This window comes from Carboxylicivirga mesophila, from assembly GCF_018271975.1.
Classification (GTDB): Bacteria; Bacteroidota; Bacteroidia; order Bacteroidales; family Marinilabiliaceae; genus Carboxylicivirga; species Carboxylicivirga mesophila.
Genome location: NZ_JAGUCN010000002.1, coordinates 1 through 57671, shown reverse-complemented (window position 1 = coordinate 57671; position 57671 = coordinate 1). Strand labels below are relative to the sequence as shown.

At 38.2% G+C, this 57671-nt stretch carries 43 protein-coding genes and 2 pseudogenes (1 of these 45 running past the window's edge); 5 read left to right on the top strand and 40 right to left on the bottom strand.

From position 1 onward, the window contains the following. The 24 genes and pseudogenes from KEM09_RS02340 to ileS all read right to left on the bottom strand — a co-directional run. Positions 1–210: pseudogene (locus tag KEM09_RS02340) on the bottom strand (GxxExxY protein); it reaches 186 nt to the left of the window's first position. 46 nt (positions 211–256) lie between these two features. Then, positions 257–1372 carry a GDP-mannose 4,6-dehydratase gene (gmd, locus tag KEM09_RS02330; RefSeq protein ID WP_212224878.1) on the bottom strand — a complete coding sequence of 372 codons (1116 nt, stop codon included), beginning with the start codon at positions 1370–1372 and terminating at the stop codon, positions 257–259. A gap of 863 nt (positions 1373–2235) precedes the next feature. Continuing rightward, positions 2236–2556: pseudogene (locus KEM09_RS02325) on the bottom strand (DUF6266 family protein); the annotation flags it as partial. Positions 2557–2955: 399 nt separating this feature from the next. Then, on the bottom strand, positions 2956–3759 hold the full coding sequence (locus KEM09_RS02320; RefSeq protein ID WP_212224867.1) for a hypothetical protein: 804 nt from the start codon (positions 3757–3759) through the stop codon (positions 2956–2958). Between the two features lie 343 nt (positions 3760–4102). Beyond that, a complete protein-coding gene (locus KEM09_RS02315; protein ID WP_212224865.1) occupies positions 4103–4843 on the bottom strand; it encodes a WecB/TagA/CpsF family glycosyltransferase in 741 nt (246 codons plus the stop codon). Then, positions 4824–5987, bottom strand: coding sequence for a glycosyltransferase family 4 protein (locus KEM09_RS02310; protein ID WP_212224863.1), 1164 nt, complete (start codon positions 5985–5987; stop codon positions 4824–4826). Before KEM09_RS02310 ends, KEM09_RS02315 begins: the two co-directional genes overlap by 20 nt. Next, positions 5965–7155, bottom strand: coding sequence for a hypothetical protein (locus KEM09_RS02305; RefSeq protein ID WP_212224855.1), 1191 nt, complete (start codon positions 7153–7155; stop codon positions 5965–5967). Before KEM09_RS02305 ends, KEM09_RS02310 begins: the two co-directional genes overlap by 23 nt. A gap of 488 nt (positions 7156–7643) precedes the next feature. After that, the gene (locus tag KEM09_RS02300; RefSeq protein WP_212224853.1) at positions 7644–7850 is read right to left on the bottom strand and encodes a hypothetical protein; all 207 of its coding nucleotides are present in this window, start codon (positions 7848–7850) and stop codon (positions 7644–7646) included. 783 nt (positions 7851–8633) lie between these two features. Then, positions 8634–9569, bottom strand: coding sequence for a polysialyltransferase family glycosyltransferase (locus KEM09_RS02295; protein ID WP_212224851.1), 936 nt, complete (start codon positions 9567–9569; stop codon positions 8634–8636). 19 nt (positions 9570–9588) lie between these two features. Beyond that, a complete protein-coding gene (locus KEM09_RS02290; RefSeq protein WP_212224849.1) occupies positions 9589–10752 on the bottom strand; it encodes an acylneuraminate cytidylyltransferase in 1164 nt (387 codons plus the stop codon). Positions 10753–10757: 5 nt separating this feature from the next. Next, positions 10758–11621 carry an N-acetylneuraminate synthase family protein gene (locus tag KEM09_RS02285; protein ID WP_212224847.1) on the bottom strand — a complete coding sequence of 288 codons (864 nt, stop codon included), beginning with the start codon at positions 11619–11621 and terminating at the stop codon, positions 10758–10760. Between the two features lie 34 nt (positions 11622–11655). Then, complete coding sequence (locus KEM09_RS02280) at positions 11656–12876, bottom strand: glycosyltransferase family 4 protein (protein ID WP_212224840.1); 1221 nt, start codon at positions 12874–12876, stop codon at positions 11656–11658. Positions 12877–13030: 154 nt separating this feature from the next. Then, the gene (locus KEM09_RS02275; protein ID WP_212224838.1) at positions 13031–13906 is read right to left on the bottom strand and encodes a sulfotransferase domain-containing protein; all 876 of its coding nucleotides are present in this window, start codon (positions 13904–13906) and stop codon (positions 13031–13033) included. A 4-nt stretch (positions 13907–13910) separates the two neighbouring features. Then, on the bottom strand, positions 13911–15236 hold the full coding sequence (locus KEM09_RS02270) for a flippase (RefSeq protein ID WP_212224836.1): 1326 nt from the start codon (positions 15234–15236) through the stop codon (positions 13911–13913). A 17-nt stretch (positions 15237–15253) separates the two neighbouring features. Then, complete coding sequence (cysN, locus tag KEM09_RS02265) at positions 15254–17137, bottom strand: sulfate adenylyltransferase subunit CysN (RefSeq protein ID WP_212224834.1); 1884 nt, start codon at positions 17135–17137, stop codon at positions 15254–15256. Between the two features lie 21 nt (positions 17138–17158). Further along, entirely contained in the window at positions 17159–18067 is a 909-nt protein-coding gene (gene cysD / locus KEM09_RS02260; protein ID WP_212224832.1) for a sulfate adenylyltransferase subunit CysD, read from the bottom strand. A 12-nt stretch (positions 18068–18079) separates the two neighbouring features. After that, on the bottom strand, positions 18080–18679 hold the full coding sequence (cysC, locus tag KEM09_RS02255) for an adenylyl-sulfate kinase (RefSeq protein ID WP_212224830.1): 600 nt from the start codon (positions 18677–18679) through the stop codon (positions 18080–18082). A 6-nt stretch (positions 18680–18685) separates the two neighbouring features. Next, positions 18686–20092: a UDP-glucose 6-dehydrogenase gene (locus tag KEM09_RS02250; RefSeq protein WP_212224828.1), complete on the bottom strand. Its 1407-nt coding sequence runs from the start codon at positions 20090–20092 to the stop codon at positions 18686–18688. Between the two features lie 38 nt (positions 20093–20130). Further along, the gene (locus KEM09_RS02245) at positions 20131–21240 is read right to left on the bottom strand and encodes a Wzz/FepE/Etk N-terminal domain-containing protein (protein ID WP_212224826.1); all 1110 of its coding nucleotides are present in this window, start codon (positions 21238–21240) and stop codon (positions 20131–20133) included. Between the two features lie 144 nt (positions 21241–21384). Next, positions 21385–21756: a GxxExxY protein gene (locus KEM09_RS02240; protein WP_280516716.1), complete on the bottom strand. Its 372-nt coding sequence runs from the start codon at positions 21754–21756 to the stop codon at positions 21385–21387. A gap of 281 nt (positions 21757–22037) precedes the next feature. Further along, complete coding sequence (locus tag KEM09_RS02235; protein ID WP_244824773.1) at positions 22038–24464, bottom strand: SLBB domain-containing protein; 2427 nt, start codon at positions 24462–24464, stop codon at positions 22038–22040. Between the two features lie 359 nt (positions 24465–24823). Continuing rightward, positions 24824–25426: a lipoprotein signal peptidase gene (locus KEM09_RS02230; protein WP_212224821.1), complete on the bottom strand. Its 603-nt coding sequence runs from the start codon at positions 25424–25426 to the stop codon at positions 24824–24826. A 152-nt stretch (positions 25427–25578) separates the two neighbouring features. Then, positions 25579–25956: a TraR/DksA family transcriptional regulator gene (locus KEM09_RS02225; protein WP_212192424.1), complete on the bottom strand. Its 378-nt coding sequence runs from the start codon at positions 25954–25956 to the stop codon at positions 25579–25581. A 29-nt stretch (positions 25957–25985) separates the two neighbouring features. Further along, positions 25986–29417, bottom strand: coding sequence for an isoleucine--tRNA ligase (gene ileS / locus KEM09_RS02220; protein WP_212224819.1), 3432 nt, complete (start codon positions 29415–29417; stop codon positions 25986–25988). A 227-nt stretch (positions 29418–29644) separates the two neighbouring features. Between ileS and KEM09_RS02215 the strand changes: the two genes are divergently transcribed. Both KEM09_RS02215 and KEM09_RS02210 read left to right on the top strand, forming a co-directional pair. Continuing rightward, on the top strand, positions 29645–30331 hold the full coding sequence (locus KEM09_RS02215) for a DUF5020 family protein (protein WP_212224809.1): 687 nt from the start codon (positions 29645–29647) through the stop codon (positions 30329–30331). Between the two features lie 16 nt (positions 30332–30347). After that, on the top strand, positions 30348–31649 hold the full coding sequence (locus KEM09_RS02210; RefSeq protein ID WP_212224807.1) for an NCS2 family permease: 1302 nt from the start codon (positions 30348–30350) through the stop codon (positions 31647–31649). Positions 31650–32087: 438 nt separating this feature from the next. Here KEM09_RS02210 and KEM09_RS02205 read toward each other — a convergent pair whose 3' ends face one another. The 4 genes from KEM09_RS02205 to KEM09_RS02190 form a co-directional block, all read right to left on the bottom strand. Then, positions 32088–33458, bottom strand: coding sequence for an MFS transporter (locus tag KEM09_RS02205; protein WP_212224805.1), 1371 nt, complete (start codon positions 33456–33458; stop codon positions 32088–32090). A gap of 77 nt (positions 33459–33535) precedes the next feature. Then, the gene (locus KEM09_RS02200) at positions 33536–34999 is read right to left on the bottom strand and encodes an aminoacyl-histidine dipeptidase (RefSeq protein ID WP_212224803.1); all 1464 of its coding nucleotides are present in this window, start codon (positions 34997–34999) and stop codon (positions 33536–33538) included. Between the two features lie 36 nt (positions 35000–35035). After that, positions 35036–36139, bottom strand: a complete 1104-nt coding sequence (locus tag KEM09_RS02195) for a DUF4831 family protein (protein WP_212224801.1) — start codon at positions 36137–36139, stop codon at positions 35036–35038. A 149-nt stretch (positions 36140–36288) separates the two neighbouring features. After that, complete coding sequence (locus KEM09_RS02190) at positions 36289–37797, bottom strand: NAD(P)H-hydrate dehydratase (RefSeq protein ID WP_212224799.1); 1509 nt, start codon at positions 37795–37797, stop codon at positions 36289–36291. 277 nt (positions 37798–38074) lie between these two features. Here KEM09_RS02190 and KEM09_RS02185 point away from each other — a divergent pair, with 277 nt between their 5' ends. After that, entirely contained in the window at positions 38075–39607 is a 1533-nt protein-coding gene (locus KEM09_RS02185) for a peptide MFS transporter (RefSeq protein ID WP_212224797.1), read from the top strand. Between the two features lie 47 nt (positions 39608–39654). Here KEM09_RS02185 and KEM09_RS02180 read toward each other — a convergent pair whose 3' ends face one another. The 10 genes from KEM09_RS02180 to KEM09_RS02135 form a co-directional block, all read right to left on the bottom strand. Continuing rightward, entirely contained in the window at positions 39655–40467 is an 813-nt protein-coding gene (locus KEM09_RS02180; protein ID WP_212224795.1) for a universal stress protein, read from the bottom strand. Positions 40468–40741: 274 nt separating this feature from the next. Next, on the bottom strand, positions 40742–41101 hold the full coding sequence (locus KEM09_RS02175) for a hypothetical protein (RefSeq protein ID WP_212224786.1): 360 nt from the start codon (positions 41099–41101) through the stop codon (positions 40742–40744). A gap of 138 nt (positions 41102–41239) precedes the next feature. Next, the gene (locus KEM09_RS02170) at positions 41240–41701 is read right to left on the bottom strand and encodes a hypothetical protein (RefSeq protein ID WP_212224784.1); all 462 of its coding nucleotides are present in this window, start codon (positions 41699–41701) and stop codon (positions 41240–41242) included. Positions 41702–41726: 25 nt separating this feature from the next. After that, a complete protein-coding gene (locus tag KEM09_RS02165) occupies positions 41727–43532 on the bottom strand; it encodes a V-type ATP synthase subunit I (protein WP_212224782.1) in 1806 nt (601 codons plus the stop codon). Positions 43533–43540: 8 nt separating this feature from the next. Further along, on the bottom strand, positions 43541–44149 hold the full coding sequence (locus KEM09_RS02160; protein WP_212192437.1) for a V-type ATP synthase subunit D: 609 nt from the start codon (positions 44147–44149) through the stop codon (positions 43541–43543). After that, entirely contained in the window at positions 44149–44652 is a 504-nt protein-coding gene (locus KEM09_RS02155) for a DUF2764 family protein (protein ID WP_212224780.1), read from the bottom strand. Before KEM09_RS02155 ends, KEM09_RS02160 begins: the two co-directional genes overlap by 1 nt. 2 nt (positions 44653–44654) lie before the next feature. Continuing rightward, positions 44655–45260, bottom strand: a complete 606-nt coding sequence (locus KEM09_RS02150) for a hypothetical protein (RefSeq protein ID WP_212224778.1) — start codon at positions 45258–45260, stop codon at positions 44655–44657. Between the two features lie 30 nt (positions 45261–45290). Continuing rightward, complete coding sequence (locus KEM09_RS02145; protein WP_212224776.1) at positions 45291–46601, bottom strand: V-type ATP synthase subunit B; 1311 nt, start codon at positions 46599–46601, stop codon at positions 45291–45293. Then, positions 46598–48373: a V-type ATP synthase subunit A gene (locus KEM09_RS02140; RefSeq protein ID WP_212224774.1), complete on the bottom strand. Its 1776-nt coding sequence runs from the start codon at positions 48371–48373 to the stop codon at positions 46598–46600. Before KEM09_RS02140 ends, KEM09_RS02145 begins: the two co-directional genes overlap by 4 nt. A gap of 624 nt (positions 48374–48997) precedes the next feature. Next, on the bottom strand, positions 48998–50272 hold the full coding sequence (locus KEM09_RS02135) for a cystathionine gamma-synthase family protein (RefSeq protein WP_212224772.1): 1275 nt from the start codon (positions 50270–50272) through the stop codon (positions 48998–49000). A 127-nt stretch (positions 50273–50399) separates the two neighbouring features. On the opposite strand from KEM09_RS02135, the gene KEM09_RS02130 reads away from it, so the two are divergent. Continuing rightward, positions 50400–50888 (top strand): Lrp/AsnC family transcriptional regulator, encoded by a 489-nt coding sequence (locus KEM09_RS02130; RefSeq protein ID WP_212224770.1) that lies wholly within the window; start codon positions 50400–50402, stop codon positions 50886–50888. Here KEM09_RS02130 and KEM09_RS02125 read toward each other — a convergent pair. Continuing rightward, entirely contained in the window at positions 50885–54241 is a 3357-nt protein-coding gene (locus KEM09_RS02125; RefSeq protein WP_212224768.1) for a hybrid sensor histidine kinase/response regulator, read from the bottom strand. The genes KEM09_RS02130 and KEM09_RS02125 overlap by 4 nt on opposite strands. Positions 54242–54365: 124 nt before the next feature. Between KEM09_RS02125 and KEM09_RS02120 the strand changes: the two genes are divergently transcribed. Next, a complete protein-coding gene (locus KEM09_RS02120; protein WP_212224766.1) occupies positions 54366–54995 on the top strand; it encodes an NAD(P)H-dependent oxidoreductase in 630 nt (209 codons plus the stop codon). A gap of 40 nt (positions 54996–55035) precedes the next feature. Here KEM09_RS02120 and KEM09_RS02115 read toward each other — a convergent pair whose 3' ends face one another. Further along, the gene (locus KEM09_RS02115; protein ID WP_212224764.1) at positions 55036–57354 is read right to left on the bottom strand and encodes a GH92 family glycosyl hydrolase; all 2319 of its coding nucleotides are present in this window, start codon (positions 57352–57354) and stop codon (positions 55036–55038) included. Positions 57355–57671 lie beyond the last annotated feature (317 nt).

Here is a 57671-nt window from a genome sequence, read left to right as displayed (position 1 = left end):
ATCAGCAATATAATACTTCCTCAATGGCTCCCCATCATAATAAATAGTCAACTTCTTTTGACGCTCAAAAGGAATCTCCTGTTAAGCAAATTCCTTTTCTAATGCTTCTTGATACACCGCCTCTAAAAAACTAGGTCCCAATTGTGAATGAACAGCCATACAGGCACCAATAACTTTATAGCTCTCTTCCTTATATAGTATATCAGTCATCCTCAATTCGTCTAATTCGCATCTTCATTCGCCCAATTCGCGTGAATTACTCAAAGTAATTCAACACTTCATACCCGCCATCTTTCAAATAGCGGTCCTTCTTCATCAACTTCACATCCGACTCCATCATATCTTTCACTAAACCAGCCAGGTCGTATTCCGGCTCCCAGCCCAGTTTTTCTTTCGATTTGGTTGGATCGCCAATTAACAGTTCCACCTCTGTTGGACGGTAATAAGCCGGATCTACTTTTACTACTTCTGTACCAATCGCTACCTGATACTCCGGGTTAGAACATGCCTTGATAACCCCAACTTCGGCTTCCTTCTCACCTTTGAACTCCAATTCAATCCCTACTTCTGCAAAGGCCATCTTCACAAAATCGCGAACAGTGGTTGTCACACCTGTTGCAATCACGTAATCTTCGGGTTGCTCCTGTTGCAAAATCAGCCACATGGCCTTGATGTAATCCTTGGCATGTCCCCAGTCACGTTTGGCATCCATATTACCAAGGTACAAGCAATCCTGCATACCCAAGGCAATCTTTGATACCGCTCGGGTAATCTTACGGGTAACAAATGTTTCACCGCGTAGGGGGCTTTCGTGGTTAAACAGGATACCATTACAGGCATACATGTTATAAGCCTCACGGTAGTTCACGGTAATCCAGTAGGCATACATCTTGGCGACAGCATAAGGAGAGCGTGGATAGAAAGGAGTGGTTTCCTTTTGCGGTACTTCCTGCACCAAACCGTATAGTTCAGATGTTGACGCCTGATATACTCTTGTTTTCTCTGTCAAGCCCAATAATCGAATCGCTTCCAATATACGCAGCGTTCCTAATCCATCAGCATTAGCTGTATATTCAGGCGTATCGAAACTCACCTTCACATGGCTCATAGCTGCCAGGTTATAAATCTCATCGGGCTGCACCTCCTGAATAATACGCGTCAGGTTCATGGAGTCTGTTAAGTCACCATAATGTAGAATCAGATTACGGTTCTCCACGTGCGGATCCTGATACAAATGGTCAATACGATCGGTATTAAACAAAGAAGAACGACGTTTGATACCGTGTACTTCGTATCCTTTTTTCAATAAAAATTCGGCAAGGTAAGCGCCGTCCTGACCGGTGATACCGGTGATGAGTGCAACTTTTGACATAAAATAATCATTAGGTAGCGTCTCGTGGTTTAAATAACATTTAACCTCCGGACTTTTATGTAGTAATCAGTTTATTAAAATTTAGTCCACAAATATCGGCTTATATTAAGTAATTTCCAAAAGGGTAGGATTCGTTTGATGAAAATACTTAACACAGAAAATTAAGAAGAATTTAAAACTCTTAGTGCTAAATCAAAGTATGAATTACTGCAAAACTCGTTCTCGCGAAGAGTGCTAAGGAATTCGCCAAGTACGCCAAGCTTTTTATTTCAACTCTTAAGTTCTTTGCAGCCTTTGCGTCATACTACTCATTTATTAATCAAAGATTGACGCTGATTTTAGCTTCGCTGATTTCCAATTCACAGATTATTTTCCTTTGGAAAAGGTAATAATACCCAGTCGCTCTCCTGTAAAAAAAGCTTTCACAGGAATATTATTGGATTGTTATTTGACTTCTTTTCTTTGCCTGCTCTGCATAAAAAATTCTTTGCGACTTTGCGTGTAACAATCTCATCGCTCTTTTTCTTGTCCACAGATTAACTCAGATGAACACAGATTGTTTTCTGCGGAAGATTGAATATCGTTCAAAAATACTTTTTTAAGGACAAGCTAAACACTCTATATTGTAGCCAAGTACGCTAGGATTATTAAATGACTTTTCATTTTTTTCTCTTTGCGACCTTTGCGTGAATAAAACACTTTGCGGCTTTGCGTGAAAAACTCATCGCTCACTACTCAATACTCACCTCTTAAACCAACCCCAGCCACAGACTATTACTAAAACCCCGCTCTTTATAATCCCGAAACACCAGCCATACATCATACTTTTCATCACCACTACAGTCCAGCTTCCACAAATTGGACTAATCTTTTCTTTCTGCCTCCGAATGCTTATACTCCGCCACATATTGTCCACGAACATTGGCTATAACAAACAAAGTATCTAACGAGTTCTCCTGTCCATCGTCTTTCCATTGCAATGACAGTCCTAAATCTGTTTGTTCAACACTTGCTTCTGATGGCAAGGGTACAGAACCTATACTCACCAGGGCTTTTGAATAGTCCATGTACTGTTCTGGGTATTCGCCACCAATAGCCTTCAACATATTAAAGGACTTAGCAGCCATATACGCCGAACGCCCCAGCGCCTCTTTTTGAAAAGTGATACGCAACACATCTTTATAAGGTCCTAAAAACTATTCACCAACTGCATTTTTTGGCACTGAGCCAATTGCTTAGCTGAGTTTCGATCCCTATAATGTGCAAGCAAAGAACGCATGTAACTTTTCCCATACATCTGGTAGGTCACCACATTCCCAATTCTACCAGATGCCCCCTCGTTAATGTTATTGTATCGTGCCATTCCTATAGATAGTTAGTTATCAGACCAAATACACACCATCAAAAGTTACAGCTAATACATTTATAAGTCTAGTTAAAGTCATTCGAAATCGAATTTAATATGACTTTAGTACGAATTAAATATGACTTTAGTTTGAGTCTAGTTAATTGTTAGTATGGAACAGACACTGACAACGCATATAATTCCAATCCCTCTAAGAATATCTCCCTACTTATCTCTATTATTCTTCATAAAGAAACGTAACTTCTTGCTTATTTCTTAGATACATAGCCAATATTGATAGATAAATTGCGTTTACACCACTATACAGGTATCTTCCTGATAAAGCAACAAGCATGAAATAACATATTACAAATAACCAAGCATATGAATTTGATGATTTATAATTATATAGAATCTTATAGTACAAGTAAATATATACGCCACCTCCTATTAATCCGATGGTTAAGAATAAATCAATAATATCCATTTCAACAAAAAAAGGAAATGGGTTACGATAACCAAACAATACAGAAGAAATCGACATTTGTTCTACGGCATCAGGTATACGTTCTCTAAACAAATCGCTTCTGAGTGATGTAATAACTGATAAAACTCCTTTCTTTTGATATAAGCTCTCCCAGAACGTAAAATTATAAACGCTCAATAATACCACAGTAAGTGCTGAAACAATTAGCAAAACATATTTACGAAGTTCTATAACTGAAACAACAATATAGCTTACCAATAAGAAGTTTTGCAAATAAATTGCTTTAGTTCCAACAAAAAAAGAAGCTCCAAAGACTATAATAAATTTATAAATGTTGACCTCTTTATTATACCATCTATAAAAAATATAAAAATTGGCAATTAAATAAAACAAGGATACGTCATTTATAGACATTCTCGCATAAATTCCACTAAAGCCAAACCTTTCCGAAAACGGATATGACCTAAAGAACTCTATGTCGAATAACATGCCTATAAAAATCAATCCCGAATTTCCAATAAATATCCAATCCAATATAGGAAATACTTTTTTCAAATTTACTTTGCAAATTCTTAGAAAAATGTACACGTAAAATACGAGAAATAATTTATCTAAATGTTTAAGTGCCCAAATATATTCATCGACTATATTATAATACCTTATACTACCTAACAATATTGTAAAAAACGAAAAAATAAGTAGTAATTTCTCCACCTTATATAAACGCCTTCGTTTCTTATAAATAAACCCAAATAAAACTATCTGCCATACCAATTTAGGAATTGTTGACGGACTTAAATACCAGTCATATCCGAAAAAAAAACAAATTCCATTAATAAACTCCAAAAGCACAAAAAGCACTAAGGAAATATTAACAAAATCTGTACTACTCCAATTTCTATTTGTCAAACTTAGCTTTAAACACATCTATGAAAAATTTTGGAGAATATATGAGGTATCGTTTCCATAATCTTTTGGGTTCATTTGCCAATCGAATAAACCACTCTAACCTTAAACTTATCCAAAATTTAGAGGGCCTCTTAACCGTACCAGCATAGAAATCAAATACTGCTCCAATAGAACAAATGACTTTCGCATCCAACTTTTCTTTATTCAACTCTACCCATTTCTCTTGTTTTGGCGCTGTCATTCCAATAAACAAAGCATCTGGTTTAAAATTATTTACCCGATTAATCATATCCTGATTTTCTTCATTTGTAAAAGATGCTTTAAAAGGAGGAGAGAAATAGCTCACCGCAATATTTGGATATTCTGACCTTATTCGTCGTTCTATTTTTAATAACGTTTCATTTGAGGAACCCAAAAAAAAGAATCTCTTTTTTCTCGTATTGCCAAGTTTTAACATATGCTTAAAAATATCCTCTCCTGCAATTTTCTTTATTCTAATCCCATTTAACATTCTAGATGCAATAACAATAGGAAATCCATCAGGCAACAAAATATCTGAATTACATAATGAAGTTTTAAAATCATTATCACCTTTGGCTAAAACGTACGAATAGGCATTAATTGTATTAATAATCATTTTTTCAGCGCTAAATAACCTTTCTTCACAATCTAAGTTACCCTTATAAACAGCGTATGATAATACCTCAACTTCACTTTCCTTTATTTTCATTGATTACCTGTTTATATATTTCAATTTGTTTACTATAATTTACTTCAGAAGAATACGATTCTTTAAAAGTTATATAGGCATTAAGTCCATACTTCCTAAATTGCTCATAATTGTCAAATGCCCAATTTATCTTTTCTGCCATTTCCTCAGATCGTCCTATATTGTAATGCAATCCATTTGAATCATCTTTTATTAGTTCTTTCATCGCGCCTATGTTAGTAGCGATCACTGGAAGTTTATTCGAAAAGGCTTCTAATATAGTCATTGGTAAACCTTCGTACCAAATTGAAGGAAATAATAGAAAAGAAGACTTTCGCATTAACTCTACAACTTCCTTATTACTTTTTCTACCAAGTATTTTAAACTTACTTAGTCCTTTCAATTTATCAATAGCAGGCCCATCACCTACAATCAAAATCAGACCTTTAAGTTTATCATGAATCTCTATTAAACTATTAATACCTTTTTCCTCGCTTATTCTCCCGACAAACAACCCTACATTTTCTCTATTAATCTCTTCAGGGAGATCTTCTTTAATAAGTAAAAAGTTCGGTTTAACCACAAGTTTGTTTTTATCTATTCCCCCCTCTATAAATTTATTCTTAGCAAATTCGGTTAGGCATATAACTTTATTGATCTTATTATTCCATGTATTTATAGCTCTATGTACACCATCCATTAATGCAATTGACAAAGATCCTAAAATAGAGTTTCGATAGCATTTATAGATCATTGCATTAAAATAATTTCCCTTTAAACACTTCTCACAGATTTTACCATCTTGCATTAACAAAGCTCCTGGACAAATAATCCTATAATTATGCAATGTTTGAACAATAGGTATCTTATACTTGTACGCAGCATCGTAAACAGAAGGAGAAACTAACGGAAAAAAGTTATGCACATGTATAACATCATAGCTTGTTTCTGATATCTTTGTTTCTACAATTCGTTTAGTACTAAACGAATATATCGACGAAACAAAAGCTCTTAATTTATCAGTTAATGTAGTAATATTATCATTATTAAACTCAAGCAAATCAACTTCATTCCCATTCTCTCGTAGCATATCCATCTCCATTTTAACAACGGTATCTTCACCTCCGGCTTGTTGATATCTGTTATGGATAAATAGCACTCTCATTTTCCTTAATTATAATGTTAATCTTAATAAAAAACAGGAATAAAAAAAACGCCCAACACTCTGAAAATTCAAAAAAATTATCCAGAATCATATTAATAAAAACATAAATAGAACCTAAACAAATAAAATCTTTCAAAGTACTATTATTTACTTTGTTTGCTATTCTTTTTATTTCCAGATATAACAATCTAAATAAAATCACTGTAAATATAACACCATACTCGCTTAGCAATGCTACAATTGAAGAAAATGGTTGATTTCTTGTTCCATCATTATATTTATCCATACTAATTACAGACATATCCCATATTGGGTGAATCACTTCCTTATGCAGATGTGGCATGGAATTCCCTAGAACTTTTACCAATAAATTTGATGAATCCGCATTTAATAAAAAAGACACACGGCTATTAAAGCCACCGGGTCCTGTACCAAATAAAAATAAACCTAGATTTCCATTGATGTATTCGTCAAAATATGCCATCCAAACTCTTATCTTTCCTGGAATGTATACTGCATCATAATCTACATCACCTAATAAACGAAATAAATAATTAATATTTTCTGCCATATAATCATATACCCCTGAAAAAAAATAAGCGAACATATACAAACCACAAATGCCTCCTAATATTATTCTTATAACGTTCTTAAAACTAATATATTTATAAACTATATAAATAAATATTACACATAGTAACATAAGAAAACCCAATCCATAAAAACATAAAACATGCGAAATCAGAAAGAATATTAAGTATCCAATATCTATTACACTTTTCTTACTCCCATTAAAAATTTTAATCATGTAATACATAACAAAAAAACCATTCAAAATAGCTAAACCATGTTGTGCGACCCCATGTCTACCATATATACCAATAAAAGCATCATCTCTTGGATAATGATTAAATGGATTAAAAACAAACTGAATTATTCCTAAAATGTTGTTTAAGATTAATATTCCAAGAAGAATGGATATTGAAACCTTTTCAACTTTTTTTAGTTGTGTTACATTAATGGTTAAAGGGTTTGATTTAGGCGAACTAAAAATGATTAACAATAATGAGCCTAAATAAATAATTGACAAGCTAATATTGCTCAAATTATTATAACCATTTAAATATCCATACAATACAGATATAGAGCATAATGGTAAAATCCACAAAATATTCGACTTTACTCTAAAAGGAAATATCATATATAACAGAAGAGGTATGAACGGCAATATTATAAGTAGACTTCCTCTTAGCAGGGTTAAAAACAACATCGCCAATATTAAAACTATGATTTTTCTAATTGAAAGTATCAAATTAATAAACTTTTTGCTATTCTTTATATTAGTTACATATATTATAATTCTAACTGAGACACTTCAATGAAGGCAGTTAATAATTACAATTGAAGTTGGTAATCCCTAAAAAACAAATGTACTTTATATTTTTTCCTACTTCCCCTCCATAACAGCTTTAACAGTTGCAACATCCTTTCTATGCATATGATTCACAGTTTGCTTTTTTTATAAAAAAATAACTACCTATCATACACCTGTTATATCTATCTTACAACGCAGGTCATTGAAATATACTTTCCGAAGTGATAATCCTCATCATATATACCATGAAAGAAATAGAATCGATATTGTACTTTAATATTTTATTCTTCATACAAAATTTTAAAGCCCTCAACGCCTACACTTTTTATTGCCCGTCCTGTATTATAATTAAATTGATAATATCCATCTACCCCTCCTGGAAACAGCCCGTAAACCTCAATAATATTGCCAATATTTCCTTTATAACAATTGTCTATTGTATCGTAAATTAGCTCCTTAGAATATATCCTGAATAACTCTGCCTTCATTTTCGTAGGGCTCAAAATGAAGCACATCAACTTTTAAAAAAAATTCTTAAAATACATCCCATTAGGGTTATTAAAAATCAATTGTTTTTTTTACTGAATCTTTAAGAATAAAATTAGTTGCAATTAATTCAACATCATGACTACCTTGAGAATAAAAACGTGCATACCTTTCATTATTCATATCCATATGCATATAATAACCTTCCTTAGCATCTTCTAGGTTAACTGTACGTCATGTGCATTCTTAGAACAATTTATGAATTTAACTTCAGCATACATAGAAATATGTATCCATTTCTGGATGAACTTTCAAACATGCCTCAGGTTGAAGCATTTCTTTCTAAAACAATTGTCTCGATCATTGTATCACTACTACAATCATTTTTCACTACTAGTTAAACATCGTATACACCAGCTTTTTTTTTATAGATGAACTGTATTTGATTCATTTGATGTACTTCCATCTCCAAAATCCCATATCAGCTATTTATATCGACGAGAGCGGTGGAAAAACTTATATATATTACTGTAATTTACGACTTCCTTTGGTCCATTTTCAACATACGTGAAACATGCACTTGCTCGTTCATTTACACATACTTACTGACATTCTTCTTTACATGAAAAAATAAGTATGGCAAACACAAGATAAACTATATCCTATGATTTGCTACATTATTCATTTCAAGATGATTTTAGACTATTAGAACTATCAGTTGTATTCGTTTTAATGAATTAATTACTCTTTCGTATTTGCCTATCATCAATCGATAATTGATGACATTACCGATTTTGAATTAAACTTCTAATATTGTTATAATCAAAAGTATCCTTATTTGTATAATTATACTCTTTAAACTTATGTGGCTTAAGATAGATTAAAGAGGTACTATTTTCATGAATTATAATCAACTCTGAACATTTATCAGAGATCTCACTTAAAAATATTTCAGCAGGAATACTACTATCAACAACTTCATTGAATAGTTTTTTTATTTCAGGTTGTTCTTTAATATGCGGATGCGGCTTTAAAATGCTATAGTGATCAGGGTAATTATCGAGATAAAATTTTACATCATCCCTAATTATCCAAGTAGTTAAATATATGATTATCTTTTTATTACAATAAAAATTAAAGTCAATGTCTTTATAAAACTCTTTAACCTCACTTAAAGATCTTATATGCACATAAAAATCGTTTTCTAATTTAAAAAGCTCTTTCTTTGGATTATTTGTTACGAGTGTTTTAAAAACCTCAGGGTAATACAAATACATTCCTTTGGTAAATCGATTACCTCCAATCCAACTTTTTCCTCCAATTATATTATAAATTACAGTGTGAAGTTTTTTAACAAATGAATTATTTTCCACAACTATTCGATAAGAACCATAACCTTCTTCATATGTGTATAAGCCTATTTGAGGAAGAAAGAGTAAAAACAATGTTAAAATAACCCCATAATCAGAATCAATAAATAGCTTGTTATATTTATTCTTATTTTTTAAAATATAAAAGAGTGCTTTATACCTCGTTTTTATAATTTGAACATTGTTCCACTTTGAAGAAATTGTTTTTATATTGAAACAAAATTTATCCGCATTATAAAATTCATCCAATATGATACAATCTTTTTCAGAATTGTCAGGAATATTAGTTGCATTTACATATTGTATTGGCTTAGATATTATATAAATGCTCCTTTTTTCTACCAACTTCATTAAGATGATCTTTTAAAATTTATTTTAAATTCTCGATTACATAATCGACAGCTTCTCTTACAACTCCTGCTCCACCTGCTTTATTTAGAATTTTTACATTTGGCAGCATTTTAATACGCTTATGAGCATCATTTGGACAAAAGGCTAATCCAACTTGTGACAATAAGTTATAACAGTTAATATCATCTCCTATATATGCAACTTCAGTAAGAGATATTCCTTCTTTATTACAAATCTCAATGGCGGATGATAATTTTCCACCATCTCTTTTACCTTGGAAAAGATAATCAACTTTTAATTTATTAGCTCTTGCTTCAACTAACTTTGTATTTTCAGATGTAATAATCCCAGTCTTAATTCCAGCTTCTCTTAAAAGCTGAAATGCCATTCCATCTCGTGTATTAAACTTCTTCAACTCATCACCATTCTCACTATAATACATTCCTGCATCCGTTAAAACACCATCAACATCACTAAGAAATAATTTTATCTCCAATTTAGACATTTTACTTAACACATGTCTAAACATTAGGCTCTCCATTACAGTCCAATCATCAGGCTCATCAATTTCAAAGGCTGTATATTCAGGCATTTCATAAATACCTATTTTCCCAGATAACCTATTCTTTGATTTTAATATATTACCAACTGTATTAATATAAAAGGCACCATTTTCCATAAGCTCACCTTCAAAATCCTGACGACGAGGGCGCTTTCTATAATCGTAATTTTTAGACGTTCCATCTTCATTCCAAAAAAAACGATAATTTCGAACACAGGTTAATAATGAATCACACTTATTCTCTTTAATTTTTTCGATAGCTTCATAAAAATGTGAGCTTTCAGTTAATGGCGAGGTCGCCTGAACAAGCATAAAAATATCATCACTAGATAAATTACTCTGTCTAATATATTCAAGCATTACACTCTCAGTACTTGATGTATCACTTGCATTTTCGTGAGAGCGATTATAAATGGAAACCTTTGAAAAATTAAAGGCTTTAACTACATCCCTTATCTCGTCAGAATCTGTAGCAACAATGATCTTATCAACTAAACCACATTCCTCGGCTGCTTTTACCGTCCAATATATTAAGGGTTTACCACAAAATAATTTTATATTCTTTTGTGGAATTGATTTACTACCACCTCTTACAGGTATAAATGCGATATTTGATCTCATCAATGTTACTTTTTATACTTTAGCTTATCTCGCTGAACTTTTTCAATATCTAAAATATCTTGTTCTTTATAGTTCAGTGCTTTATTTACTGCTTTTAGATTTCTTACCAGTCTCCTAACTCCTTCCGGCTCAAGAGAAGCAGCATGATCTGTTCCTTTCCATGTTCTATCAAGGGTATAATGTCGTTCTATCCATGTTGCGCCTAAGGTATAGGCAGCAATATCAACAGCAATACCTAAGTGGTGACCGGAAAAACCAATTTCTTTCACTCTATTACCATATTCTTCTTTTAACCTGGTTATTTCAAGCAAACAAACATCTTCGAATGGAACCGGATAACCAGACGTACAATTATAAAGTACCAAATCTTTATTACGTCCTTTACGTTCAAAAAATGAGACTAAATCTTCTATTTCTTGTTTAGAAGTCATTCCTGTTGAAGCATGAATCTCTCCATTGTAATTTTCACATAACCATCCTAACATTTCATAGTTATTATTACATGCGGATGGTATTTTTATCAACTCAGGCTTAAGTGAAGCTATTTCTTTTGCTGATGTTAAATCCCATGTGGAAGTAGAATAGATGATATCTAAACTCTCACAATATTCCTTTAAAATCTTATTTTGCTCCAAATCTAACTCTAAAAACTCTCTATGCTCTCCGTATGTATCTCCATATGCGTTTGCCGGATTCGGGTGTGGTGCATTATACTGGTCTTCTGTCAATAATTCTTTATTGCTTCTTTTTTGAAATTTAACAACATCTGCATTACAAAATATTTTTGCTACTCGAATTAATTCTTTTGCAATTTCAATATCTCCCTTATGGTTACAACCTATTTCGGCAATTACTTTTGCAGCTTTCATATAGTTATATTTTATCTGATTAAAGAATACTGTCTTATTGATATAATTCGTTATAATTTTTGATCATCTGTTCTGCTCCAAATTTCAAAGAATATTGCTTTATAAAAGCAGCATCCCATTTTTTATTAATAGCAGATAATATTACATTTTTAAGCCCTTCATTTGATCGATCATCTGTTATTTCCATAGCATTTGGATTATATAAATCTTCTATAGCATCTAAATCAGAAAAGGTAATAGAAGGTAACCCAAAAACAAATCCTTCGATAAAGGTGAGTCCAAAAGCTTCATTTTTACTTGTTGATATTATAAAATCACTTTGAGCATAATAACTTTTAATTTTATCGGTTGATAAAGCTCCAATGTATTTAACACTATTTGTTAGGTTATTTGAATGACAAAAATCTGTAACTTTTTTTAATTCCGAAGGTTGTGCATCCCCGACAAAGAGAACAAAAATCTTATCTAAGTCATTTTTATTCATAATAGATAACGATTGAAGTATCTGTAATTGATTTTTCCTATCACAAACCGTGCCTATGCTTAATAATATTTTTCTATTCTTATCTATTTTAAATTTGTTCCGAATATCAAAACTGTAATTTCTATTTGAAACCTTAAAATCTGTTCCATTTAATATTGTATGTATATTCTCAGGATTTAGATGCCCATAATCATTAAGTAATCTTTTAGCTTGTTTCGAGCTAACACATGTTATCGTTAGACGATTAATGTTTGGAGTTGAAAACAAATCCTTCTGATTCAACATGAGATCATTATATTCTCTTAGCATCGAACTCTTACCAATATATATATGCAAAGTTAAAAAGCATTTTATCTCTTTTTGAATCAAATAACGTATTACTTTATTATGCAAGCGTGTTATATCATGAATATGAACGATATTTGGTTTTAAATTATCAACATATTTAGTGATGAAATTATACTGTAGTTCATCTAAAAAATCATTTTTGAGCTCTTTTAATCTTCCTCTATTATTTCCAAGTGAGCTAACAATTCTTTTTATAAGCTTTAAATTAATTGTTGATAACAATCTTAATTTGGAATTCCTTAAAATTCTTAACTCATTATTCTTAAAATTTCCTTTTACAAATGAGCTGATCCAAAAATACTTTTCTGCGGTTAACTTAGGGTTATAATAAATATCTCCAAGTATCTTCTTCAATCCAGTAATATTCTTGGAGTCATGAAGATCATAACTTCTAATTGTATTCGCAATTACTAATATTTTCATTTTAAAATCGAAGTATGTTTTGCTATCAAATTAATTATTTGATAATTTTAAAAATCTATATTAAATTCACCCCACCCCTCTTCTGGAATTAATATTAAATGTTTTTCATTACCTCGCTTTGATACTTATTATGAAACAATACCAAGACTTCTTTTTAACCGAGATTAAAATCATTTAGATTAATATCTTCTTCTTTCAGCTTCTTTTCAATGTTTTTAACATCCTGATCATTGAAATATTCCTTCCATTCGCCTATTTTACCACTTCTCACAAAAGAACCTTTATATTTACTACTGCCAGCTACAATAGCTTCACCTCGCTTAGATTCCATTTCTTTAATTTTCTTTTTTGAAGCATTATTCATTGCAAAGTCCATTGCATTTGCATCATATTCGATTTCGAAAAATCGTATTAATTTTTCGAATACTTCTTTAGGTCGTACAATTAAGTTTTCATAAGACTCTATATAAACTCGATCAGCATATCTCTTTTGGAGTAATTTTTGACTCCTATAAACCTTGGTAAAATCACCTAATTTTTCATCAATAATTTCACGTGGATGGGTTATCTTAATTCCCCTATTGATATAATGAAAGAAATAAATAGAAATTAAATAATCCAAAGGATTTCTGTATAAAGAAAAGTTTTTATACCATAAATCTCCATTTATAAATTTGTGACTATGCACAATTTGTCTACTACTAGGCTCCTTTAATAAGGACTTAAGGTTATTAAATGTTTCTCCTAAATTACGTTTCATAATATTAGACTCCGAACTATGAAAGAAATAGTCAGATTGCATTTTATCAAAATCTACCCACTCTTTATCTCCCTTAATGTAACTCAGATAATTTGCGAGAAATAATAAAGTATAAGTAGTTCCTGATTTCATTAATGTATATATCCAATAGGAATTATTCGACATGGCGATTAGACAATTATCTTCCAACAAGGCTCGTCTTAACCTATATTCTGGAAAAAATTTGTCTATTAAGGTTTGTTTAAGAATTTGTCTGCTTTTATTCATCATATGATTAACTCTTCAAAAATGGTAATGTTAACACTCCTACATACTTTTTGGCATAAATAACTTTAACAATATTTATACCTGCCTCTGTAATTGCAGTTGATAAAGCTGCTCCAACAGCTCCGTAATTACTAATTAGAAAATAATTCATAACTACATTTAACAACACAAAAAACAATGATATTTTACTATGAACCTTCTCATATCCACACATTATTAACAATAATCCCGATGCACCTGTACTTATATTAACAAATTGTCCAATACACAAAATTATTAAAATGTTAAATGCCTCATCAAATTCATCACCCCATAATTGTAAAATATACTTCCCTAAAAAAACAAATATAAAAACAAATAAAATCGCAATGAATATTAACCCTGATGTTACCCTTTGAACGAGTATGTTCAACTCATTTATTTTTCCCTCAGCATACAAAGATGCTAACTTTGGAGATATCGAAGAATTTGTTAGCTGCAAAAAAAAGCTTGTAAGTAAAGCTAAAGTCGCAGCAACACTATATAATCCCACCTGCTTTGCATCAGACAACCAACCTAACATTACTATATCTGCATTGGCAGCAATAATAATACTAGTACTGACTAATAACATTGGTAAGGCCATCTTTAGCATGGGCTTTAGCACCAGAGTTCTTCTGTCTTTCTGATAACCTCTTATTTTTTTCCAATAAAAAAAAATAGAAAAAGAAACAACTAAACGACCAATTGCATACGCCATTGCAACATTCTCTACATTAATGTCAAATTGTGAGTAATGGATTATTAGAAGTATCGCACCTACGACCCATATACTCAACGTATTTTCAACTAAATTACTCTGCCATATCTTCTTATATCCAATTAAACCTGAAGCAAATACCCTAGAATAAGTTTGTGGAATAATCATAACAAAAGCAAGAATCAAAGGAATCCTTAATTGCGATTCATTGAACACGTATCCAACAAGTAGCGGTACTAAAAGCAACCCTAATACAGCTATCACTAATGCTACAAATCCATTAAATTTTGTTGCTGAGTATATATAATTCGCAATTGAATTAAAGTCTCTTTTTTCACGGTTTATTGAAATATATTTAACTAATACATTATTCATTCCAAAAATGGTAAATACCAGAAGTAAGGACCCTACCCGATTTGCCAAATTCACAACACCTAAACCTTCTGCACCAAGGGTTCTACCTAGATACACACTAACCAATAAACTGACAATCATACCTAACACCTTCACAATCAAGGACGCTGATGACTTACGAATAACTTCAATAGTATGAATATCAAGTTTACTGACTATTGTATTATATATCTTTATCATTCTTATGAGGCCAACTACTATTTTATAGATTCTAAAATTATACTCGTTGATGTAATGTCATCTATAAAAATAGCCTCCGTAGGTACTTCGTATAGCAGGTCCATTCCTGGAAGATTTTTGATTATTTCATTTTCATATTTACCATATAAATCAGGCTGTGCTTTTTTACACTCTTCTACATCTTTATTTATATAAGCCAATGTAAATCGATCTTCGCCGATAATCTCTTTGACCTGTTGTCTTATATTATCATTAGGCGATATAAATGCACAAATTGCAATAACCCCCTGATCATTTAATAGTTTACACATATGTGCCACACGCCTTAAATGCTCAGCTCTATCCGCTAAAGAATAATCCAACTCGTGCGATAATCCAGCTCTAACTGTTGCCCCATCGAATACGACCACTGTTTTCCCTTTATCAAACAATGCTTTTTCGATTGTATAAGCTAATTCACGCTTACCACTTCCATGTAGACCTGTAATCCAAATGGTTTGGCCTCTTTGATTATAACGTTCTTCTCTTTCTGAAACTGAAATCAAACTCTCACCACGATTCATCTTTTCACGATCCATATCGGCTATTCGTGAATAAAGATCCTCCTCTTTTGCTTTATCGATGATCATACCAACTGAACAGGTGTTGTTTGTTACCGGATCGATTAAAACGAAAGCACCGGTACTTTTATTTTTATAATAAGGATCAAAGAAGAGTGGTTGATTGGTTGAAATGGTTACACGACCAATTTCATTCAATGAAAAAGTCTCTTTATCAAGTTTATCTAAAGTATTAACATCCACCTGGTACTGAATCTCATCAATTCGGGCTTTGGTTTTATTGGTGGTGTGTTTAATAACAAACTGTGTATGCAGGTTCATTTCCTGTTCATCCATCCAAACCAGCATGGCTTCAAATTGGCGACTAGATTTTGGTTGACTATCCGAATGAACCAACATTTCTCCTCTTGAAATATCAATTTCATCTTCCAAGGTCAGCGTTATACCTTGAGGACAAAATGCTTCCTCAAGCTCTCCCTCGTATGTATGGATTCCACTTACTTTCGACTTTTTACCTGAAGGTATAGCCATGATTTCATCGCCCTTTCTTATAATACCTGATGCCACTTTTCCTGAGAAACCTCTAAAGTCCAAATTTGGTCGAAGCACATATTGAATAGGGAAACGGAAATCTTCAAAATTTCGATCACTGACAACATGCACGGTCTCCAGGTAATCCAATAATGATGGCCCATGATACCATGGCATATTTTCCGACTTGTCTACTACATTATCACCTTTTAAGGCAGATAATGGCATACACTGGATATCCGGAATATTTAGTTGGGAGGCAAAGTCCTTATAATCCTCACTTATTTGATTATAAACCTCCTCTTTATAATCCACAATGTCCATTTTATTAATGGCCAATACCACATGCTTAATGCCCAGCAGTGAAACCAAATAAGTATGTCGTTTGGTTTGCGTAATCACTCCTGTGCGGGCATCTACCAAAATAATAGCCAGGTTTGCCGTAGAACCACCCGTAATCATATTACGGGTATACTGCTCGTGCCCAGGGGTATCTGCTATAATAAACTTGCGTTTATTTGTGGAGAAGTAACGGTAAGCCACATCAATAGTGATGCCCTGCTCACGTTCTGCTTTTAATCCATCTAATAATAAAGCATAATCAATTTCTTCACCAGCATTACCAACACGCTTACTGTCGCGTTCCAATGCTGTTAATTGATCTTCATACAGCTTTTTACTATCAAATAATAAACGACCAATTAATGTAGATTTACCATCATCGACCGACCCCGCCGTTAATAAGCGCAGTAAATCCTTTTTTTCATCCTGATCAAGAAACTGATCTATATTTAATTTTGAATCAATCATTATAATTTCTTTGCTGTAAATTTAGAAGTACCCCTCTCGCTTTTTCTGTTCCATACTGGCTTCCTGATCGAAATCAATGACACGTGTAGTGCGTTCTGATTGGGTAGCTGTCATCATTTCTTCTACAATCTTTTCAATGGTGTCAGCTTCTGACTCTACAGCTCCTGTAAGCGGATAACAACCTAAAGTTCTGAATCGCACCATTCTCATCTCAGCTTTCTCAACCAGCTCTTTAGGCATACGCTCATCATCTACCATTATTAAGTTGCCCTCCACTTCAACTACAGGTCTTTCTTTTGCAAAATACAAAGGCACAATAGGAATTTGTTCCAAACGAATGTACTGCCAAATATCTAATTCCGTCCAATTTGACAAGGGGAACACACGAATGGATTCACCTTTATGTACATTGGTATTATAGATATCCCAAAGCTCAGGGCGCTGATTCTTTGGATCCCATTGGTGATATTTATCACGAAAAGAAAATATACGTTCTTTAGCTCTTGACTTTTCCTCATCACGACGTGCACCTCCGAAGGCAGCGTCAAACTTATATTTTGATAAACCTTCTAATAAGGCTTGTGTTTTCATCAAGTCGGTATGTATCTTACTACCGTGAGAAAAAGGACCAACACCCTCTTCGAATGCTTTTTGATTGGAGTTCACAATTAAGTCCCAATTATGGTCTTTCACATATTGATCTCTAAATTTAATCATCTCCTTAAACTTCCACTTAGAATCAATGTGCATCAGCGGAAAAGGCACCTTACCCGGAGCAAAAGCCTTCTCAGCTAATCGCACCATAACCGACGAATCTTTTCCAATTGAATAAAGCATCACCGGATTTTCAAATTCAGCTGCTACTTCACGGATAATGTGAATGGCTTCCGCCTCGAGTTCTTTTAGGTGACTTAATCTATAATTTCGCATGATTGTTTCTTCCTAATAAGTGATTTTGGGTATGATAACTTCCAATATTTGCTCTACGCACTCATCAACTGAATACTTAGAAGTGTCAATATTTAAATCAGGATTGACTGGAGGTTCAAAGGGAGCAGATATACCAGTAAAGTCACTTATCTCACCAGCTCTGGCTTTTTTATACAAGCCTTTGGTATCTCTTTTCTCGCACGCAGCTAATGGCGGATTAACGTAAACTTCAATGAAGTCTTCGCGTCCTATAATATCCTTTGAAAGATCACGAATTTCTTTAGTTGGACTAATGAAGGCAGACAAAGTTATTAAGCCACCATCTAAAAACAACTTACAAACTTCAGCAATACGCCGCACATTTTCTGTTCGGTCCTCATCCGAAAAGCCAAGGTTACTATTAATACCTGTTCGGATATTGTCTCCATCAAGCAACTTACACAAAATGCCTCTTCTATACAATTCTTTTTCCAGAGCAGATGCCAGTGTACTTTTCCCAGAACCTGATAATCCGGTAAACCAAATTACTTTTGCCCGATGTTTTAACAACTTTTCCCTATCCTGCCTTGATAGTATTCTGTCGAATATTGGATATATGTGTTTATCTCCCATTTAGTTCTATTCTCTTCCTAAATTATAGCTTTTAAAGCCAATGTCTTCTATTTGTTGTTTATCAATTATATTCCTCCCGTCAAACACAAAAGCTGGCTTTTTCATCCCATTATAAACCTTCTCCCAGTCATAGCTTTTAAACTCATCCCACTCGGTTAGAATGGCAACTGCATGTGTATCGCCCATGGCTTCATAAGCATCTCTAACCACTGTAACTAAGTGTTTATTTTGTTCTTCTGAGCGAGTATTCAAATAATCTAAATCGGCGTAAATCTGTTCCGCTTTAACTTTTGGGTCATAAACTACTAGTTCAGCCTGTTCATTCAACAAATAGTCGGCTACATAAATCGCTGCCGATTCTCGCGTATCATTCGTATCCTTTTTAAAGGCCCAGCCAAGGATAGCAATCTTTTTCCCATTAACAGTATTGAAAAGGTTTTGAACAATCTTTTCGGCAAAACGACGTTTTTGGTAATCATTTAATTTTATCACTTGTTCCCAATAGTCTGCCACTTCCTCCAAACCATAAGAGCGGGCAATGTATACCAGGTTCAAAATATCTTTTTGAAAACATGAACCTCCGAAACCTACAGAAGCTTTTAAAAATTTGGAGCCAATACGACTATCTGCTCCAATAGCATTGGCAATTTCATCCACATTTGCCCCTGTTTGTTCACAAAGAGCCGATATGGCGTTTATGGATGATACCCTTTGTGCCAAAAAAGCATTGGCTGTTAGTTTGGATAACTCCGACGACCATACATTAGTGGTTATTATTCTCTCTCGTGGCAACCAATGCGAATAGATGTCTATTAAACACTGAATGGCGTTTAGTCCATCTTCATCCTGATCACCTCCTATTAAAACACGATCGCCATTGTGTAAGTCATCAATGGCTGTGCCTTCCGCTAAGAATTCCGGGTTGGATAGTACTTTAAATTGAATATCCTTTCCTTCCGCATCTAAAATAGTCTTAATTGACTCTGCGGTTCGCACTGGTAAGGTTGACTTTTCAACAACGATTTTATCAGAAGTGGAAACTTTAGCGATATTTCGAGCACATAACTCCACATACTTTAAGTCGGCAGCCATGCCTTTACCAACTCCGTACTTTTTAGTTGGTGTATTCACAGAGATAAAAACCATTTCAGCTTCGTTGATGGCATTATCTACATTGGTTGAAAAAAATAAATTGCGCCCTCTTGCTTCAAGAACCACTTCTTTTAATCCTGGTTCATAAATTGGGAGATTATCCAGGCTCTCATCGTTCCAATCTGCAATACGTTGTACGTTAATATCAACAACAGTCACTTTTATCTCCGGGCACTTTTGAGCAATCACAGCCATAGTCGGTCCTCCAACATAACCGGCTCCTATGCAACAAATATTTTTTATCTTATTTGGGAGATTCATCTATACACTTTTGACTTCAATAAGCATTCTTGATTAATTCAGAAACTCTTCGCTATACTAGTCCAAACTAACTTTCCAAAAATCACTCCTAAACCAATAAACCCTCCTAAGAACACACTCACAACCAAAATAATTTTCTTCTTTGGTGCACTTTTTTCAATGGGCACTTTAGCAGGTTCTAGTATGGTAAAGGCTGGCGTTTGTTCATTGACAGCTATTTTGGCCTGTTCCAACTGTTGAGCAAGACCTTTGAACACAGTAGATGACATATCGTATTCATCACTCAGGCGCTGAAACTCGAGATTGACACGCTCAGACACCATATTACGATGCTGATCCTTGTAGGCGAAAAAGGACCTTTGAGCTACTTCGTATTCAGCTTTCTTTTGATCGAACTGTCCTTGCACAAACTCCAAATGTTCTCTGGATTGTTTGGTTTTATACTTGATAATATAATCCTGCAATAATTCAACAGCTTTCTGAACCACCTGCGCCACTAATACCGGCTCACCCAATTCGGCGGATACATTGATTAATCCCGTTTTTTTATCTACATCAATCACCACTACCTCTTCTACTGCCGCCATTGCCATTAGTTCTTCTTCGGACAGATTCAATACACCATAGTCAGTTACAGCTATTTCTTCGTCGGTCGTATCGCTTAACGCATCTTTAATCGTCCAGGGGAGGCGAATGGTATATTTAGCTATTTTGCTACCTAATGACTCAATGGTATCTGCTACTGCATAGTCATAAAAAGAAATTGGCTGTTGATAACCTTCGAAATGAAATTGTTGGTGAATCATCTCCCTTTTAAATGGGTATGAATTCACCACCTGCGGATATATTTCAGCAGGAATACCTGATGACTGTCCCATCATGGAACCCAGGTTAATGCCTGCCATACTGGCTAAGCCACCTAAATTCCCCAATGCACCTCCTTGCTTTTCCTCAGATGGTATGAGCGTACAATACGCTTCATATTTAGCAGGACTGGTAAACGCAATAATTAAACCAATAAAGACAGCGATACCAATAGAATAATAAATTGTTCTACGTCCGTTCCAAATCGTTTTGACGAGGGCAATGAGGTCTATCTCGTCGTCTTTGATGATTTGGAGTTTATCGTTAGTATTTTCTGTATTCATGTACTGAACTATTATTTTCTTTTATCCTCAGATGGATATTTATTTCTTCTTTGTCCACAGATTTACGCAGATTTTTCATTTCTGCGAAAATCTGTGTTAATCTGTGGATTATCATTTTTTTATTTTCAAACAATAATTAGACATTTATGAATTAATGATTCTCTTGTATTCCAATGAATCATTTCCAAAATTAACAAGAAGGGCTAGTTTCTTTCCTGTAATTTTTAAATAGTTTATGACTTGTGCCAAATGTTCATCGGTTAATTCTGAGACTGCCTTTAACTCGACTATTATTTCATCGTAACAAATAAAATCAGCTTTATAGCGCTTGTTTAATTCAATTCCTTTGTATTTAACTATTAACTCTTCTTCTCGCTTGAAAGGAATACGTTTGTTTCCTAATTCAACAGCTAAAGCTTCCTGATAAATGGCTTCTGACATACCACCTCCTAAAACGGAGTGTACTTCCATACAACAACCTATTATTTTATAGGTCTTTTCTTTATCAGGCAACATTGTCATTTTAACTATTCGATTTTCTTCTTAAATAAATTTTGTCCCCAGATTTTCGCTGATTAACGCTGATGCGAACCAACTGTGTTTCTTTTTTTGAAATAGCAAGGCTATTTCTTTATCTGTGACAATCTGCGTAATCTGTGGTTCTATCTGTTTACTATTTTCTTTTTCTTGTTCGCAGATCAGCTCAAATTTTCACGTATGAAAAAAGACTGCGCTATTTCTTTTCTATGTGAATCTGTGATTTATTTTTGCAACTACACTATACAGTAATTATATCCTTAATTTCCCATTCGATCAGCAATGGTCACAATTGTCAATGATAAAGATGCCAACGCACTGGCCATGGCAATCCAGGCAGTCGCCGGCATTGGTTCTCGTTCAGGCTTTTCAGGCACCACCACTTCTGAGCCTGGCATTACTTTAGGGTAGTTTCTAAAGAACAAGAAGCTCTTTGTGGATGCTGCTGCCCCGTTCGGGTAGATCACATAGGATTTTCCCTTTTTGGCGCGCAAACTAAACCCTCCACCTGATTGCACATAGTGTTTCAGGCGCTTGCCATCCACGTAGGATACTGAGAGTGGATTCAATACGCCACCTGTCACCTTCACCGTTTGGAGCTCACGCGGTATCACCAGTTCATCGCCATCCTGCAAAAAGATATCATCTTTACTGCCGGGTTGTTTGAGAATCTTCTCCAGATCGATACTCACCACATCAAAACCTAAATCATCAAACACCAATGACGTATCAGAAGCTACCAACTGTTCCCGTAAACGTTTTACTTTTTGAGATACTTCCACCTTACGTGTGAGCATTGCCCCTTTCGCATAGGCATTAGGCGACAATCCACCCGCACGTTGTATAATCGTTGACACACGTTCTTTCTTGGAAGTCAGGCTAAATTGCCCCGCATAGTTAACCTCACCCATAATATTAATAACACTTTTGTCTTCATAGCCTGGTGAACGACGGACAAATATTTGGTCATATGGTTGTAATACAAACATCGCATCTTCCCCATTCATCTTTAAATCGCGCGAAATGGTAAATTGAAATACATGTGCTATTCTATCACCGGCCTTTTGGGCTTCATCATATGACAGTCGTCTTGAAATCTCAATAAATGCTTCTGATGCTGATTCCTTGAAACCACCTGCTTTGAAAACCAGATCGGATAAATTCATATCCTGGTTATAATCAAATTCACCAGGGTATTGAACCTCACCAAATATCTCTACCGTGCGTATCTCACGCAGGTCGTCAATTGATGAAATGGTAATCATGTCCTCCCGTTTCAGTTCAATGTCAGATTCTCCCCTTAAAACAGCTCCTACATCAAAAGTAATATTCTGAAGTGTCAAATCCTCCATTAAACGCGTTACCAAACCTCTGTTCAGGAACACATCTTCCCTGACGCCATCTGCATTATCAATGAGTTGCTTCAGGGTTAACCCTTCGGTTAGCTCATAATTACCAGGCCGATACACAGCTCCCTGAATACTTACTTTATTTTCGTAACGCTCCAATATCGTACCGGCAAAAATACTGTCGCCACTCTCGAGCATTACCTGTTCATATTCTTTAGCCAGTACATCTTTAAAAGCACGCTGACGGGATGTTGTGCGGTACAGTTCTACGCGGTGTGTGTAGGCATTTTCAGTAAAACCACCTGCGTATTCAATCATATCGCTCATCTTCTCATTGCCCTTGGCTTCAAAAATGCCGTTACGCTTAAATTCTCCCCCTACTTTTATTCGTTTTTCGTAGGTTGGGACCAGGATAACATCACCATCGCTAAGAGATACATTGACATCACTCTTTCCTTTGATTAGGAATTCGTATACATCCAGTTTAGTTACAAGCTCACCATTGCGAATTACCTGTATGGCCCTAAAGGACCCTTCTTTATTGGGTCCCCCTGCCAGATACAGGGCATTAAACGCTGTAGCTGTTCCTGGTACGGTATAAGTTCCCGGCACAAACACCTCACCAATAACATTTACTTTGATTGACTTAACAGTACCCACATTGATGCTCACAAAGGTTTTGGGATTTGCCGATTTTAAGTCACTATAGATGGTTGTTAACTTACTATGTATGCGTTTTTGAGCTTCCTCCTGTGTTAAACGCCCCACTTGTATTGGTCCGATATTTGGGATATTGATGAACCCATTCTTATCAACCAGTAAATTGTAGCTCTGCTGCGAAACGCCCCACACATCGATGATTATTTCATCGCCAGGCCCCAGCACATACGATGGTGGCACGGGTAAATTCACATTAGGTTCAAAAGTCAGTTTATCATTATTAAAGAAGGAAAAACCAAATATACGCTGATCGATTACAGCTGAATCAACAGGCATTTTCACCGACTCAATCATTCCAAATTCACTAACAGAACTTGATTCCATACCTGGCTGATTGAGGCCAGTGCCACCAGTTAACTTCACCTCATTAATACGTTGACGGAGTTTGGTGATTTGCTCCTGGCTCATCCCTCTCGCCTGAGCTAAAGCAATGGCCTGCTGCTCACTTAAGCCACGCTTCTCCATTTCCTGAATCATTCTCAGCACCTGTGCATCTGTCATCTCATCAACATTAACAGATTTAACATCTACCGAGTTGGGATCAATACTTTGTCCCCATGTGGTAACTGAAGAAGCTACCAATAGCAATAATGACAGAAACAATAATCTCATCTTCATATATATCTTTTATCTTTCTTTGCCAGAATCTTGAAACTGCTTAAGCAAGAATTACACCTGCAGTTTGAATCTTATTTTTAGCAAATATCCCTTACAAAAACTAAATATTTACGTCAGCTAGGTGACCTTTGGATACACTGCCGCCTCCTGACTTACATAGCGAAATCCCATTCATACGCAAACCAGCAATTTCTATCAGACTGTAAACCAACCCACAACACCAACCAACTCTATCGTCCAACATTTGACGGCGCGAAGTTATGGATAAATAAGGACAAAAGCACGTTAAAAAAACCTATTTTTCAACATAATAATTGTTGAAATAAATCAGGCTTCATGATTAGTCCTTACTATTCAAACTACTCCTTAAAAAAACGTTTTTGGAAGAATAATATTATAATGATGCCAATGGTTATGGATGAATCGGCTATATTAAAAACAGGACGAAAGAAGATAAATGGATTTCCGCCCACATAAGGTATCCACTCAGGGTATCGCCCTTCTATCAATGGGAAATACAGCATATCAACCACCTTACCATGTAAAAAGGAAGAGTAACCGCCAGCTTCGGGTAAGAAAGTCGCGATTTGCCCATAACTATGATCGAATATCATTCCGTAGAAGGCACTATCAATAATATTACCAAGAGCTCCGGCCAAAACCAGTCCTACGCAATAGATTAACCCTTTAGGCGCGCCCTTCTTGCTTAAATTAACCATGTACCAGCCAATACCAACAACCGCTACTATGCGAAAGATGCTCAAAAATGCTTTGCCAAATTTACCGGCCAGCTGCATACCAAAAGCCATTCCATTGTTTTCAACAAAATGTATAATGAACCAATTGCCTAGAACAGGTATCTCATCCCCAAGCATCATATGGGTTTTGATATAAAACTTTGACACCTGATCAACCAACAGAATCAGGAAAATTATAAGAAATGATTTTTTTAATACCGACATATTCTCAAGAAATAAATACAATTAGTAATTACGGCTGACACCTTAACATGTTTCAAAAAAGATCATGCTATATAAAACGCACAAAAGACCAATGGAGTATTTACTATCATCCATTGGCCATTATGCATATTGATATTTTAAATGATATCTTTCTACTTCTGCCCCTGCTTAGCTTCCACACTCAATGTTGCGTGAGGAACGGCCTTTAAACGCTCCTTGGGAATCAGCTTACCGGTTACCCGGCAAACACCATAGGTTTTGTTTTCGATGCGCACCAAGGCTGCCGAAAGATGCTGAATGAACTTTTGTTGTCGCTGAGCCAGTTTACCTGCTTCTTCTTTAGATAATACCGCAGCTCCCTCTTCCAATACTTTAAAAGTTGGTGAGGTATCCTGTGTATCGTTACCATCCTGATGTGTAATGGTATTTCTCAGCAGCTCATAATCTTTTTTGGCCTTATCAAGTTTCTTCAGAATAATCTCTTTGAATTCCTGAAGTTCTTCGTCCGAGTAACGTGTTTTTTCAGCCATAATGACTAAGTTTTAGTTTACACATACCACTAGGCCTTCATCACATGAATGGCTGTGGTTATTTCATCATCAATCTCAACGGTTGTAACACCATCGTTATTGCATGTATCAACCAATTTAACTTCTACAGCGAGTGTTTGCGCACCAATGTACTCAGCATGCTTTTCCACTGCACTATTGATTGCTTCATGCTTTTGAATTTGCAATTTGATTTTATCTGTTACATCAAAACCAGAATCTTTGCGCAGGTTCTGAATGCGATTAACAAATTCACGGGCAATTCCTTCCTCACGCAATTCATCAGTTACATTAATATCCAATGCAACCGTTATTTTGCCCTCATTAGTCACTAACCAACCCGGAATATCTTCAGATAATATCTCAACATCTTCAAGTGTAAGAACGATGGATTGTCCATTGACATCCAATGTAAATTGTTCTTCTTTCTCGAAGATAGCAATTTCTTCCTGACCCATGGCATTTATGGCTCCTGAAATTACCTTCATATTTTTACCGTGCTTTGGCCCAAGGGTTTTAAAATTAGGCTTAATCTTCTTCACCAATACACCCGATGAATCTTTCAGGAATTCCATCTCCTTCACATTCACCTCAGTAAGCACTAAATCCTTGATAGCTTCCAGCTGATGCTCAAAGGTTTCATCCAATATTGGAATCATCACCTTACCCAATGGCTGACGCACTTTCAGGTTAACCTTACGACGCAGACTCAATACCATAGAAGAGATGGACTGCGCATACTCCATACGCTCCTCAAGTGCTTTATCAATCAGCTTCTCATCAAATTTTGGAAACTCTGCCAGGTGAACTGAAACATCAGTATACCTCCCTGAAACCTTATTTAAATCAGCAAATAACTGGTCGGTAAAGAATGGGGCAATAGGAGCTGATAGCAGCGCCACTGTTTCCAAACAAGCGTATAGCGTCTGGTAAGCAGCCAATTTATCTTCATTCATTTCACCACCCCAGAAACGCTTACGATTCAAACGCACATACCAGTTACTCAGGTTCTCCATAACAAAATCCTGAATGGCACGGCCAGCACGCGTCGGCTCATAGCTTTCATAACTGTCGTTGACTTCTTTAATCAGTGAGTTGAGCAATGACATGATCCAGCGATCAATCTCTGAGCGTTTCTCAACGGGCACCGAGGCCTCCTGACCTGTAAATCCATCGATATTGGCATAGAGAGCAAAGAACGAATAGGTATTATACAAGGTGCCGAAGAACTTACGTTTCACCTCATCCACCCCAGAGATATCAAACTTTAGGTTATCCCATGGCTGTGCATTCGTAATCATGTACCAGCGCAAAGGATCGGAACCATACTGCTCAATGACCTCGAATGGATCTACGCCATTACCAAGGCGCTTCGACATCTTATTGCCATTCTTATCCAGAACCAGACCGTTAGAGATAATATTTTTAAAGGCCACCGAATCGAATAACATGGTGGCAATAGCATGCAAGGTAAAGAACCAGCCTCTTGTCTGGTCAACTCCTTCTGCAATAAAGTCGGCCGGATACACTTCATTGAAGCCTTCCTTGTTTTCAAATGGGTAATGCATTTGTGCATAAGGCATGGCACCCGAATCAAACCACACATCAATCAGGTCCGACTCGCGCTGCATTGGCTGCCCACTGTCTGACACCAGAATAATATCATCTACATGGTGGCGGTGCAGATCAATCTTTTCGTAATTCTCTTTTGAGTTATCACCCACCTCAAAGCCTGCAAACGGATTCTTCTCCATCAATCCGGCTTCTACCGCCTTATTTATTTCATTCATCAGCTCTTCTACAGAGCCAATACATTTTTCTTCTGTTCCATCCTCTGTCTTCCAGATAGGTAGCGGCGTTCCCCAATAGCGCGAACGGCTCAGGTTCCAGTCTACCAAATTCTCCAGCCACTTGCCGAAACGACCTGTCCCGGTTGATGCAGGTTTCCAGTTAATGGTTTTATTCAACTCAATCATGCGATCGCGCACAGCGGTGGTTTTAATAAACCAGCTATCCAATGGATAATAGAGCACCGGCTTATCGGTGCGCCAGCAATGCGGGTAGTTGTGCACATGCTTCTCAACCTTGAAAGCCTTGTTTTCTTTCTTCAGCATCACCGACAAATCCACATCAAGTGTAGCATCTTCTTCGGTCAATGAAGAATCGTAAGCATTTTTTACAAAACGACCGGCATACTCAGCATAAGCTTCGGTATTAACGAAACTGGCAACAAAATCAGTGTCAAGATCTTCTATCCTGAAGAACTTACCGCTTTTATCAACCATCGGCTGACGCTTCCCTTCTTTATCAATCAGGATGAGCGGCGCAATGCCTGCCACTTTAGCCACACGGTCGTCATCAGCACCAAAGGTAGGTGCGATATGCACGATTCCTGTACCATCTTCAGTGGTTACATAATCACCCAAAATCACACGGAAAGCATCACCATCAGGTTTCACCCATGGCATTAGCTGTTCATAGCGAACTCCTTCCAAATCAGTTCCCACATACTCAGCCACCACCTTAAACGGTATCTTTTTATCACCTGGCTGGTAAGCATCAAACTCCAGCTCAGCATTTTTGGGGTTAAAATAGTTATTCACCAATGACTTGGCAACAATAACCGAAACAGGCAGGCCTGTATATGGATTGTATGATTTAACTTTTACATATTCGATTTTTGGTCCAACCGCCAAAGCTGTGTTTGAAGGCAAAGTCCATGGCGTAGTGGTCCAGGCCAGGAAGCTTAGCTCTTCATCGTTATCAAACAGCTTTTCAGAAGCCTCGTTACGCACAATTTTAAATTGCGCCGTACAAGTAGTATCCTTCACATCGCGGTAACACCCTGGCTGGTTCAGTTCATGAGTACTTAACCCAGTACCGGCCGCCGGCGAATAAGGCTGTATAGTATAGCCTTTGTACAACATATCTTTCTTGTACAGCTCTTTCAGCAACCACCAAAGCGTTTCGATGTAACGGTTATCGTAGGTAATGTATGGATCATCCATATCTACCCAGTAGCCCATTTTATGTGTTAAGTCTTCCCACAAATCAGTGTATTTCATCACATCTTTGCGACAGGCTTCGTTATATTCGGCAACAGAAATACTTTTACCAATATCTTCCTTGGTGATACCCAATGCTTTTTCAACGCCCAGCTCAACTGGTAAACCGTGTGTATCCCAACCAGCCTTACGTTTCACCAGGTAGCCCTGCTGCGTTTTAAAGCGGCAAAATATATCTTTAATGGTTCGCGCCATTACGTGGTGAATACCAGGAATACCATTGGCAGAAGGCGGTCCTTCGTAAAATACGAACGTAGGTTTACCTTCTCTGGTCGTGATACTCTTCTCAAATGCTCCGTTTTCTTCCCAGGTCTTCAAAACATCCTTGTTCACCTGCGACAGATTCAATCCTTTATATTCCGGAAATTTTGCGCTCATCAATTCAATATTTTACCCTAATTTTAAAAAGTTTACAAATATAGATGTTGGTGCCTTGAAAAACAAATGATTCATAACACTTAAAGCATCATTTTAACCCTTTCTTTTAATCACTATAAATAAGCCTCATAAAAGACAAATGCGGATATTCTTCATCAATTGCATTAACTTTTTATTTACTTTTGCGCCATCAATAACTAGTATAAACTATTAATTACACATCACTTATGAAAAGAATTCTATTTTCATTGATGGCCGCTATGGCATTTGGAGCTGTTGTAAAAGCTCAAAACCTTCAGGTTCACTATGATTTTGGTAAAGAGCGTAAACAAATCACAACAACATTGGAGATGTTTAAACCAGATAAATATGGTAGCACTTTCTTCTTTGTTGATATGGATTACAGCAATGACACCAGGGGTGTTGATAATGGTGTTTCTTTAGCTTACTGGGAGATTGCACGAAGCTTCAAATGGAACGAAAGTCAAAAATTCGAACCCCGGATAGAATATAATGGAGGTAATCTTAAATTAAACGATCCCCTACCATTCACAATCATTGAAAATGCATGGCTTGTGGGAGGGCAATATACGTTTAACAATGCCGACTTCTCTCGAATATTAACACTACAAGCTAACTACAAGTACATCAAAGATAAGGAAGATGCTGCATTTCAGTTAACAGCTGTCTGGGGGCTTCATTTTATGGATAGAAAACTTTCACTGGTTGGCTTCGCCGACTTCTGGAAAGAAGAGATGTTCTGGGGAACTGACTACCGTTTCTTAATGGAACCACAAATATGGTATAACACCTGTAAAAATTTCTCTTTTGGTGGAGAAATTGAGATGAGCAACAATTTCGTTAAAGATGAATTTGTTGTTAACCCGACCCTGGCTGTTAAGTGGACATTCTAATTAATACAACAATATCATGTTAGAGAAATTCTTCAAACTATCAGAAAATAAAACCACTGTCAAAACAGAGATCGTTGCCGGTATCACTACGTTTATGACAATGGCCTACATCCTGGCTGTCAACCCCGATATTCTTTCGGCTACAGGCATGGATAAAGGGGCGCTATTTACCGCTACAGCAATTTCGGCTGCCGTGGGTACCTTAGTAATGGCACTGTGGGCTAAATTACCATTTGCTCTGGCTCCAGGCATGGGACTGAACGCTTTCTTTGCCTTTGGTGTATGTATTGGCATGGGTATGTCGTGGCAATTTGCATTAACAGCTGTATTCCTCGAAGGTATCCTGTTTATTTTAATGACTGCGTTCAATATACGTGAGTTAATTATCAATGCAATTCCTGGCAGTATCAAAAACGCCATTTCAGTCGGTATTGGTTTATTCATTGCTTTTATCGGCATGAAAAATGCGGGTATCATTGTTGCTCACGACGCAACATTTGTTCACTTAGGCGATATGAAAAGCGGTGCTGTACTACTGGCATTAGGCGGTATTGTTATTACTGGTGTATTGCTGGCACTAAAAGTAAAAGGCGCCCTGCTAATTGGCATGGTAGCAACCACAATAGTTGGCTTGCCTTTAGGCGTAACACAGTTGCCGCACTTCGATTTCTCAGTACCTTCTATCTCTTCAATTGCCTGGCAATTTGACTGGAGCTGGCTGAATAACCCGGAAGGTATCTTCACCATGATTACTGTACTTTTCACTTTCCTTTTTGTGGATATGTTTGATACAGTTGGCACCTTAATTGGCGTATCGACCAAAGCTAAAATGATTAACGAAGACGGCCGCATACCAAATGTAAAGCAGGCACTGATGGCTGACTCTATTGGTACTACCGTAGGAGCTGCCTTAGGTACTTCAACTGTTACAACATATGTGGAGTCTGCAGCAGGTGTTGCTGAAGGTGGCCGCACCGGCTTAACCGCTTTAACAACGGCTGTATTATTTATTTTTGCATTATTCCTGTCGCCATTATTCCTGATGATTCCGGCAGCTGCAACTGCACCTGCATTGGTGTTGGTAGGGGTAATGATGATGACACCTATTCAGAATCTGGATTTAGATGACTTCACTGAATCTATTCCTGCTTTCTTCACATTAGTTATGATGCCACTAACCTTCTCTATTGCTGAAGGTATTGTATTTGGTATTCTGTCGTATGTGATTTTGAAATTACTGACAGGTAAATTCAAAGATATATCAATCATCAGTTACATTCTGGCTGTGTTATTCATCATGAAGTTTATTTTCATGTAAAGATTGATAGTCAAAATACTTCAAAGAGGCCTTTCGAAAGATGGGCCTTTTTTTGTCCAAAAACAGCGTGTACCTGCGCATACATCTCCGGTCGTGCATGCAGGGCTTCCGGTCACAAAACTTCTATCTCCGGTCGGCACTATACCCCTTCCGGTCGTGCATGCGGAGCTTCCGATCGCATAACTTCTATCTCCGGTTGGCACTATACCCCTTCCGGTCGTGCATGCGGAGCTTCCGGTCGCACAACTTCTATTTCCGGTCGGTACTATTCCCCTTCCGGTTGCGCAAGTAGAGCTTCTTTGATCCTACCATCCCTTCCTAAACTGTTAGAAAAGACTTGTTGGTTCACACATTGGGTTCCTTGGATATTAAAGAGTTGGATATAAAAAAAACAGCCACCCGTAGGCAGCTGTCTTCATATTTTCAGTTAATACAAGATTAGGCCATGTTTGGTCGCTCTAATCCATATCCTTTCTTTTTATCTTCTGCTTTTAACGCAGCTGCAACAATAATTGCAAGCAATCCTGTTGCAGCAAATATAACCATTGGCAGTGTATAATCATAGTGACTAAAGACACCATTATCATCTACAACTTTACAATATTTCTCGAGCACAATTCCAATTAACAATGGCATTCCCATAAGTCCCCAGTTTTGAACCCAAAAGATTAACGCATATGCAGAACCTAACTGTTTCTCAGGAATAATCTTTGGAACCGATGGCCACATGGCAGACGGAACAAGCGAGAAAGTTACCCCCAAAAGGATAATTAGCACAATAGCAATTATGTAATGATTTAAGATTGGGGCAGCAAAAAACGAATGAACAGCCAACAGCATAACTGAACCAATCAGCATTATCGTCGCTCCTTTTCCTTTTCTATCATAGAGGTTACCAAAGAATGGTGTTAATATAATAGTTCCAAACGGCAATAAACTTGGAATAGCTCCGGCAAAATCTTCGTTTACTCCATATTTATTAATCATCAAGTCTGTCGCATAATATAAGAAAGGGAAAATTCCAGAATAAAACAGCACACATAACAAAGCAATAAGCCAGAAGCCTTTATTCTTGATGATAAACAAAATATCTGAAACCTTAAAGGCATCTTCTTCTGACACTTCATCACTAATACCTTCCGATTTTTCAAGCTTTTTATCCATGAAAGTATACCATAGAAAAGCAATAAAGCCGGCAACTAACAGACCAAGTCCCAACATGATAGGCGCACTAATAGACGGCATTCCGTTTACGCCAAGAGCCTTTGCCATTGGAAGAGGAACGGCCAATGCTAAGGCTGTCCCCATCCTCGCTGTAGCCATTTCAAGCCCCATAGCCAGAGCTAACTCCTTACCCTTAAACCACTTCACAATAATCTTCGAAACAGTGATACCGGCAATCTCAACACCCATACCAAAAATTCCAAAACCTAAAGCACCAATTGCAATTGAAGATTTAAACCCAAGAATGGTTCCTTCCATAGGGAATTCAATGGCATAATATTGAAGGGCGGTTCCTACAATCATTGTCAGTGCAGCACCTAATCCAGTGAATCTTACTCCCATTTTATCGAGGATAATTCCACCGAAAATCAACATTAGAAAGAATACATTAAACCAGCCATAAGCACTATTCCAAACACCAAAGTCAGCACTTGTCCAACCCATATATTCCTCTAGTAGAGGTTTAAGTGGTGAAATTACATAGTTAATATAGTAGCCGCAAAGCATCGTAAAAGACACAACAGCTAACGCTCCCCAGCGTGCTCCTTTCGAATCACGTAGACTTTTATTAATTACCTCTGTCATTACAATTTATAGTTAGTTATACGAACAAAAAAGAATAGCCACAACTTATATTGCAGCTATTCCTATAGATTTATGAATTACTTTTTAATCGGTACATTTTTGAGGGTTTCCACCAGGTAATCCCAGAATAAAGAAACGGTCTCAATATTCACCTTCTCATCGGGTGAGTGAGGATAACGAATGGTCGGGCCAAAGGAAATCATGTCCCAGTGCGGATACGCGCTACCTAAAATACCACACTCTAATCCTGCGTGGATGGCTTTAATTTCCGGCACTTTTCCCCATTTATTATTATACACTTCCTGCATGGTTTTCAGAATCGGTGAATCCATATTGGGTTTCCAACCTGGATATTGACCGCCGAAAGACACCTCGGCACCAGCCAAACGGAATACACTCTCCATTTTCGACTCCAACTCTTCTATAGCGGTATTCACCGAGCTCCTCATCAGACACTTAACATCAATAACGCCATTGGCTGATTTTACGATTGCCAGATTCGTTGATGTCTCAACCAGACCTTCCATATCGGTACTCATACGCATTACGCCATTAGGCGCCGCGATAACGCCGTTAATCAGGTCATCTTGCGTTAGCTCATCAATCAAAGAAGCAGGCAAGTCTGCTTTTTCGGCAGTGAACGACAAGTTTGGCTCTACATTACCAAACTCGGCCTTATACATATCTTCAAACTCCTCCAGGCTTTCAACGAAGTCATCTGCATTTTCGGCAGGCACAGTAATCACTGCAAATGCCTCGCGCGGGATAGCATTGCGCAAACTACCTCCATCGATAGACGCCAAACGTGCATCTAAGTTAGCTACTGCATACTTAATAAAGCGGAACATCAGGATGTTAGCATTTCCACGGCCAATATTGATATCAAGACCAGAGTGTCCCCCTTTAAGGCCGGTAATAGCCATACGGAAAGCTACAGAATCAGCAGGTACTTCAGACTCTGTATAGTTAAATTTGATGTTGGCATCTGAACCACCGGCACAGCCAACATATAATTCACCTTCGTCTTCAGAGTCCATATTCAATAGAATATCACCTTCAAGCAAACCCGACTTAAGTCCGTTAGCACCAGTCATACCAGCTTCTTCATCCATTGTAATCAATGCTTCAACCGGTCCGTGCTCCAAATCTGCTGCCTGCAGTACAGCCATGGCAGCTGCCACACCGATACCGTTATCAGCCCCCAATGTAGTCCCATTGGCTGTCACCCAGCCATCCTCGATATATGTTTCAATAGGATCGGTTTCGAAGTTGTGCACTTTATCGCTATTCTTCTGAGGCACCATATCAATATGACTCTGCAGAATAACACCCATTCTATCTTCATAACCAGGTGTGGCGGGCTTACGAATAATCACATTACCTACCTCATCACGAATAGTGGTAAAACCAAGTGATTTTCCAAATTCCTCAATAAAGTCAATGGCTTTACCTTCTTTCTTTGAAGGACGTGGTATTTGTGTTAGTTTATAGAAATTTTCCCATAGCCCCTGGGGAGATAATTTAGCTATTTCGTCGTTCATAACTTATTGTTTATAAAAGGGATTATTTTAATATTATTACTTTTTATCTACACTTTGCAATGCTCCGGTTGCCGGGTTGATGCGAATACTCACATCTGCTTTTTCCAGTACATTGGCAGGCATTGAAACAACCTGACCATATTGCCCGAGATAAAGCTCCTGCTCTTTCACCAGTACATTTTTGTCTATGACCTTAATCTTAACCTTGCCTGGCTTACAGTAGAACAGACCATTGCGTACTTCCTGATTTTTGTTACTCACCACTACATTATCTGGCAGACTTGAGGTCTCTACAGCCTCCAGCTCTATATACACCGGAGCCCCACTCACATCCATCTTGTCAACGATACCATTAACGGCTGAAAAACGAAATAACACATCGTTATTGGCACTCATCCTATCAGGTATAATATCAAATGACTTGGTATAAGTAAATGACTCAGTTTTGCCGATGAACAGCTCCATATGTTCTTTTTCAAGTGCATTAAGCTCACGCACCATTACTTCGTATGACTGCCCGTCGGGAGGTAATTGCTCATAATCGCTGGCTAATATCTTAAACCTGCGCTTACGTATTTTATAGATATAATTGGCTGTTTCCTCGGCCATGGCAGCAGTTGATGTTTTAACCATTTGTTTCTCAATCATGGCCACCTCATTAAAATTAACATCCTTAAGTGATGGCACATATTCACTGCTATATTCCTTCAGATAATCATCCGTTACCAATGCATCGGTATTGACACCAGCCAATACACCTGATGGTGTCAGATTAAGATAAGGGGCAGCATTATCACCCGAGAAAGAAATGGCATACTGCTTTGCAGGATCAGGTTTTCCGTATGTTTCGATGTTAATGGATTTAATTTTCCACTCTTCTTTATCCTGCGTTACCACATCGCTGATGTTAAGCATTTTTTGAGAGTAACGATAGAATGGCCCTACCCGGCTGATAGTCTTTTCCACCTCAACATTAACACGCACTACTGTAACCGGCAGGCTATAAAGCAAGACATCACTGGTTGCATTGCTCATTGTTGCCACATCCTGTACATTCACTTTTGATGGAATTGTTTGCTCAACAGCACATGAAGCAAGTGCCGCAACAATACCTATTGAAAGAAATAATTTCTTCATCATTAACTCTATTTCTGATTAATAAAGGTCTTGAAAGCTACAATTTTCACACCAATAGCTTCCAATACAATTATTTAATTGAACGTTACTTTCACATTAAAAGTACGAGGACATCAAAGGTAAACGAAAAAAATTAAAAGCCAAGATGATAATTATCGCCTTAAGGACTGAAAAGCAGCACCAATTTTAGAAATTATATCAGACGCTACAATGGCTTCTTCAGCCATGTGAGTCAACAGCAAATCGGCGGCCAAACCATGCAAATAAACACCCAGACGGGCAGCCTCCAAAACAGAATAACCTTGCGCCAACAATGCCAGCAAGATACCGGTTAATGCATCACCACTTCCGGCAGTGGCCATACCATAATTACCACTGGAGTTGAAGTAGCAATGTCCATCGGTATTGATAACGGCCGTATAGGCACCTTTCAACACGATTACCACCTGCATATCTTTGGCAAATTGCTTAGCTTTCTGCAGCCGCTCAAAAGCTGAATTGCTTGTTCCGGCCAAACGATCGAACTCACCCGGGTGTGGTGTAATAATAACATTACCCGGCATCAAATCCCATAACGCTTCATCCAGCGAAAGAATATTCAATGCATCGGCATCCATTACAGCCGGCTTGCCATTAAGCGCTAGCAACAGCTCTTTCATAGCGGTCATTGTATTGGGTTTTGCACCAATACCCGGCCCCACTCCCACAGCATCGAATACATCTAAATCCGGAAATTCAGACAGTAATATATCAGATCGGTCGATACAGGCCATAGCTTCCGGCACTGCTGTTTGAATAATATTATAACCTAAACGGGGCACGTGCGTTGTCAATAGCCCTGCTCCGGCTTTCAGGCAGGCTTTTGATGCCAGTACAGCGGCTCCCATCTTACCATAACTACCGGCCAACAATAATGCATGCCCCATATCTCCTTTATGGGTAAACCTGCCGGGTTGCCTCAACAACTGACTGATTAACAAACGGTCAGAATAACAATAGCCCGAACTGGTTTCTTTAATAATCTGCGGATGTAAGCCAATATCTTCCACAATCCAATCTCCAACAAAGGCTTCATTTTCTGCCAACAAAAACGCCAGCTTCGGAAATTGAAAGCTAATTGTATGGTCCGCCATCACAATAGACTCCGGATTATTCCCCGCATTATCTTCACCAAACAAGCCTGAGGGTATATCGATGCTGACCACCTGTACATTGCTATTATTGATATAAGCCACCAGCTTTTGAGCTAAACCTTCCAAAGGACGATTTAAGCCTGAGCCAAAAAGACCGTCAATAACCGTATCTTCAGTATTAATGGCTGTCAACTGCTCCTCAGATTGCAAAGTGACAGTGCAGTTTTTAATACGCTGCAGCCGTTGGTAGTTTAGCAGCGCATCCGTACTTAACTTATCTTCACTGGTCAGCATAAATACCTCAACACTCCTACCATCCAGCAAAAGCATACGTGCCACAGCTAAAGCATCCCCCCCATTATTTCCCGGACCTGCCAATACACTCACATCGCCGTGCGGGTATAATGCTGTAAAACGCCGGTAAAAGGTCGTAGCAGCTCGCTCCATTAAATCAATGGAAGCAATTGGTTCATTTTGTATGGTGTATCGATCGATGCTGGCCACCTGAACAACGGGAAATATCTTCATAATCTAAACTACTAAAAGTGGGTATAATCAAATTTACAAATATTTACGAGAACCCTATAACTCAACAATAGTCCGTGCGCAGGAGGAACCATCATTACGATACCTTGGCGTACTCTATCTGCAACAATTTAAATTATTATTGATGACGTACGTAACTAACCATCATAACCTTACATAAAGGCTGCTGCAAAGCATGACGCTTACGATTTGTAAGTGCTGCAAAAAAATATATATTTGCTTCGCTTTGATTTAACAACTAATTATAAATTAAATAGATATGTTTAAACAACATCCTAAAGGACTCATACCTGCCGCTCTTGCCAACATGGGTGAGCGTTTTGGTTTTTACACGATGATGGCCATTCTGGTGCTTTTCTTACAGGCCAAGTTTGGATTGAATGGCAAAGATGCAGGATTAATCTATTCTGTATTTTATGCTTTAATCTACATTCTGTCGCTTGCCGGTGGTGTAATTGCTGATAAAACACGTAATTACAAAGGCACTATTTTAAGTGGATTGATTGTAATGGGGCTTGGCTATGTATTTCTGGCAATTCCAACTGGTGCCAACACTTTCACACTGGTGATGACCTGTTTGGCTTTATTCGTTATTTCTTTTGGTAACGGATTATTCAAAGGTAACCTTCAGGCTCTTGTTGGTCAAATGTATGACAATGAACAATACAGCAAATACAGAGATTCAGGCTTCTCTTTATTTTATATGTTTATTAATGTTGGTGCCATTTTCGCTCCTTTCCTTGCTGTTGGAGTACGTAACTGGTGGCTAAACAACAATGGTTTTGAATACAATGCTGACCTTCCGGCTGTTTGTCACTCATTTATTGATGGCACTATCTCTGCTGAGGCAACAAGTAAGTTTCAGGAAATGGCAAATGTCGCTAACGGTTCAACCGTTACAGATCTTGGCGCATTTGCTAACGAATACCTTAATGTTTTCTCAACTGGTTTCCACTATGCGTTCGGAACAGCTATTATAGCCATGTTAATTTCTTTCGTAATATACCTGGTTAACAAAAAGAACTTTCCAAACCCAGGCGGACATGAAGTACATGAAAGTGGCGCAAAAGCCGAAGTACCTCAAATGGATGCCAAAGAGATTAAGCAGCGTATATATGCATTGTTTGCAGTATTTGGTGTGGTTATCTTCTTCTGGTTCTCATTCCACCAGAACGGCTTAACATTAACCATGTTTGCTAAAGACTATACTGACTTAAGCGCTATTAATATTGATTTAGGCATTGTTAGTATTCAGGGTGCTGAATTATTTCAATCAATCAATCCTCTTTTCGTGGTGCTGCTTACACCTGTTGTAATGGCTGTATTTGGATGGTTGCGCTCAAGAAACATGGAACCTTCAACGCCTAAGAAAATTGCCATCGGTATGTTCATTGCTGCTCTTGGTTTTGTTGTGATGACGTTAGGCTCTATGGATTTACCATTGTTCTCAACTATCGATCCAAATCAAGGTGGTACTCCACTCGATCAGGCTGCTAAAGTAACACCAATGCTTCTAATTGGTACCTACTTCATCCTGACTGTTGCTGAGCTATTCATCAGCCCACTGGGTATCTCATTTGTATCGAAAGTAGCTCCTCCACAATACCAGGGAATTATGCAAGGTGGATGGCTTGGTGCTACTGCTTTGGGTAACCAATTACTGTTTATTGGTGCAATCTTCTATGAATCAATTCCAATCTGGGCTACCTGGACCATCTTCGTTGTTGCATGTATCATCTCCATGTTTACCATGCTATTTATGCTGAAATGGTTAGAAAGAGTTTCGAAGTAATCTGAACTTGACTATATACTAAAAAAGCGGCCCATGGGCCGCTTTTTTTATGCTTCATCATGCAATATAAGCATGGGATGCTCGGGGTGTAATACCATCTTCTTAGTTACGCTGGGGTGGAACAAACGCTCAAAGAAAGATTCATTATGCCTGACAAGTGTTACAATATCTGCATCATTATCATCCATAAACTTAAGGATGCCATTACTTACATCTTCGCCCTCAATGAAGTTAAATGACAAATTAAGCCCTTCGAAGTGTGATGCAATTTTATTTTCTGCCTCCAGGCGGTTCACATAGTCATCTTCCATCACATTCACAAACATCAAATCAGCATGGAAATGATGTGATAAATCGCGCAATGGTTCAACTACTTCATCCACTTTCAGATCTTTCAAATCTGTAGCAAATACAATTTTATCAGGCTTTTTAAACTTGGCATGCTTAGGCACAACCAAAATGGCAGCATTAATGTTCTTCACCACTTCATAAGCATTACTGCCTAAGAGGAAGTTCTCCAGAGCTGTTTCTCCCCTGCAGCCCATCACAATCAACTCTGGTTTAAATTCTGTAATTTCATTCTGCACAACATCTAACAGTGAACCAAAGCGAGAGGCTAATTCCACCCGGGCATTTGGAAAACGTCGATGTAAAAGGGACAGTTCATTCTTCAGGCCTTTAAGGCTTTCTTCAGCCAATTCCTCCTTTACCTGCATGATATACGGACTACCGCTAAACTCGAGATCGTAGGCATTAAGAAGATCAAAATACACCTTCTCGTCTTCAAACATCTTAAGCGCATACATGGCAGCATTCCTGGCAGTGTCAGAGAAATCGGTCAGTAACAAAATCCGTTTCATAACACACAATTTAAACGATAAGGTAAGCTACATGCGGCACCGGCACTTGCTGCCGTAGGAAAACTCATTACCGAACCTTTTCGGAAAAGCAACTTGTGCTGTCAAATATGAAATCCATTAGCTCAACACAATAAGAAACCACGCTATAATAGTATACGAGAAATAGAAAAAGATAGTTTAACTTTTAATCAAAGCAAACCACTCGTTAATCAATGATTTTAATTCGTTAGTCAATAATAAGAAACCTAAAGATACAATACAGGTATTTAAATAGTTATGCCTGATAAGCATTTACACGCCTCAAAACGAAACGTCCTTCAAGATTTTGATCATCCACACTATGCCCTTCAATCTTATGAGGATTTGTCAGCTCTGCAATACGATCGTCCAAACAATATTCAATGGCAAATGGTGCTTCAATGATTTCATATGACTGCCCCCTCAGCATCAGCCTGTCTTCAATTACCTCTCCCTCTACACGGATAGCAATAAGAAAAGAACCCTCCTCATAAATATACTCGCGGTACACCAGAGTACCAGTTATCTGTTCACCATTTTGCTTCAAAATGGCATAACCCATATCAAACCCTGCCTCAAACTGCTCAAAAAAATGCCACTGACCGGTTAAATTCATGTAGTTAGTTTCTAGTCGGATGGCTAAAGTCAGTGTAGTATCATTGACTTAAACCCCATTCGTTTCAAATAAAAAAGAGCTGGCAAAGATAGCCAACTCTTTTAAATATTATTCAGTCATCCTTTACAGAAGCAAGCATTATGCACTTGGAATAGCTCCCATGCCAAATACCATGGCCAACAGAGCTACTGTTTCAATAACACCCATTGCAGCAATGTACATACCAGCACCCTGCTTATCATCTACTGCCAGGTTAGAACAAGCCGCAGCACCTGCACGGCCCTGCATAATAGCTGATGCAGCAATAGCAATACCTACAAACAAGGCAAAAATCATCTGGTTCATGTAGCTGTCAGGATTCAAATTAGCACCAATCAATGCATTCATAAAGATCATACCATAGATTACCTGACTTAAAGGCATCCCTACCATGGCCAGTGCCAGCGCAGGTAACTTCTTTTTGTCTTTAATTGATTGCTTCCATAGTCCCATAGCTCCCATAGCTGCAATTCCTGTTCCTATTGCTGAACCAACTCCAGCGATTCCTAAAGCGATAGCGTGTCCGCCAAACCCGTTTACTACTGTTGTTAATAATGTCATTGTATATAATTTTATTAGATTTTACTTACTTTTTTATTTTAAATGGATTGTATTCACTACCTGAGAATTCTACACTTGCGTGTCCGGCGTATTCCAGCATATTCAAACGGACACCATGCACCAGCACAGCCATTGCTGCCAATGTCATATTTAAAGCATGTCCCAATATTAGTACCAATACGGCACCTACTCCAGAAGCAATAGTGGTGATACCTTCGCCGATGGCCATGTCGTTAAAACTACTTGCCATTAACACCGTTGACAAACCTACAGCGTATAAACGAATGTATGAAATTACATCAGAAAAACCGTTAATGACGTTCAAAGGCAAATTGCCTAGCGAGGATAATATACCTTTTACTATTGGCTGGCTCGGACTTGAGAACAGCGCAACTAATGCACCTCCACCAATAAATAACCACGGCATAAATTCAGGTGCCTCTATGCCAAGCACCATCTTATTCACCAAAAAGTAGAGTCCCCAGACAATGGCCACCCAACCTAGCTGGGCAATTACCAATACTGAGTTGATGTATTTCCAACCCTTTTGAATATGACCAATGGTTAAGTGTACAGCCCCAATCAGGAACATAAACTGCTGAATCCGGAGGTTATCCCCACCAAAACTAGCCAACTGCCCAACCTGCAATTGCTTTAAGAATGGAATATTGGCAATGGTTTCAGCCCCAAAATAGGTTCCGGTCAGCACTCCCCATATCATAACCGATACAGACAGAGTGTAAAACAAGCCAAACTCAATCTTTTTAACAAAGCCTGATTTCCAGTGAGCCAAAAGAGCCAATACAAAAAAGATGATACCATAGCCGGCATCACCAACTAATATACCCGTGAAGAAGGTAAAGAAGATCAGAAACACATGTGATACATCAATCTCATCATAACCTGGCACCAAGCCCATAAAGTTCATAACCGGCTTAATCTTATCGGTCCACTTTGGATTCTTAAGCAAAGTAGGTACCAGATCAAACTCATCATGACGAGGATCGCTCACCATATAACCCCAGCCGTTTTCATCAGCTGCATCGGTAACAGTGCTAACCTTATCAACAGGCACATATCCTTCCCAGCAACGCACTTTGCCATGGAAAGCTACCCCTCCATATTGAACGGTACGCACTTTTAATCGGCGGTTACGTTCCTCCAAAGCATCTATCAATAAATTCTTTTGAGCAGACAACTGCAACAAGAGTTGCTGGCCAGTTGCCAGTTTCTCAGTATTCTTTGCAAATGCCTCATCAACTTCCTGCTTTGATACACCAGGAAAATCTATTTGATGATAGTTTAAGGTAGCTTCCTTGTCTTCAGAGATAAGTACCACCTGACACAGCCCCTTGAATTGGCCAATGACTTGCACATTTGCCTTAGCCTGAATGCTTTTAGCATCCTTCTCCGGCACCTCATACAATTTCAGGTAAATACCTTTACTGTTGATGGATTGAATATCATCCAGTGAGATATTCCCCCAGCTGCTATACCACTGTTGCACTTGCGAAAGTTCAGCAATCTGCTTTTGAAGTTCTCTATTATGCCGATCGGTTTCCAGCACTTTCTCCAATAAGGCTACTTCACCCCTTTCTTCTTTGGCATAATCAATTATCCCAACCGAATCAGAAGGCTCTACGCCTTCATATTCATCCAGTATTGCAATGCCCTTCTCCAGTTGTTCGATGCGTTTGTTCAATCGCTCAATCGACTCATCTTTTGCTGGTTGAAACGGCGAAATATGCATCAAACCTAATTTGCCCAGAACCGTTAAGTCGTCATCCATATCATTGGTTGGATGAGCCATAAAGAGCAATAGTTTTTTCATTTTTGTAATCATACCATCACTCCTTCCTTTTGACTGGTTTTAACCACTTTAGCTGTAGCAATTGTCAGGCGCTCATCATCCTGCAGCTTCTGACCGATTTTTCTAATCGCTGTTTTTGCGTTAGGTATACGACGATTCTCGAACAGTTTGATACGGGCACGCACATCCAGCAGCTCCTCTTCGAGTAAATGAATCTGCTTTTGCAGACAATCAATTTCAGCCATCAGCTGTAATTGCTCTTTCATTAACTCAATAGCATCGTCCACCCACAGTGGCGTATCTGCGTGAATGGGAGCTACGTTAAAGTCCACACCTTCGTATTGGTCAACACGCACTCCAGCTACATCAATGTGCTTAGTAAGTACCTTGTTAACCGATATAAATGAAGTAATATCCACGTGGGAATCGCTCATCACAGCTACCCATGGATCAGCATGCCTGTTATTCCGCTCTATTACCTGGCGAATTTCCTCAATCCTCTCTGCAATTGTGTTGATGGTGGACATCAAGGACTTCTCCATGGCTTCGAACAAAGGCAGCATGCGCAACGACACCTTCAGAATTTTCTTCTGACGGGCACGCTCTGTTTTTGTATATTTTATTTTTACTCCTGCCATTATTCCTCCTTCTTTTTAGGCGGGTTAACGACTGATGCCAACACCTGTGAACCGCGTTCTTTATCAAAGGAATTCAGCCGGTTTAATATCTGCAATCGCAGTTTATAAACCATTACCTCCGTTAAAGTAAATGATTCGCCAGCCTGGATGGAATCAAGTTCTTCCCATTGCCATCGCATAATCTGCTTTTCGCGCTCTAATGGATTGGCATGCACCACAGTTACCGGGAGTCGCATTAAATTAGGGGTGCGTTTCTGAGCTTTTGCCTCTCGGAGTTCAGCCATGTCCTCTTTCATTTCATCCAACATCACTGCAATACTCTTTAAACTCACCTTCCCTTCCGAATCGGTTGCCTGATAAATATCAACCGGTTCGAGTTTTTTAAAGTGCTTTGCCGACAGTTGATTTCTGGCATCTTCGGTAAACTCATCCATGGTGATGGGTGGTGCCTGGCCAAATTTCAAGGAGGGCAAACTACACATTAAATAAACCAAGTTCGACATGTTTAGTCCTCCTGGTTTTGGGTTATGCGCTCAACCAAATCTTTATTTAACAAGGTAAACATGGCCTCTTGTATATCGCTTGCGCTTAATACAAACTGAACGCCACTGTTTTCCTTCGATTGCACCACAATTTTGGCTGCACTGTTAGCTAATGGCTTCAACTCTACTGATTCTTTCAGTCCAGCCTGAGCGATAAACGCTTCCATGGCTTTTTGAGTTTCAGCAGGTACTGATACCGTTTTATTTCCTTCAATAGAAGCCACCACTGCTTTGGTTAATTCTTGCAGGTATTGCTCCTGCGTGAATAAGCTCTGGCTCATGTTGCCAAAAATTGATTCCATGTACTTCAGCACAGCCACCTTAGTAGCCTCAATCATATCACGAGATGCCTGCTTTAAAGCCATTTGAGCATTATTTTCTGCCTGATCGGCTTTTGCATTGGCCTCTTCAATTATGGTATTCTTTTGAGCTTCAGCATCTGCTATAATTTCTTCGGCTTGTTTTTTAGCCTCTTCGATGATTCGTTGCTTTTCGGCTTCTCCTGCATCAATACCTTGCTCTTTCAGCTTCGAAACTATCTTTTCCAGGTTTTCTTTATTATCGTGCATTTCTTTCATTTTTGTTAATAGAATAACCGATTAGTTCTTATCCCAATATTCGTCTATCAGTTTTTTACTGAGGCCTGTTTCTGTTGGTTCAAAATGACGCTTAAGAATAGCCCAACATTTATCAAGGGCTGCTTCCAACTCAATTGGTTCGCCAAAAGGCTCCTCGATATTATTGATAAAATCAGTACGATAACGCAATAATTTTTGCGAATAAGGGTCATTCGCCGCACCTACTTCTGAGGCTTCATGTGCTTTTTCGGCATCAGCCAATAACGAAGCCATGGCCGTCATAATAGCACGGTGATCGCTCCTGGTTTTTCCGTTTACACCTTGTTTCAAACGAGAAAGCGAACGAGCTAACTTCAGCTTACCATTTTCCAGGAAGAACTGACCTTCAGTGATATAACCTGTATTATCCGGTACCGGATCTTCTAAAGATTCGAGTGTTGTGGCTCCGATAATAGTAATCGAACCAGCCCCTTCAATATCAGCAGCTACCTCGTATCGTTTGGCCAATTCAGAATACAACGAACCCGGATAACCTTGCAATGATGGAATCATATCCTGATAGTTAGCCACGTTACGCAGGATGTTTGACCAGTTAGTCATATCCGTCAGCAACACCAACACATCTTTACCCTGATCACCGAACTCGCGGGCTACACTTAATGCCACATCAGGGAGCATTAAACCCTTGATCTGAGAATCACCAGCCAAGTGAGTAAACATGATGGTTTTATCGATGTTACCCGACTGTGAAAGCTGATCTTTGAAATACTGGTACTCATCAAACTTCAACCCGATACCGGCAAAAATGATCACGTCAGCCTGAGCACCCTGCGCAATTTGCGAGAGCAATCGGTTATAAGGCTCTGTAGGACCAGCAAAAATTGGAATCTTTTGCGATTTCACCAATGTATTAAATACATCAATCATTGGTATACCTGTCCACAAGGCTTGTTTTGGCACATTACGAACAGTAGGATTCAAGGTATCTAAACGTGTCGAAATTTCTTTTTCGAAGATAACCTCAGGGCCACCATCAGCCACCTGGCCTGCTCCATCAAAACTACGGCCAAGCATTTTATTCGAAAAACCGGCCGTCAACGGCACCTCAAGCATACGGATTTTGGTTTTCGTACTCAATCCGGATGTACCATTAAAAACCTGAAATCGAGTTGCATCCTCGGTAATATTAATAGCTTTAGCAAAGGAAAGGCTTTGGTTGGAATCAGCTTCCAATAATTCAACCACATGGTTTAGTGCCACTCCGGGATTACCTTCCACCGAAATCAGGGCTTTTCCTACTTCGCTTATCTTGTTAATTTCTTTCCTTATCATACGGCGTATTCCTCCTGTAAAATAAATTTATCCACTGCTTTAGGTAATTTGGCGAGCTCTTCTTCTGTTTTAGCTGAGTAATTCCAGTCTCTCCACCATTGACGCAATTCATCAAACTTGTGTTTGATTAACTCCTTCAGTTGCTCATCATCCAAATCACCAACCTGGAAATCAATCGTGTTATCAATAAGGTTTTGTGTAGCTTCATTGATGATTTCCAAACGTTCAGGACGCGTACAGGCATCGGTCTTCTCAAATGCATCTTGCTGCATCACACAGAAGTCGATTGTAAGCCCTTTTTGATATTGTATGTAATTAGAAACCGGCACTTTTTTCAAACCGATTGTACTAATTGTTTGGTCAATATCATTGGCTTCATTCAAGGTGGTAAGCATCTTTTGGCGATCCTTCCATGACACAAAACCATCATATACAGATGTCGTATATACCAAAGGATCAATTGCGGGATATTTTTTGGCATCGGCACGATCCTGAGACAGTCCCCAGAAACCTCCAGTTGCATCCATGGTTGCCTGGGTAACAGGCTCCTGAAAGTTACCACCGGCTGGCGATACCGTTCCGATAAAAGTAAGCGAACCGCCAGTACCTAAATCTTCGCCTGCTCGCTGATACATACCTTTGATCTGATCCGGAATATCCATTGGAAATGCCTCTGGCCCCGGAATATCACCCTGACGACCACTACGCTCACGCAAAGCCTGTGCCCAACGTGATGTTGAATCGGCCAGCATGACTACTTTTTTACCCTGATAACGGTAATACTCACCTACGGTTAATGCAATAAATACAGAAGCCTCACGTGCTGCTACCGGCATCGAACTTGTATTACCGAAGATACACATACGCTTCATCAAAGACTCACCTGTTGTTGGGTCTTCCAACTCGGCAAATTCTTTAAATACCTCTACAGCCTCACCAGCACGCTCACCGCAGGCTGCCATCACAATAATATCGGCAACTGCATACTTACACAGTGAGTGCTGAAGCACCGTTTTTCCGGCACCAAATGGTCCGGGGTTACCGACTGTACCTCCATAACCTACAGGTGCCAATAAATCTATCACTCTTACACCTGTTGAAATAGGCTTTGTAGGTATAGCACGATCTTTAAACGGAATAGGGGATTTTACAGGCTGACGGAATGCTAGTTTAAGCTCATGCTTATTACCTTGCTCATCTATCACTATAGCCACCTGTTGTGTGATGTTTACCGAACATTTTTCGATAATGCTTTCCACTTTGCATGGTCCGAAACTAAATGGCACCAGTATTTTATGGTCCACTTTGCCTTCGGGCACTGTACCAATTACATCTCCGCCTGCAACTGTGTCTCCTACATTTACAATTGGAGTAAAGTCCCATAAAGCTTCCTCATCCAGAGCAGGTGCATTCATACCCGGCTTCAAATAAGCATCTTCTTCACTTAACTTGTACAACGGATTCTGAAGACCATCCCATACGCTTGTCAGCAGCCCTGGTCCTAATAATACGGATAAAGGCGTACCTTTAAATACCACTTCATCACCAATTTTAGCACCGGTTAAATCTTCAAACACCTGCATTTCTACAATACCTGCATCGGCATTTTTAGGATCAGGCAGTATCTGCAGCACCTCCGCCTGGAGGAATTTCCCATCTACGGAAATCTCAGCAGTTTCACCCATTATCACATCATCAAAGAATCGGGCTTTCACCAATGAGTCCTGAATGGAAATAAGGTTTCCTGTCCTCTTTTTACTGATATCGTTCATAATTTATATTTTAAAGACAGTTGATAACATACAACTACCTCCTCATTACATATTTTAAAAGCCAATTATTAAAAGAGTCATTCTTCACTTACATCAGAGTTCAAACTTAATTTGTTGTCAAACTATGACATCTGGCAGAATTTATATACTTCTGCAAAGTAACAAGGCTATTTCCATCCACTTAACAACACATAACCACAATGGTTCTGCCTACGTAACTCAACCTTTTATAATTGTTTCAGGCAATTCTTCATTAAAAATATGACCTGTTCATTCCTCCAGCCCAGCAGGCAATGTGCCTGTATTTTTAAGCTGTGAAAATATTAATTAACATTTTTTGGGATTTCAAATATAGTTCTTTTTACCTCTCTTTTATCATTAGTTTAGAAAGATTATAAAGAAGCTATTTGGTGATAGGTAATAGTTGTAACGAATGTATATAATTAATTATACAATTGGAAGTAATTGAGCGCGAACACCGATAATTTTCGTATAAAATAACAAATATCGATTACGAATTTACATTTATTAGGCATTAGTCATTTTGAGGCAATAAAAAAGCCGTCCCACCACAGGACGGCTTAGCAAAACATTAACCATAAAAACCAAATTCAAGCCAAATGCCTAACAGATGGCCGAACTATTAGCCTTCGTAACCACTTCGAAGGCATTTCTTATTTGTTCTATCAGATCCTGCGGATCTTCAAGTCCAATACTTAATCTTACTAAAGATGGTGAAATACCAAGTTTCACACGATCTTCCGGCGACACATCAACATGTGTCATGGTAGCGGGGTGTTCAGCTAAACTTTCTGTTGAACCCAAGCTTACTGCTAATTTAAACAACTTAAGGTTATTAAGAAAGATAAATGCTTCTTTTTCGCCACCAACAATGTCAAAAGCTATCATAGAACCTGCGGATAAACACTGTTTATCAAACACTTTCTTCATATCACTTCCTTCATCGAGCATGCCAAGATAATGGATTTTATCTACCATCGGGTGATCTTTCAGGTACTCTGCAATCACCTTTGCACTCTTAGCTTGTGCTTCCATGCGTACTTTTATAGTTTCTAAACTACGCTGTAACAACCAGCTTGAATTAGGATCCAACTGACTTCCGAAGAAAGTACGCATCACTTTTACCTGACCAACAAACTCGGCTGCACCAGTAATTGCACCAGCAATCACATCGCTGTGACCTCCGATAAACTTAGTGGCAGAATATACAACCAAGTCAGCACCAAACTGCAATGGATGCTGGAATACTGGTCCTAAGAAAGTATTATCAACAGCCAACACACATTTCTTTTCTTCAGTGCTAAAATAGCGCGCCACCCTTGACACCATTTCAATGTCGATGATTGAGTTCGTAGGATTACCTGGTGTTTCAACATACACCATGGATGGCTTTTTACCAGGATAGGCCTTCTCAACACGTTCAATAATTACGTCTTCCTTTTCGCCTTTTACAAATCCTACTACTCCAATATTAAACTGAGGCAGTACATGATGGATAAAATGGTCAGTGCCTCCATAAACTGGTGAAGAGAAAAGCAACACATCACCTGGCTTCACGAAAGACAATATGGTTGTTGAAATAGCCGCCATACCACTTGAAAAGAATGCACCAGCTTCAGCCTCATCCCAAAGAGCCAACCTTTTTTCCAGGATATCCATATTAGGATGATTCAGACGAGAATAAATCATCCCCATTTCTTCACCTTCCTCTTTTTCCCTAAGCCCATAAGCTAGTTCAAAAAAGGCCTTCCCCTCTTCACAATTATTAAATGCAAAGGTAGATGTCTGATAAATAGGGCATTTCACTGCCCCCTGATGCTCGTGGGCATCATATGCATGGGACATCATCAAACTCTCTGGCTTCATCTGCTTATTCATCGTCGAATTATTTTTTAACAAATTTACATAGTAGCAGTTGTTTATGCCACACTTGAATATTATATTAGTTTATTATTCTATTTTATCTATATATTTTAGATATTTAACACTTTCATAATCCTGCAATATGAACAAAACAGAAAATTTTTCTAAAATCAACCTTGATGAAACTGATAAAAAACTCCTGAGTCTGCTACAGCAAAACGCCAAAATGACAACCAAGCAGCTTGCTCATCATCTAAATCTATCAACCACACCTGTTTTTGAACGTATCAAACGACTTGAACGAACGGGGGTGATAGAAAAATATGTGGCCATCGTTAATAAAGAGAAGGTAGGCAAAGAGCTGGTAGCTATATGTAACGTTTCGCTAAAGCAGCATTCTCATGATGTGATAAGAGAGTTTGAACAAGAGATTGCCAAGCTTCCCGAAGTGATAGAGTGCCTGCATATTGCCGGGATGTTTGACTACATCTTAAAAATCATTACTAAAAACATGGATACTTATCACAACTTCATATACAATAAGCTGGCGTCGGTCAATAATGTCGGAAACGTTCAGAGCTCTTTTGTTATGCGCGAGATTAAATCAGGAACTGAGCTACATCTGGATTAGCTTTGTGTAGTTAGCGGTAGTTGAAAATAGAAGTTGGTACCAACACCCAGTTCTGATTCAACGCTTATAGAACCCTTTAATATTTCCACCAGATTTTTGGTGATTGTCAGCCCTAAGCCGTTCCCACCATATAAATTCTCATTTGTATTATCAATTCTTGAAAAACGCTCAAATATACGGGTTTGATGCTCAAGGCTAATACCAATTCCACTATCTTCTACACTAAATAACGCCTGATTACCCTCCTCTTTTAACGCCACTTTAATATATCCGGAGTTAGTGAATTTGATCGCATTACTTATCAGGTTATTCAGTATCTGTCGTAGGCGAAAAGCGTCAGTTTGCAATATTATTGGCTCATCAGCGCAAATCAACTCATACTTAATGGCTGGCTTCTCCTGCAGTAATCTGGAAGTCTTAAATGTTTCAAATACTTCTTTTATCAGTTCATTCACATCAATTTGTGTGAGCACAACTTTTAGCTGCCCCGATTCAATCATTGAAATATCAATAATATCATTTAGAAGATGCAGCAGGTTATCGCCATTTGTTCGTATCAGGTGTGCGAAATCATTTTTCTCCTGTTCATTAAATGAACTATCGAGCAGCAATTCTGAGAAACCCATAATAGCATTCATTGGGGTACGGATCTCATGGCTCATATTTGACAGGAATGCTGATTTTAAGCGGTCTGATTCTTCAGCTGCTTCTTTGGCCAGTTTGAGTTCCATGGTACGCTCATCAACAATCCCCTCCAGATTCTTGGCCAGATGTTCCAGCTCGTCTTTCTGCCTTGCAATTTCATCGCGCTGGCGGTGGGCAATATTACGTTGCAGCTGTATTTCTTTAGTTCGTATGTGCACACGTTTCTCAAGCACTTCTTTATCACGCTTCATACGCAAATAATACAGGCGCCCTGCCATATAAACCAAAACAACGGCCAGCAACACACTGAGTACAACAAACCATGGCTCTTTCCACAATGGAGGCCGAATGATGATGGCAATACTTCTGGTATTATCACAGAAATAGCCTTCAGCATTGGTGGAACGTACTTCCAACTTATATTGTCCGATATTTAAGTCAATAAATGTAAGATTTCGTTTATCATCAAGAGGAATCCAATCGGGCGAAATAGGCAGCATCCGATAGTAGTAATCTATTTGCAATGGAGCCTGATAATCGAGCGCTGTAAAGTTTATGGTAAAAAAACGCTGATCGGCATCAAGTATAATTTGGTCTGAATTCAATAATGAGCTTCGAACCACACGGCGGTCTATCGCGAGCGAATCCAAATCCTGAGATGCCTGATCATACAACTCCAGAGAGGTAAAATATATAGCTGGTGAAAATGTTGATTGCCTGATACTATCAGGATGAAACACATTAAAACCATTAATACCTCCGAATAACATCCTTCCATCATCCAGAACCTCAGATGCCGGGTTAAACTCATTACTCTGTAATCCATCCTGAACATCATAACTAATCACATCCTCTGTTTCCAGGTTAATGCGAGAAATGCCCTTATTGGTCGATACCCAAAGCTCATTGTTATGCTCATACAAATGATAAGTGTAGTCATTGGCTAAACCCTGCTCTTCGCTATAATGCTTGATAATATGGAGGCTATCATTAACCAAATTAATTCCTTTACTGGTGGTTAACCAGATACGATTTCTGCTATCTTCATAAACAGAAGTTACATTGTAACTACTCAGACCTAAGGTATCTGCCTCGGTATTAAAAAGGTAGGTAAATGAATCCGTTTCAGGCTTATAAATATTCACACCATATTGGGTTGTTACCCAAAGACGCTCCTTTGAATCACAAAAAATATCCCAAATCATTTCATTAGTGAGCGCTCCGTCATAATTGGCAAATTGATAACGAATAAATTTATCGGCAGAAGGGTCAAACTTTGATAAACCATAAGCTGTACCGATCCACAGATTACCTGCTGCATCCTTTTCTATTGCAAACACTTCATTGTCTGACAGGGATGTGGAATCACCCTCAATGTATTTATAAATATTAGTTGAGCGGCTAGCCTTATTGTGCTTAAAAAGACCTTGCGAAGTCCCAATCCATAAGTCATCATTATCGTTATATAAAGCCCATACGGATACATCATCTTGGTGGTCTAAGAAATAATACGGCCTGATATTACCCGTGGAAGCGTCCCATATCGAAAGGCCTTTCATGGTACCCACCCAAACATGCTGCTGCTTATCTTTGCTTAAAGCAAAAACTGTTCTCCCGTTAACTCCCTTTCCGTCTTTAGTTTGGTAATAGTGGACAAACTGATTACCTGAGACATCCATGTGAATACACCCACTGCTTTTAGTTCCAATCCACAGATGCTCTCTGTCATCAAGATATAAGCAACGTACGGAATTTTCTTCCAATGAATAAATGTCGTATGGATCATTCTTTAAACTGGTGATAGTACCATCAGGTGAAACATAGGCGATGCCATCCAATCCGCTACTCAGCCAAATACCTCCATTCTTATCCACCAGAGCATCACTCACCTTCGTATTTTCGAGGTACAGCAATTTAAACCGTCCTGTTTCTTTATCAAATTCATAAAATCCATTATCGGTGGCCAACCACAAATAACGACTCTCTCCAGATGGTCGTATCTCATCAATAATATTGCTATTATAGCGTTGCTCTTTTCGCGAGTTTGTATATCGGGTAAAAGTGCGGGATGCCACATCCAGTTTCACCAGTCCCAGTCCATATGTGCCGGCCCAAATAACTCCGTTTTCATCCGCAAACACAGAGGTAGCAACCACAAACGGAAACTCTGCATCTTCGGCCTCCGAAGATTCAAAATTATCAAACTGCTTAGTATCTGGATTGAATATACTGACACCGTATGATGTGGCAATTATAATGTTCCCGCTTTGGTCTTTAAATAAATCATACACAAACCCAGACGAAATGCTATTTCCCGAATCTCGATATGGATAATGAGTAAACTTCTCGGTATTTAAATCAAATACGCTTAAGCCACCGCCATTTGTGCCGATGTAAATCAGGTCTTTATCCCGATCTTCAATAAGACTGTTAACTGTGTTAATTATCAAACCCTCTTCGGGACTCCCTTTTGAAACAAAAGTAGTTACTTCTTTACCGTCGTACCTGTTTAAACCATCTTCAGTACCTAACCATATAAATCCCCGCTGATCTTTTAGAATGCAAGTCACCGAGTTTTGAGAAAGGCCATCGTCAATGGAAAAACTGTAGGTAGTGTAGCGTCTGACCTGAGCTTTACCAGTCTCTGCAGCAAATGGCAACAGCAGTATGAATAGCAACAGCCCATATGTTATCCCAAAATTTCTCAATAGCGATTCTTTATGCACTCATAAAAGTAATTAAACAAATGGCGAAAGCAAAAGTAAACATCCTATCCAAACAAAAGTGTTGGTGCGTTGTTATTTCTCAAAAGCAAAAAACAAACAATAATATATGAATATTTTAGAAAAACTGAACTGGCGATATGCCACTAAACATTTTGATGTTAATAAAAAACTATCAAAAGAGCAATTAGAGCTAATAAAGGAAGCTACGAACCTGACACCTTCATCTTTTGGCCTCCAGCCATTCAAAATCATTATCATTGAAAATAATGACATCAGGCAAAAACTTCAGGAGGCTGCATGGAATCAACCCCAAACAACTGATGCATCTCACCTCGTGTTATTTGCTGCCAACACACATCTTTCATCCGATGATGTAGAAGCTTTTATCAAATTGATTTCTGAAGTACGCAATGTGCCTGTTGAGGCATTGGCTGAATACGATGCCATGATGAAAGGTAGTATTGCTGCAATGAGTCAGGAAGAAGCTACTAATTGGGCGGCTAAACAAGCTTATATTGCCCTAGGACAATTAATGGTAACCTGTGCTGTTGAAGGCATTGATACCTGTCCTATGGAAGGATTTGACAAAAAGGCCTTTGACCAGATTCTTGACTTACCATCAAAAAACCTGACGTCTGTAGTGATGGCAGCCGTTGGTTTTCGATCGTCTGACGATAAATACCAGCATCTGCCCAAGGTCAGAAAAGCGCTGGATGATATTATCATCACCATTTAAAAGAAACGGCTTGCAAGATTTTTGCAAGCCGTTTTTTGTATTATTCAATTTCTGTACTCATCGATGGCGGATAAGTATCTGCACTGACACCGCGTTTTGTATTTGGGTCAGCTCCCATTGTAAACTTTAATAGTCCACCTTTAAGCAGAGCTTCATGCTCAATATAATTTTTATCCCACTGAACACCATTTAGTGTCAGATTCTGCACGTATACATTTTCTTTACTGTTGTTATCACTGGCAATAACTAACTCATTACCATTAGGCAATTGTACGGTTACCTTATCGAAAACCGGACTTCCAAACACGTACATATCTTCTCCTGGACAAACCGGGTAAAAACCCATAGCGCTAAACACATACCAGGCTGAGGTTTGGCCATTGTCTTCATCGCCACAATAACCATCAGGATTAGGCGTATACAGTTTATCCATTATTTCACGCACTCTGTATTGTGTTTTCCATGGCTGACCTGCATAAGTATATAAGTATGGCATGTGCTGGATAGGTTGATTACCATGTGCATATTGTCCCATATTCATTATCTGCATCTCTCTGATTTCATGAATTGGGAATCCATAATAGGAATCATCGAAAACAGGTGGTAAATCAAATACTTTATCGAGCATACCAACAAAAGCCTCGTTGCCACCCATTAAGTTTTTAAGGCCTTCTACATCGTGAAAAACAGACCAGGTATAGTGCCAGCTATTACCTTCGGTAAACGCACCACCCCATTTGAAGGCACTAAACGGCTCCTGGAAAGTACCGTCGGCATTTTTACCTCTCATCAGGTTATTATCTGAGCAAAACAGGTTTCTATAGTTTTGCGCCCTTTTTGCAAACAAATCGATTTCTTCCTGTGGCTTGCCAAGTGCTTTAGCTAATTTATAAATATTATAATCGGCAAATGCATATTCAAGCGTACGAGCTGCATTTTCATGAATACCTACATTGTATGGCACATAGCCTAGTTCATTATAATAAGAAGCGCCAAATCTTCCAACAGATGTTATTTCCTCATTGTATGATTCAGTATTTTTCAGAATGGCCTCGTATAAGGTTTCAATATCATAATCACGCATTCCTTTAAGGTAGGCATCGGCAATATTTACTGCTGAGTTAGAACCAATCATACAGCCTCGGTGCCCCGGACTAGCCCATTCAGGCAACCATCCGCTTTCTTTATAGGCATTTACCAGGCCTTCCATTATCTGATTGTTCAACTCAGGGTACATAATGGTAAAGAATGGAAATACTGCACGGAAAGTATCCCAGAATCCATTATCGGTAAACATATAACCAGGTAGCACTTCTCCATTATAAGGGCTATAATGTACTACTTCGTTGTTTTCATTGTACTCAAAAAATTTGCGAGGAAAAAGAAGAACACGGTACAATGTTGAATAGAATATTCGCTGTTGATCAATTGTTCCTCCTTCAATTTTGATCTTATTTAATTCAGTTTCCCAAGCCTTATGAGCCTTTTCTTTGGTTGAATCAAAACTATCATTACCAATCTCACGGTTAAGATTCAATTGAGCTTGCTCATAGCTGATAAAAGAAGACGCCACCTTAGCATGTACTTTTTCTCCTTTTTGTGTTTTAAACTTTAACACAGCTCCTACATGATAGCCTTCGGCTTCAGCAGAATTCTGTAATTCATCTTTATTCCATGTTTGAACTTCACTAAAGGCTTTATCAAACTCAATTACGAAATAGTTATGAAAGTTTTCGGGTACGCCTCCCGAATTATTCCTACAATAACCTATAACTTTGTTTTCTTCAGGTATAATCTTCACATACGATCCCTGGTGGAAACCATCAACTAACACATAGCTTGACTCATTCTCCGGAAAGGTAAATCTAAATTGAGCTGCACGCTCGGTAGGTGTCACTTCAACATTCACATCATAATCGGCCAGATAAACCTGGTAATAATGAGGTTTAGCAGTTTCTGCCTTATGAGAAAACCAGCTTTGACGCTCTTCTTCTTTAAATTTAAGTTCACCGGTAACAGCCATTAAGCTGAAGGCCGCATAATCATTGATCCACGGACTTGGCTGATGAGTCTGCTTAATACCACGGATTTTATGAGCATCATATTGATACCCCCATCCGTCACCCATCTTATTTGTTTGGGGTGTCCAAAAGTTCATTCCCCAAGGCGTAGCAACCGCGGGATAGGTATTACCGTTTGATAATGCAAATTCAGAATCAGTTCCCATCAAAGTATTAACATACTCAACAGGATCATCTACCTGCAAACAATGCTCAACCTTTTGGTTGCAACTATTCAGAATCAGCACGGCTGAAATTCCAAATAATACTATTCCTCTAACTTTATTCTTCAGACTCATATTCTTTGTTTATTTTTCGGCAAATTAATAAGGTTTTTTGAGGTAATATGCCATTAACTTCTTAAACATTAAGCAAAAGAACAAATGCAACCACACTAAAAACATTTATCCACCGTACAAATAATTTCCTAAAGTATTAATATAAGAACCTGTACCAAGACTGAAAAGCAACTTTAAGAGAGGTGAGTCAAGTGAAAACCAGAATCACAAGAGTTGATAATGCACCCCTATCAATGCAAAAAGTCCGATACTCTATTCGAATATCGGACTCTTCTAAAAAAAGGCGGCGACCTACTCTCCCACTTCTACGCAGTACC

What these genes read in the sequence shown, in the direction of transcription:
- KEM09_RS02160 (WP_212192437.1), bottom strand. Translation starts at nt 44,149, where the DNA reads ATGGCAGGAGTAAAAATAAAATATACAAAAACAGAGCGTGCCCGTCAG.
- KEM09_RS02205 (WP_212224805.1), bottom strand. Translation starts at nt 33,458, where the DNA reads ATGACAGAGGTAATTAATAAAAGTCTACGTGATTCGAAAGGAGCACGC.
- KEM09_RS02155 (WP_212224780.1), bottom strand. Translation starts at nt 44,652, where the DNA reads ATGTCGAACTTGGTTTATTTAATGTGTAGTTTGCCCTCCTTGAAATTT.
- KEM09_RS02285 (WP_212224847.1), bottom strand. Translation starts at nt 11,621, where the DNA reads ATGAAAGCTGCAAAAGTAATTGCCGAAATAGGTTGTAACCATAAGGGA.
- KEM09_RS02115 (WP_212224764.1), bottom strand. Translation starts at nt 57,354, where the DNA reads ATGAGTCTGAAGAATAAAGTTAGAGGAATAGTATTATTTGGAATTTCA.
- KEM09_RS02185 (WP_212224797.1), top strand. Translation starts at nt 38,075, where the DNA reads ATGTTTAAACAACATCCTAAAGGACTCATACCTGCCGCTCTTGCCAAC.
- KEM09_RS02275 (WP_212224838.1), bottom strand. Translation starts at nt 13,906, where the DNA reads ATGATGAATAAAAGCAGACAAATTCTTAAACAAACCTTAATAGACAAA.
- KEM09_RS02230 (WP_212224821.1), bottom strand. Translation starts at nt 25,426, where the DNA reads ATGTCGGTATTAAAAAAATCATTTCTTATAATTTTCCTGATTCTGTTG.
- KEM09_RS02170 (WP_212224784.1), bottom strand. Translation starts at nt 41,701, where the DNA reads ATGACATTATTAACAACAGTAGTAAACGGGTTTGGCGGACACGCTATC.
- KEM09_RS02270 (WP_212224836.1), bottom strand. Translation starts at nt 15,236, where the DNA reads ATGATAAAGATATATAATACAATAGTCAGTAAACTTGATATTCATACT.
- KEM09_RS02315 (WP_212224865.1), bottom strand. Translation starts at nt 4,843, where the DNA reads ATGAAAATAAAGGAAAGTGAAGTTGAGGTATTATCATACGCTGTTTAT.
- KEM09_RS02140 (WP_212224774.1), bottom strand. Translation starts at nt 48,373, where the DNA reads ATGAACGATATCAGTAAAAAGAGGACAGGAAACCTTATTTCCATTCAG.
- KEM09_RS02295 (WP_212224851.1), bottom strand. Translation starts at nt 9,569, where the DNA reads ATGAAGTTGGTAGAAAAAAGGAGCATTTATATAATATCTAAGCCAATA.
- cysD (WP_212224832.1), bottom strand. Translation starts at nt 18,067, where the DNA reads ATGCGAAATTATAGATTAAGTCACCTAAAAGAACTCGAGGCGGAAGCC.
- KEM09_RS02150 (WP_212224778.1), bottom strand. Translation starts at nt 45,260, where the DNA reads ATGCACGATAATAAAGAAAACCTGGAAAAGATAGTTTCGAAGCTGAAA.
- KEM09_RS02290 (WP_212224849.1), bottom strand. Translation starts at nt 10,752, where the DNA reads ATGAGATCAAATATCGCATTTATACCTGTAAGAGGTGGTAGTAAATCA.
- KEM09_RS02250 (WP_212224828.1), bottom strand. Translation starts at nt 20,092, where the DNA reads ATGAATCTCCCAAATAAGATAAAAAATATTTGTTGCATAGGAGCCGGT.
- KEM09_RS02310 (WP_212224863.1), bottom strand. Translation starts at nt 5,987, where the DNA reads ATGAGAGTGCTATTTATCCATAACAGATATCAACAAGCCGGAGGTGAA.
- cysC (WP_212224830.1), bottom strand. Translation starts at nt 18,679, where the DNA reads ATGGGAGATAAACACATATATCCAATATTCGACAGAATACTATCAAGG.
- KEM09_RS02195 (WP_212224801.1), bottom strand. Translation starts at nt 36,139, where the DNA reads ATGATGAAGAAATTATTTCTTTCAATAGGTATTGTTGCGGCACTTGCT.
- KEM09_RS02180 (WP_212224795.1), bottom strand. Translation starts at nt 40,467, where the DNA reads ATGAAACGGATTTTGTTACTGACCGATTTCTCTGACACTGCCAGGAAT.
- KEM09_RS02120 (WP_212224766.1), top strand. Translation starts at nt 54,366, where the DNA reads ATGAATATTTTAGAAAAACTGAACTGGCGATATGCCACTAAACATTTT.
- KEM09_RS02280 (WP_212224840.1), bottom strand. Translation starts at nt 12,876, where the DNA reads ATGAAAATATTAGTAATTGCGAATACAATTAGAAGTTATGATCTTCAT.
- KEM09_RS02175 (WP_212224786.1), bottom strand. Translation starts at nt 41,101, where the DNA reads ATGAATTTAACCGGTCAGTGGCATTTTTTTGAGCAGTTTGAGGCAGGG.
- KEM09_RS02215 (WP_212224809.1), top strand. Translation starts at nt 29,645, where the DNA reads ATGAAAAGAATTCTATTTTCATTGATGGCCGCTATGGCATTTGGAGCT.
- gmd (WP_212224878.1), bottom strand. Translation starts at nt 1,372, where the DNA reads ATGTCAAAAGTTGCACTCATCACCGGTATCACCGGTCAGGACGGCGCT.
- cysN (WP_212224834.1), bottom strand. Translation starts at nt 17,137, where the DNA reads ATGATTGATTCAAAATTAAATATAGATCAGTTTCTTGATCAGGATGAA.
- KEM09_RS02200 (WP_212224803.1), bottom strand. Translation starts at nt 34,999, where the DNA reads ATGAACGACGAAATAGCTAAATTATCTCCCCAGGGGCTATGGGAAAAT.
- KEM09_RS02235 (WP_244824773.1), bottom strand. Translation starts at nt 24,464, where the DNA reads ATGAAGATGAGATTATTGTTTCTGTCATTATTGCTATTGGTAGCTTCT.
- KEM09_RS02135 (WP_212224772.1), bottom strand. Translation starts at nt 50,272, where the DNA reads ATGAATAAGCAGATGAAGCCAGAGAGTTTGATGATGTCCCATGCATAT.
- KEM09_RS02210 (WP_212224807.1), top strand. Translation starts at nt 30,348, where the DNA reads ATGTTAGAGAAATTCTTCAAACTATCAGAAAATAAAACCACTGTCAAA.
- KEM09_RS02240 (WP_280516716.1), bottom strand. Translation starts at nt 21,756, where the DNA reads ATGTTGCCTGATAAAGAAAAGACCTATAAAATAATAGGTTGTTGTATG.
- KEM09_RS02190 (WP_212224799.1), bottom strand. Translation starts at nt 37,797, where the DNA reads ATGAAGATATTTCCCGTTGTTCAGGTGGCCAGCATCGATCGATACACC.
- KEM09_RS02130 (WP_212224770.1), top strand. Translation starts at nt 50,400, where the DNA reads ATGAACAAAACAGAAAATTTTTCTAAAATCAACCTTGATGAAACTGAT.
- KEM09_RS02145 (WP_212224776.1), bottom strand. Translation starts at nt 46,601, where the DNA reads ATGATAAGGAAAGAAATTAACAAGATAAGCGAAGTAGGAAAAGCCCTG.
- KEM09_RS02165 (WP_212224782.1), bottom strand. Translation starts at nt 43,532, where the DNA reads ATGAAAAAACTATTGCTCTTTATGGCTCATCCAACCAATGATATGGAT.
- KEM09_RS02300 (WP_212224853.1), bottom strand. Translation starts at nt 7,850, where the DNA reads ATGAAGGCAGAGTTATTCAGGATATATTCTAAGGAGCTAATTTACGAT.
- KEM09_RS02245 (WP_212224826.1), bottom strand. Translation starts at nt 21,240, where the DNA reads ATGAATACAGAAAATACTAACGATAAACTCCAAATCATCAAAGACGAC.
- KEM09_RS02225 (WP_212192424.1), bottom strand. Translation starts at nt 25,956, where the DNA reads ATGGCTGAAAAAACACGTTACTCGGACGAAGAACTTCAGGAATTCAAA.
- ileS (WP_212224819.1), bottom strand. Translation starts at nt 29,417, where the DNA reads ATGAGCGCAAAATTTCCGGAATATAAAGGATTGAATCTGTCGCAGGTG.